The organism is Actinoplanes sichuanensis (assembly GCF_033097365.1).
In the GTDB taxonomy this organism is placed as follows: domain Bacteria; phylum Actinomycetota; class Actinomycetes; order Mycobacteriales; family Micromonosporaceae; genus Actinoplanes; species Actinoplanes sichuanensis.
The window spans coordinates 2,808,608-2,865,726 of the sequence record NZ_AP028461.1 but is presented as its reverse complement, the minus strand read 5'-3'; the positions used below and the strand labels follow the sequence as shown (position 1 = coordinate 2,865,726).

Here is a 57,119-nt window from a genome sequence, read left to right as displayed (position 1 = left end):
GTTTGTACTGACAACCCGCGCGTCATCGTTCCGGCACATCGCCGACGTAGCCATCCGGTAGGGGGAACAGCCGGTGGTCGCGTACGCGCTGCCGTGGTCGATCGATCGGCTTTTGGTTGTCGCGACTGCCGTCATCATTGAGGACCAGCGGAACAACCGGCATCCCCGCTGGTCGGCCCGGTTGGCGTTCGCGCTGGTCGCCGGTCCTCGGAGCGGCGTTCCGGCAAGTGCCGTACCTCACCCACAGATTCTGCCCGTGCACCCAGCCGAAGCAGCTGGTCACGATCGGGCTGCCACAGCCGCACACGGCCGATCGCCGTTCCCCGATGCGTGCCGGAGGGACCGCTCGCGGCAGCATGTTCCCCGACTCTGTGGTCATCGTCGTTCACCGCCTGGCCCACGACAGGAACCGCTCGCCCAGGTCGGGCGGGACGTCGCCGGTACGGGCCGCGTAGTCCTCCCAGCAGGCATGCATCTGGGAAGAGAGGTAGAGCATCAGCAGCGACGGGAAGGCGCTGTAGTCGTCGAGTAGGCCCACCTTCGCCGGCGCGCACGGCCATGGCTGACCACACACCCGACAGTCCCAGGTGGGACGAGAGGCAGTGTGCTCCGGACTCTGCGCCGCATCCGCCGGCCCAGCCGTCGTCACCGCTTCGAAGGACATGCCTTCGCCTCCCGTCGTCACTGAGTTGATGACGACGGCCGACCCGAGGGGCCAACCTTTGACCGACCGTCGTCGCTTGAGGGACGTGACGGCCACCGGGGGAGATGCCACAGCAGCCGCCACGTCTGGATCGATGCTGTGCGGCCGCCACTCATTGGTGCAATATTCCACTGTAGAAAACACGCGGTGATACCTAGAAAACCTCTAGATCACGCGGTAAACCTTCCATGAGGGAGGTCACGTACATTCCACGGCCGCCGTCACGGGGTCACGGCATGGAAGGAGCGCCACCAGTGGACGGTGACAGCGCTGGAAGCACGGTCCCCCGGCGACAGCTCGGCCGGTACCTACGCTCGCTCCGCGAGGGAGCACAGCCCCGGAAGATCACCATTGAGGCTGCCGCCGCGCATCTTGAGTGCTCGACACAGAAGATCTGGCGGATCGAGAAAGGCGAGTCGCCGGTACGGGGCATCGATGTAAAGGCGCTCTGTGAGCTGTACGACGCTACCCCTGAGATGACCGAGGCTCTAGTAAGTCTCGCCCGAGAAACGAAAAGTAAGGGCTGGTGGGCCTCTTACGGAGAGGCCGTTCCGGATTGGTTCGATCTCTATATCGGGCTTGAGGCTGCGGCCAGTCGCATTCGAAAGTATGAACCGGCTTTGATTCCCGGGCTACTTCAAGGCCCGGCTTACATGGAGGCCGTTCTCCGTGCCGACGGACCCGATCTCACCGAGACCGAACTGGAGCGGCGGATCAAAATCCGCCGGGAGCGTCAGGGCTTGCTGTCCCGTCATTTCCCCGACCCTCCACAGCTAGAAGTCATCGTTGCCGAATCGGCGCTACGCGCCGAACTCAAGACGCCCGGTGCGATGCACCAACAGATGTGGCACCTGTTGAAGGCGAACGAGCTACCGCATGTGTCGGTTCGTATTCTGCCAACCTCAGCCGGGCCGCACCGGGCGTCCGTCTCTGGCGCCTTCACCATCCTTGAATTCCCGACGATGAATGGCGACCGGGGCGAACCGCCCACTGTCTACAGCGAATCCCTGACGGGCGCCCTGTACCTGGACCGACCGAAAGAGCTGGACGTGTACGAGCAGGGATGGGCCGCGCTGTCAGCGCTGGCGCTGAGCGAGGGAGAATCCAACGTGAAGGTTCAGAGTCTTACAGGGGAGATGAGTGCGCCGTGAGTGACCATGACTTGACCGGGGCCGTCTACAGGAAGAGCCGCCGGAGCGGCTCGAACGGCGGAGACTGCGTAGAAGTAGCCGACAACCTGCCGGACGTCGTTGCCGTCCGAGACTCGAAGGACCGTGACGGGGGGGACGCTGACGTTCGCTCCTGACGTGTGGTCCGCGTTCCTCGCTGACGTCAAGCGCGGAGACTTCAACGCCTGAGAGCCCCGTACTCTGATCGAGGGTCCCCCGGACTAACCCAGCGACGTTCGGGGGGTTCTTCAGGCCCTTGCACCAAGATCAATGGCCTGAGGTCTTTCCACTGCCGTTCGGCGGCGCCTACCAGAAGGGGTGCGCAACTTCGACTATCGGGCGGCGTGCGTCTCGATGGTGAAGAACGCCACCGCCCACCCCGCTACCGGGTGCAGATCACCGCCAACCACGGCGCAGCCGAAACCCACCTCGCCGAATGGGAGCCGCTCGGCGCGTAGAGCGCGCCCGTGGCCGGTTTCTCGACTGGTACGAGCCTGGGCCCGATAGCATGATCGTCGTGGCTCGGGTGGTCGTTCGGCCGTACGGCCAGATTGTTCTTCTGCTTCTGATCATCGGCTTTTTCGGGGCGATCGGGGTGACCTATCTGGCCGGTGGAGCATTCGCCGAGCGCGACTGGTTCACCGTCATCCTCGGCGTGGTCTTCGTGCCCGCGAGCCTTTTCGGCATGTGGCGGACGGTTCGGCTCGGGGCGACCCTCGACGTCGAGGGCATTCACATCCGGGGCCAGATCGACAGTCGCGACGAGTACCTTCCGTGGTCGGCGGTCGCGTCGATCGAGTGTGCGGTGATCGACTACCGGTTGGTGGCCGCCATTCACGGACCGGTCCTGATCGGCCCGGACGGCACCCCGGCCGCCGTCATCCCCGCCCTCGGCTCCTATTCACGACGCCGCGCCGAGCGCCGCACCGAACAGCTCCGGGCGATCCGGGCCGCCGCAGTCGACGGCTGACGACACGCCGTCGAACCGCCGAGTGATCCGGCGCCGGCGATGCGAATGGTGAAGTGCGCCGGGAACGGGACAACCTGATTTAAATCGATGTGCTTGAATGCGCTCCAAGGCGGGGGAAGCGGGGCGATCCGGATCAACCATGCCTGGCCAGGCTTTGGCGTCGATTCCCCTCCTGGGCAAGACCTGTCCTCACGACCTCAAACCCAGGAGAAACACCGTGCGAAGGTTGAGATTCCTCGCCGGGACGGCCGCGGTGGCCGTCCTCGTGGCGATGTCACCGGCGGCGCCCGTCCGGGCAGCCGACAACGCAGACACACCGGGAGCCGCACCGCGGTTGCTGGGCACCCTGAGCGCCGCGGACATCACGCGGCACGACCGCGCCGGGAAGGCGGACGCGGTCGATCTCCCGTCAGTGAATTTCTGAGCGGGCGGACGATCGGCAGGAACCGAACCCTCGGTAGGACTGAGCGAAAGTGGGCCGAGAGCGCCGGAGGCGTTCAGACGGGAGCGAGGAATCCCGAAAGCAGCGCGACGAAGTGCAGAAGTGAGAGTTTCCCTTATTACCTCTATAGGAGGAGGAATCGTCTCTATAGCAGGAAGTAGGGAAGCAGTCACTTCTGCACTCCGTCACACGGGGAAAGACGGGCGGTCGCTTCGCCGGCGTTCAGCACCGCGCTGGCATCGGCACACCTGGCCGACGGATGGCGGATCGACGCGGCGGGGCGAGGCTCGACCTCATCGCCTCAGTTTCTCCAGAGAGGAGATCAGAGGTCTTTTAGAAGTGCCTCGTAAATTGGAGCGTCGCTGAAAGGCTGCAAGTCACCGATCTTGTACCAACCCCAGGAGTAGTAAGCACTCCGAGCCGCTACATTCGCCGGGTGCACCAGGAGCGTCGCACGCTTCTCGCTCCTGCTACTCAGCAGAGCGTCATGCATCTTCTTCGCATAACCCCGCCGTCGGAACTCGACCCTAACCATCATGTAGGTCAGGGCGAAGGTGCGAGAACCATCCTCTATAAGTAGTGACGGTTCGACCGGAATCGTCAGGCCCTGCCACCATCTCGCGTTTTCGGGAAGTGTATAGCCCAGCCCGTATCCGATCATCTGCCCGTCAACTCTGGCTTCGACGAGTCCGTAGCCACTGGCAGATGCATAGCCTTGCATTCGGTCCCAATGTCGCTCCGGAGCGAGGAATGGATCGTCGAGGCGGTCGGCGTAGGCGTCGAGGTAGACGGCTATGAGGTCATCTCTATCCCGCAAAGTCTCATCTTTTGCGCCTATCTCAAGCTCAACAGAAGTACCCACTGCGACCTACCCCTCAATGTTTCTCATTATGCGGTAACGCGAAAGGAAGTTGCTCACCTCGGCAACACCCGCGTGGACCACAAGGCCCTTCGCTACAGCATCAAGCTCTGCCGAAACAATGTTGCTCATCAGGTCACTGTTCAATTCACCGAGAGCTCTCGTGGCCATGGCGGCAGACTCGGGAACGGAACCCCAGGGCCGTTGCGTTCTCGCGGGCAGGCGCTCTGAGCTGGGATGATGTCGAGTGATCGGCCTATATGGAGGCGGATGGAGCGGGTGAAGCCCTCAAGGTGATCATGGAGTTCTTGACGCTGCACGACCACCGAGGACTCCACCCGCCGATGGCATCATCTCTGATCTGCGTACTGACCGTGACAACCCCTGGCATCGACACGCCACCGCCGCCGGTCACCGACGGTGAACACGGCGGGCTCCTGGCCGCCGCGAGCCTGGTCCCGGACCCGCGGAATCCTCGCGGGGTGCGATATCCGCTGGCAGCGCTGCTCGCCGTCGCGGTCTGCGCCGTCCTGGCCGGCGCCACCTCGTTCACGGCGATCGCCGACTGGCTGTACGACCTGGACGAGCCGGACCAGCGACGGCTCGGGTTCGACCGGGGCTTGCCTGCCGGCACCACGGTATGGCGACTATTGACCCGGCTCGACGATGCCCTGGTCGGCAGCGTCCTGGCGGGCTGGCTCCGCACCCGCACACCACCGCTCGCCGTTCCCCGGCCGCGCCGCTACCGGACCGTGATCGCCGTCGACGGCAAGACATTGCGCGGCGCCCGTCTGCCCGACGGCCGTCAAACGCATCTGCTGTCCGCGCTGGACACCAGCACCGGCATCGTCCTCGCCCAGGTCACGGTCGATACGAAGAGCAACGAGATCCCGTCGTTCACACCACTGCTCGACGCCGTGGAGAACCTGCTGGGCAGCCTTACCGGGGTGCTGATAGTCGCCGACGCCCTGCACACCCAGACCGGCCACGCCGAGCAGATCACCCGCCGCGGCGCACACCTGCTACTGCAGGCCAAAGGCAACCAGCCCACCCTCCACGCCCAGCTCAAAGCCGTTCCCTGGGCGCAGATCCCGGTCGGTGACCGCACCCGCGAGCGTGGTCACGGCCGCAAGGAGACCCGCACGGTCAAGGCCGTCACCCTGCAGACCCCGGGCGGGATCGCGTTCCCGCACGCCCGGCAAGCCGTCCGGATCACCCGGACCCGCACCACCGGCGGCAAGACCAGCCGGGAGACCGCCTATCTGGTCACGTCCCTTCCCGCTGCCGACGCTCAGCCCGCTGACCTGCAGAAGTGGGCCAGATCGGAATGGTTGATCGAGAACCAGGTCCACAACGTCCGAGATGTCACGTTCCGTGAAGATCTTCATCAAGCCCGGACCGGCACCGGACCCGCCGTCATGGCGACACTGCGTAACACCGCGATCGGCTGGCACCGCATCAACGGCGAAACCAACATCGCCCGCGCCAACCGCCGCGCCGACCGCCGTTCAAACGACCTCATCACGGCCGTGACCAGCAGCTACCGGAACATGCAATGACCCTGAACGGAACCCAGCGACAGTTGACTCTGGGCAAGACGAACTCGATATAGCGCTTTATTGCGGATGAATCTCGGCTCATGCGCCGCGATAGCCAATTCGAGCGTGCGAGCCGCTCGACGCGCCACCCGAGAATCTTCCTTTACTCTCGCCACGTTAAGCAGTCGCGTGCCGTCTACGCCGTCGACTTCGGCCCGAGTGACGAAACCGCACCATTCGGGTACCGGCTGATCCCGATCTCGATCCAGATAGCGCCGCGCCTCGGTGATGGCTTTTCCGCTTCCACCCTCGTCTCCCATCATCGACAGAGCAGTGGCCTTCCGAAGGTTTAGTACGACCCGAACTTTGGGGGCCGCATTTTTCGAGACCCGATCGGCAGCTTCGGCGAACCGCAAGGCCTGACGTGGCATCTCAAGGAAGTTGCTTTGAAAAGCCAGGTTGCAGAGAGCATGGATTTCGAGATGCGGATCACCGACCTGCCGCGCTAGCGACAGAGCTTCATTGAAGCTGGACCGGGCGATGTCGTGTCTTCCGCTGTCCAATGCGAGCCAACCTGCGCACATCTGCGCACGACCGATCGCCTGTTGCAGGCCTTCGGCCAGATCGTCGCCATATTGGCCCTGCTCAAGCATCAGGTAGCCCTCTTGGGAAAGGCTCAGTGCGGCACGCCAGAGACTCCCCCCTCCATGCAGGTAACACAAATTGCGCAGGCGCACGGATTCACTGTCGAGATACCGAACATGCGATACCCCAACGAGACCGAACCCCTTGTCATTGCCGGTCGGGACTCCACCTAGGCTTGACACCAGAAGTGCCCCGAGACCGAACACTTGCCGACGTTGCATCGCTCCTTGACCCTCCACGCGGCCGGAGCCAAGGGCCGTTGGCCCGAGTCGCTGATAGTCGTCACCTTCGGCGGATCCGCCGAAATCAATCTTCGAGAAATCCTGCGAATCACGCGGCCGGTTCGCCGACTCCTCGATGCCCTGATTCTGCCCGTAGTCCGGCAGGTCGGCTAGCAACTGAGAAGCGCTGCACTCATACAGTTGCGCCAGTCGGCCCAGGGTTTGCAGCGAAGGCGGATGTCCACCGTCCGGCCACACTTCCCAAGTGGAAATCGCCTTAAAAGTTTTGGGGTCTTCAGGCCATCGTCGACACCACTCGGTTGCAACCGCAGCCTGGCTCCATCCGTGCGCGTAGCGAAAGGCGACTCGTGCGTTCACTCGGTATCGCGCACCGAAAAGTTCAGCGATGTCCACGATCGTCTTACCCCGCTGCTTCAGAACACGCACGATCTCGGCTCGTTCCTGCTTGCGGCTTTGAGGGCGATGTGCGGCCGGGGGTATCGAGGCAGAAGGCGCGGACTCAGCGAGCCAAGCACCCTCGCTTGCGGGATGTTCGATCTTGAAGTCATCCAACACAACCGCCCCTTGGACGCTTTGCTCCTTGAACCACGATTGACCTTGCCCGAATCTACCGCCGATTCCATCGCACGAGAAACCGCACGTAAGAGGCAAGGTTTCGGAAAAACTCCCGGTCCGGCCGGGAGGTTTCACCAAACGTCCCCAACACACTGGGTAGTCCTGCGATCACAACGTCGCAACCATGGTGGACATGCCGGTTCATCGCAGGAAACCCCGTAAATGGTGGCGGCTTTTCAGCAGGCCGCGCTGCGTCTGCGGCCTGCCCTGGCCATGCATCGAGGAGACGATGGCCGCGGGCCGGCACCGCGAGATGCACCGCGCTCGCACGGCGGTCAGCGATCCGGTGCTGGTCGCTACCGACCCCGCGCCACGCATCCCGACCTGGGCGGCTCCGACGATGCCGCTGTTCCAGGTCGCACGGGCCGGCTCCCTGACACCGGGCCAGGAGCGCCGCTCACGAGGGGGTGCGGCGTGTTAGTCCCCCGCACGGAGCACGAGGGCGAGCGGCCTGTCTGGGACTGCCGGGTGTGCGGCCAGCCGTGGCCGTGTGCCACCGCCAAGGTCGAGCTGTCCGAGCAGTATCAGAGCTTCCCGCATGGTCTATCGGTTTACGTCGGATCATGCCTGGTCGAGGCCATCGATGACTTCGCCGCTGTGACTCGGGGTCCGGTCCCCGACCTCTACGAAAGGTTCCTCGGCTGGGCCGACGCCCCGGGGCTCGCGGCATGACAACCGAAGGGCCGTCGAGGAGGTCGCCTGGCTTGCTCGGCCTGCTGATGGACGCATTCGATGCGCCGCCCGTGGTACGGGTCGGGACGACCTTGGTCAAGGTCCACTGGATTCACATGCAGGAGGGCCGCGCCGTCATCGAGCTGGAGGCCGACGACATGGCTGTCGCCATCGAACAGCTCGTGCTCGACAGCGTCACGGCGGCGAAAGCCAGGGCCGTTCAAAGGGAAGCGACACAGTCAACCCGGACTTGACCACTTCTACACCCCGGAGGATGGAATGTCCCTATCAATGCTGTTCGGACCGGCGACAGTCAAGGAGATGATGGCTGACTGGCCGACCCAGCCCGCCCTGCATGCGCCTCCTGACGACGGCCGTCTTCCGGCCGTCGTAAACGTGAAGCTCATCAACGACTACCTCGCCAGCGGCACTGCACCGCACGACCAACTCATCGTGATCAAGGACGGCGCGGCGCTGCACTCCCGCGCGTACACGACGGACGGCTATCTCGACCCCGGCAAGATCGCGAAATGGCGTGGCCGGGGCTACACCATCCAGCTTCGCAACATGCACCGCTGGTGCCCCTCGGTGCACGCGATCTGCGCGGCAATCCAGGACGAGACCGGATACGGCACGTACGCCACCGGCTTCGTCACCCCAGCCGGAGGGCAGGGCCTGCATCACCACTGGGACCAGAACATGGGCCTGATCTACCAGTTGGCCGGTCGGAAGACCTGGCAGCTCTGGGAGCCCGGCGTCGAGGAACCCCACCGCGAGAAGTTCGCATCCAACGCCCCGCCGGGCAGTGCCGTCCTCAACCGCATGAAGACGATGCGACCCGACTACGAGTTCGACCTCGGTCCCGGCCAGATCCTGGCGCTGCCGCGCGGATGGATGCACAACCCGCACGCTCTTGGCCAGACAGAGGAGAGCGTCCACGTGACCCTCGTGGCCCGAGAGCGCACCGGCTACTGGATCGCCGGAAAGCTGGCCCAGGCCGCCCTCGACTCCGCCCCGCTGCGACGGGTGATCCCGCCCGGCAACGTCGTCGATCCCGGCGCCTTCGCCAAGCAGGTCGCCGAGGCGAGAGACCTGTTGACGCAGTGGCTGGCTGACGCCGACGTCACAGCTCTGGCCGGAGAACTGCTCGCGGCAGCTCGCGCTGAGCCGAACGTCGACTACATCTCGCACGCACCGGGACAAAACCTCATCGGCAATCACCAGTCGAATCGATGATTCGGGATTAATCCCGCGCATCAGGCGCTGGGCAATCCATACCCCTAGGAGGAACCGTGACACTCGCACCCACGCTGCCGGATCAGGCCGCCAAGGACCCGCAGAGGCTCGTCGACCCGGAGACCTTCGACAAGCTGGCCGAACACTTCGCCGCCACGCAGGAGGTCACCAAGGCCTACGCCCGGCGGGCCGTCGGGCAGATGCTGCTCATGCTGAAGGCGCACGCCGACTCACAGCACGACCCCGACTTCGGCCGACTGCTCCCGGACGGCCGGTCCTACCGCGTCGTCCCGACCGAGCCGGTCGACGCGGCCTGGCACGCGTCGCTGCAACACACCGAGCCCTACGCCGCCGCGTGCGAGCAGATCGCGGGGCGCTTCGTTCACCACATCCCGATCCTGACCGAAGGCATGGCGGACGGCTCGTCGCTGGAGTACACCCGCCAGGCTCTGAAGGCAACCGGTTACTACATCGACCCCGAGTTCTGGGACGGTGAGGCGAACTCCTGCTGCCCGCCCAACCCGGGAATCTGAAGGACTATCTGACCGATGCGCATTGACTGGACAGCCCTACCCGGCACCGTCGCTCTGGGAGTAGCCGACCGCGTCGGCGGTTCCGACGTCATCCCCGCCACATCCGGCGATCACGCCGAGATAGCCGCAACCGTCGCCGGGGACCGCGGGAAGGTGTTCGTCAAGGCGGCCTACAGCGAGTTCGGTGTCCGGTCACTGCGCTACGAGGTGCGGGTGAGTAAGGCCATCAGCAGGTCTTACTCACCCGCCGTCGAGTGGCAGTTCGAGGCGGGCGGCTGGCTCGTCGTGGGCTTCGAGCACTGCGAAGGCCCACACGCCGACCTGTCCCCAGGTAGTACCGACCTCGAACTACTCGCCACGCTGCTGAGCGAGCTGGGGAAGACGCCGGCCCCGGACGTCGGGCCGTTCGTGCCAATAGAGCGCTTCGGCTTCCCTCACCCCGCGATGGACGGCGACACGCTCGTCCACACGGACCTCACTGAGGCGAACCTGATCGTCACGCCTGATGGCCTGCGCCTCGTCGATTGGGCCATGGCAACGAAGGCAGCCCCGTGGGTTGAGCTGGCCGCGCTTGCCCCCTGGCTGATCGGCGCTGGCCATAGTCCGGAGCAGGCTGAACGCTGGCTGGCGGGGAACTTGATGTGGGCCGAGGCCAAGCCGGAGGACGTGACTTACTTCGCGATGAAGAACGCCGAGAAGTGGGCGAGGAAGGCGAGCCAGAGCACCGCACCCTGGATGCATGATCTCGCTGACTGGACCCAGAAATGGGCGGCACACCGCCGAGCGGCCTCTCCGCCCTGCTGACGCTGCCCCCTTATCGCCCGACTCGGCGAAGGCTACCCGTGATGACCTCCGCCGAGTCGGGTCTACCTCCAGCCCGCAGTCACCTACCCTGCGCCCCCAACGATGCGCGGGCTGGTGCGGCCACGGACGAGCCGCAGGCCCGGCCTGGGCTGCTCCTCACGAGCTGCCAGGGCCGGGCCTTCACTCGTCGTCGGTCAGATCAGTTCGAGGGGGCCTTCGCCCAGTCGAAATCGACACGCGGTGCAACGGCACCCCACGGGTCGTTGCGCGTCGGTCGCCCGCCCTTCGCGGCTGCGCGGGAGACGGTCATACGGTCGATGAACAGTCCGACGAACTCTCGGCGCTCCGCGATCGGCGCGGTGTCCCACCAGGAACCCTCGTCGCCGTATTCGCTGGACGTCCAGCCGGTCAGCGGGATGGTTGCCGTCATCGCCTTATTGAGCGCTTCCAACGACGCGGTGAGGTCATCGACCCGGGCAGCGGTCGCGGTCACCTGAGGTTCCAACACGAGTGCAGCGGCCCCCTTGGCCGTCGCCAGAGTTTCGCCCAGACGGTCCAGCGAGGCGGTCGCATCGGCCAACTCAGCGGCCACCGTGGCGCGCTGAGCGGCGGTAGCCGGGTCGCTGTGCGCCGCCGCGTACCGGCGGGTGGCTTCGGCGAGGATGGCTCCGACCTGGGATTCTCCCGGATCCTCGGGGTCGAAGCTCTCGATCATCCGCCCGATCCGGAACTGGACGAAGGCATCCAGCGTCGACATCGAGACCGTGCAGGAGTGCCGCCCGGCGGGTGCGGTGCACATGTAGGCATTGCGAATCTGCGAGGCGTTGAACCGGCGGGCTTTCATCGGACGCCCGCACCCGCAGATGAGGACTCCGAGACCTGAGAGCAGCGAGGGGTGTCGGTGGGCCGCCGCGGAGAACCGGCACGACCGTTGAGGGCTCTCTGGAGCACCCAGAACTCCTCGGTGGTGATGATCGCCCGGTCTGGCGCGAGGAGGAACCGCTCGCCCGGCACGCCGCTCGCCAGGGAGTAGCCGGTCGAGTTGCCCTTCGCGTCCACGATCGCGACGGCGGCGAGGCCAGCGATGCGTGGGTCACGCAGGCGAAGGCCGAGCGCCCCGATCCGACCATCCCGAGTCACTGCGGCTGCGGCCGACGGTGGCCCCTCGGGTCGGCACGCCCCGGCGCTCGAAGTAGCGCGATACGGCATTGACGGCGTGACCCCAGCGAACAGCACGGGCGGCAAATCGCAGATGCCGCTCCTCGGTTGGCTCGACCACGAGAGCGCGGATCGCGACCGGCGCCCCGTCCGGCGTCAGCTCGATACGGTCGACGGTGGTGAACCCGTACGGCGCTCCCCCGACGTGCCCGCCAGCAGCGCGAGCAAGCGCCTTCGCACCCCGTACGGCCTTCGACTTGTTGGCGCTCTCGTTGTGCGCCGCCGTGGAACGTGCGCTGCGACAACTCGCTCGCCGTCTCCGGCACCACCGGGTGCGTCTACGCGGACGTACGGGCCCAGCTGGTCCTGCCGCTCAGCCAGTACCGTGCGGCGGCGGCGACGTACGCGTTCGCCCCGACCTACCTGATCGACCACTGGGGCGCCGACGACAGCCCGCTGCGCCGCCAAGCCGACTCCGGGATCGCCAACTCGAACCGGCGGGCGACCTGCGAGACGCCACTCGACCCGTTCATCCCGTTCGACGACTCGGTCGTGGTGGACGACTCGTGCGACGAATACCCGTTCACGGCCACGCAACAGGGCGGCACGACAGGTGGCTTCTGCGCCGACATCGTGGCACTGCAGGAGGACGACGGCCTCTGGTACTTCTACGAGGCGCGGGCCGACAAGCCGGTCGACTTCAACGAGCCGTGCGTACGCGGGCACGTGCCGCTCGGTGAGAACGAAGCCGCCGGCGGAAAGGTCGGCAGCCTGCCGCAGTCGGAACGGGTCATCGACAACGAGGCCTACACGGTCGCGATCACCTGATCACGAAACGGTGGGCCGTGACCGCGTCGCGGCCCACCGCGTGCCGGCGCACACCAGACGAGAGAATGGACCTCATGGCGGATCGCGATCCGGGACCCTGGCAGGCGGCCGGCGAGGTCGGCTTCACGGTCGCCTTCGGGCGCGGCCTCGATCCGGGCGCGATGCTGGCCGCCTACGGGGCCGATCCGGCGAACGCGCGAGTGCTGACCCAGGCACAGGCCCCTCCTCCCGAGTGGGGCCGGCCGCTGCTGCGCGCCGGAGTCCTCGACAACGCTCTCGGCGCGCCGGGACCCGTACCCCCGTGGGCTTTCTGTCTTGAGCGAGGGGGCACGGAGGGTGCGCGCGCCGAAGTGCTGGCCGCCCTGTCCGCCGACGGCGGCGCGGCCCTCGCGTTGGTCGCCGGACAGGGGATGGGCAGCTTCCACGACTACCGCGACGGGACGCGGGCCGAGATGTTCGAGCCGGGAATGTCCTACTCGCCGAGGGGGGAACGGCCGCACCGGTTCTACGAACGAGCCGAGGCCATCGCACAGCGTGAGAGGCTGCCCGCCAACCGGGCGTGCCTGCTGGCGATCGAGGAGCACATCGGCGCCGTCCTCCGCGCGGACCTGCTGTCGGGACCGCTGGCCACGCTGGTGCTGGACAGCCCACTGCCGCCGGCGCCACCGCCCGCCCGGACCGGTCGCCCGCCGGGGCGGCTGATCGGCCGCCTGGACCTCCCGGCGCCCCGGCCGACGCCGCCACCGGAAAGCTGAACGGAACGCTTAAGGGACGGCGGGGACGCTGTCACCGTGGTACATGCCGAGCCAGGGAGCGATGAGGGCGGCGATCTGGGTGAGCAGGAACCAGCCCACGGCCACTGCGGGCACCGCGGCCAACGCGATCGCGGGAACGCCGTAGGCGGCGGTGACCACGCCCGCGACGACCGGCGGGCCGGTCCGGAATCCGTTGGTGAAGGCCGCCACGATCGGTAGCAGGACGATCATGGCAAGGAACACCCCGAGCAACGGCCGACCGACGTAGACAGCCGTCCATGCGAAGCTGTCGTGCAGCCAGCCGAGGTCGAACGGCGGATCCATGTCGGGCAGCCGGCTTCCCTGCCACCACGATGGTCCGTATGCGGCCAGTGGGAAGTAGACGACGGCCGCGACGACCGACAGGACGAATGCGTCCTGTCCGGCGGCCCAACGGTACTGGCGATCTGGCGGCGACATCGCGGCTCCTCGGTCGGACACACCTACACCGAGCAACCGCAAGGTTACCGGCCCAGATCCAGCGTCTCGGTGGCCGGTCGGGTCGGAGCTCGGCCGGGGATCCTGAGTCGAGTTCGCGCCGTCGATTCGTCCGTCGTGAGTAGGCAGCCGGTGGCGTCAGCCGGTCGTTTGCGTCTGGCGTCGACGCGGCAGAGGGCGCAGGCGGGTTGGCCGTCGGGTCGGCGGGCGGTGGTGAGGCCGTGGCCGCAGCGGGGGTCCGGTCGGGGTGTCGGGGTGAGGGTCACGGTTACGTCTTGGATCTGGTCGGTCGGGGTTGTGTGGTGGTCCTGGTAGGTGGTGGGGTCCTGTGGACCCCACGTGACGGTCCTTGAGGACCCCGCGCCACCCGGTTTCGCGGTCCTTGAGGACCTTGCGCGGTCCTGCGTTTCGAGGTGCGGTGTGGGGTCCTGCGGACCCGGCGCGGTGGCGGGTGTGGGGTCCTGGGGACCTCGCGTGCAGGTGGTGGTGGGGCGGGTTCGGGGTGTGCCGCGGTGGGTGTCGCGGACGGCCTGGGCCTGCCGGGTGTGGTGGGTGGGGGTCCAGACTTCGAGGTCGTCGCGGTCGAGCAGGTCGGTGGGGAGGGTGAGGCGGTATTCGTCGGCGTGGCGGCGGGCCGGACGAGTTGGAGTAGTCCGAGGCGGCGTAGCAGGGTGAGGGTGTCGCGGACGGTGCGGTATTCGATCTCGAGGTCGACGGCGAGGCGGGCGATGCCGGGGTGGATGCGGGTGCCGTCGTGGTCGGCGTAGGTGGCCAGGCGGTGGGCGACGAGTTTGATGCGGGCGGCGCTGTAGGTCTTGCCGGCGATGGTGACCGTGCCGAATCGGATGCGGGCGAGGATGTCGGTCCATTCGCGGACGGTCACGGGGATCAGGTCGGTGCTCATGTCGTACCCCTTGTTTGGGCATGAAAAGGCCGCCGGCTGCGGGCCGGCGGCCTTCTTCTCGGGTGGTGTGGTCATCGCGCCGCGTTCACGGCCGGTGAGCCGGGCGGGAGCCCTCGCGGTTGAGCAGCCCTCGCACGGTCGACAGTGGGCGGACAGGTCACAGAACCGTCCGGTCAGCCCATATGCACGACGATGTCGCCTGACAGAACCTGACCGGACCTGTCAGTACGCGGATCAGGTGGGATCTGTCAGGTCGTGACAGGTGGCGTGCCGCAACGGCGGCGCTGATCGCCGTCGATTCCCGGAGCCACATCCCGACAACGAATGTTGTCGATGAAGTTCTGCGGCGACAACATTCGTTGTCAGCCGGGATTCGCGACGCGACCGTCGTGACAACAATCGTTGTCGGGCGTCTCGGAGATCGACGACTGCCGACAACACTCGTTGTCGGGGAACCACGGAGATCGACGGTTGCGACAACACTCGTTGTCGGGGGCAGCGGAGATCGGCGGCTGCGACAACACTCGTTGTCGCAGCCGTCTGTTCGGTTCTTCGACCACTTCTCCGGACGGTCGATGACCGTGCCGGTCAAGGTCGCGGGCCGGCGGCGTCGCAGACGGGCTGAGCAGCGCTGTCAGGTCGTGACAGGTTCATGGGAGCTGACAGGGCGGTCCGGGCGGCTGCCTGCTCGGTCGCCCCGGCAAATGGCTCACATGATCCGGCGCACCTGGACGAACACACGCGGCACGCGCAACGGCATGCCCCCTGACGGTCCGGCGTTACCAAGATCCAGAAACGGCGTTCGGGTACGCGTTCGGGTCAGCGCTCGGCCCTGCGTTCGTCCCGACGGCGAAACGCGTACCCGAACGCATCTCGAATCTGCCTTTGACCTGCCCCGACGCGCATGTGTGCGGGTGCTGACAATCCGGACTCCCATGTCGGGAGTCCTCTTTCTCTATGAGAGGGCGCAGCCGTGTCGGCGAAAGCCGGGTCCCGACCGCGTGGATCGGGACCCGGCCTTCCTGCTATCGGAGGGCGTACGCCCGGATCGCCGTCTGGGTCACCGTGTTGCCGGCGTCGTCGGCGGCACTGGCGCGCAGCGACACGAAGCCCGGCCCGGCCGGATGGCCGACCGTGGCCACCCGGTGATCACCGGTGCCGGTCACCTCGGTCTGCTGCCAGGTCGCGCCGTCGTCGAAGGACACCTCGACCCGTACGTCGGTGGCGGTGCCGGCCGTGGAACCCCGCTGATGGTCGACGGTCACCGGAATCGCGAACGGTCCCCCGCCCGGCGCCGTGTTGTGGTCGTCCAACTCGGGGCTGAACCGGATCGTCGACAACGGCAGCCGCTGCGGCTCGTCCCCGGCGACGTGCCCGGACCGGAACGTCCACGCCACGGCGACCTTCGTGGAGGTACGGAACGGCGCACCGCGGGTGTCCGACACCTCCAGCTGGTAGCCGGCGTCCCCGGCCGGCAACTGGAACCTGTTGCCCTCACCCACCTTCGTGTCGCCCTGGTAGAGGGAGATCGCCGGGTTCTCGGTGAGCACGCTGCCGGGATGGCCGGCGCCGTCGCCGTACATCGGGAGAAACGTCAGGGTCAGCTCATCGCCCTGCCGGACGACCCACTCCCCCGCGCTTTCCGGCTGGGTGACACTCGGCCCGAACACCCCCGCATTCCACTGCTCCCGGATCCGCTCGCCGGCCCGGAACGGCACCGCCTCGTTGATCTGGCCGCTGAGCACCTCGGGGTATTCGCCGGGCAGCTGCTGGAGGAAGACGGAACGCCAGGCGATCCCCGGGCTGAGGTATTCGGTGCGGTGCGCGGGCAGGTCGAACGTCAGGTCCGCGGAGGTGCCGTACCCTTCGGCGCGGTAAACGGCGGCGTGGCCCTGCACGCCTTCGGCGCCGGTGGCGTCGACCGCGTAGTCGGCCTCGACCACGGCCAGGTCCTTCAGTTCGGGCTTGTAGGTCAGTCCGTCGAACATCGCGCCGCGCTGGACGTACGCCAGGTCGGTGGTCCAGGGGCTGTTGTGGAACGTGCCGTCCGGCCCCGGGTCGGCGAAGGCCGCCGCCACCCCGGCCTGGAAGAAGTCCCTGCTGACCGGGGAGACCGGCGCGGCCAGCAATTCGCCGACCGAACCGCCGAGGACGCCGGTCGAGAACACGTGGTCGCCGACCACCCATTCGGCGTCCACCCGCGCCATGGCGCTCTTCGCGCCCTCCTGCGGCGCGGCCACGTCCAACGGCTTGGCGGTACGGGCGTCGAAGGTGATCGTCATGCTCTGATCGACGACCAGTTCACTGATGGTGAGCAGCGCGGTGCGATCAGTGTCCGCGTCGGTGATCTGGCTGGACGCGCCATATCGGCCACTGACCAGCGAGACCGTCGCCGTGCCCGCCACCGGGTTGACGGAGACCCAGTCGCCGGTGTCCAGGTTCAGCAGGTACGTGTTCTCGCGGGTGGCCGGCGTACCGTCGCGGTCGAGGACGTTGACCGTGACGTCGAAGCTCTTGGTCTGGCTGACCACGCCGAGGGCGGTGCTGACCCGCAGGTCACCGGCGGTGGCGGTGAGGTGTCCGCCGAGGTTGCCCGGGACCATCGACCTGGTGTCGGCGGTGACGGTGGTGCTCGCGGTGCCACCGGCGGGGACGGTCAGCCGGTCGTCGGCCACCGTGAAGGCGGCCCCGGTGACGGCCAGGCTGAGCTCGGCCGCGGCCGTACCGGTGTTGCGGTAGGTGACCTTTCTGGTCACCGGCTGATCGTCGTCGTGCGGCCAGTCCTGCACACCGAAGCTGACACTGCCCTCGTCCACGGTGACCGTCTGGGTGATCGCCCGGGCCACGTCGAGGCGGCCGGCGCCCTGGTCGTACGCGTTGAGGCGGGCGGTCGGCCGGGCCGCGGCCATCAGGGTGTTCTTGCGCTGCCTGGACGACCAGTCCGGGTGCTGCTGGACGAGTAGCGCGGCGGCGCCCGCCACGTGCGGGGTGGCCATCGAGGTGCCGTTCAGCGCCACATAACCGTCGACCGCCGCCGGGGTGCCGATGTGGCCGTTGGTGGCCTTGGCGGCGACGATGTCGACACCGGGCGCGGTGATGTCCGGCTTCAGCCCGCCGTCGCCGGCCCGCGGGCCACGGCTGGAGAACCAGGCGAGCTGATCGGTACGGTCGACGGCCCCGACCGACAGCGCGGAGTCCGCGGTGGACGGCGAGTTCACGGTGCCCGGGTAGCCTTCGTTGCCGGCCGCGACCACGAACAGCGTGCCGTACCGTGCGGTCAGGTCGTTGACGGCCCGCTCACCGGCGTCCAGCCCGGACCAGTCCCAGTCGCCGAGGCTCATGTTGACCACCGGCGCCCGTTCGGCGGCCCACGCCATGCCCGCCAGCATCGCCGACAGGCTGCACGTCCGGTCCTCACACACCTTGCCGATCAGCAGCTTCGCGCCGGGTGCGACCCCTTTGTAGCGGCCACCGGAGGCGGCGCCGGTACCGGCGATCGTCGACGCCACGTGCGTACCGTGCCCGTTGAGGTCGTCGGACGTGCCGGCCGTGGTGAAGTCGACCGCCTCGATGATCTTGCCGGCCAGGTCCGGGTGGGTCTGGTCGACGCCCGAGTCGAGCACGGCCACCGTCACCCCGGTGCCGTCGTAGCCCGCCTGCCATGCGGTCGGCGCACCCACCTGGGCGACGCTCTCCTCCAGGTCGAGGTGGTAGACGGCGTCCAGCGACACCCGCTGCAGACCCGAAGTGAGGGTGCGCTTCTCCTGCGTCCCGCTGGTCAGCGACGACCACAACGAGTCGCCCTCGGTCTCCGCGGCCATGATGCCCAGCTGCGGAATGTCGCGGACGACCTCGGCGTCACCCGCGGTTATCGCCCGGCGTGCGCTTGCCGTCTTGTTCTTGCCGTACGAGACGAGCACCCGCAATCCGTCCCCGCCCTGGGCGGTGAGGGCGTCGAGGTCGAACAGCCGCTTGTCGAGCCGGTCGGTCCGCAGCAGCCCCAGCGCGTCCGACGGGATCACATACCGGTGCTCGCCGTCGGACTCGGTGATGAACTGGATCCGTTGCCGTCCCGGCCCGGCCGTCACCGACATGCTGTCGCCGCGGACGCTCACCCGGTCGCCGGTGATCAGGGTGACCGTGGTCGAGACATCGGCGACCGGTTGCGCCGCAGCGGCCGTCCCGGTAGCCGGCGCCGCGGTGGCCGGGTCCTCCCCCGCTGAGGCCAACGCCTGCGCAGATCCGACCGCGATCACCGCGGTCACCCCCACGGCAAGCCAATTCCGTCGACGCATCCGACGCCTTCCGCTCTCAGGTATCGATCACGCGGGTACGTGATCGCCTCGGCACGGTATCGACCGACATTTGGGTTTGCTGTGACTCGCGGACAGGGCGGTATCGATCATCCCGAACCTCCCCGGTAGCACCGGGATCTGCACATACCCTTCGACGTGACCGACACCGACCGCGAGCGGCTGCGTTGCACCTTCGGCCAGGATGCCGAACTCTACGACCGAGCACGTCCCGGCTATCCGACGCGACTCTTCCAAGATCTGGCCGAACTCGCCGGCCTGAATCCGCAGTCTCGGGTGCTCGAGATCGGATGTGGCACAGGTAGAGCCACCCGCCCGATCGCGCAACTCGGCTGCGACATCGTCGCTGTCGAACTCAACCCCGAGATGGCAGCGGCGGCCGACCGCAACCTGCATCACTTCCCGAACCTCACCATTGAGGTGGCACCGTTCGAGACCTGGACGCCGCCACCGGCGACCTCCTTCGACCTTGTCGTTTCGGCTACCGCGTTCCACTGGATCGACCCGGCTGTCCGCGTGCACAAGGCAGCAGATCTGCTCCGCCCAGGCGGCACCCTGGCGTTGATCGACACCGACCACGTCGCCGGCGGAACACCGGGCTTCTTCGTGGACGCGCAGAACTGCTACGAACGCTTCGACCCCGCGACCACACCGGGATGGCGTCAACCGACCGCCGTCGACATCCTCGACGATCCGAGCGAGATCGATCGTTCTCAACGGTTCGGCACCGTTCAGTTCCGGCGCAACGAGTGGGAGCGGTCGTACACCACCCGTAGCTACCTCGACTTACTCAGGACGTACTCCTCGACCTGGGCTCTCCCGCAACCGTCTCGCGACGGGCTGCTGGCCTGTCTCGGCCACCTCAGCGACCGGAACCATGCCGGCAAGGTCAGCAAGCGGTACTCAACCGGCTGACTCTCGCTCGGAAGGCGACCTGACGACACTGCCCGTAGCCCGGTTCACGAGCCGAAGCATCCGAACAGCGGCATCAACCACCCGGGACCGGCCGGCCAAAACCTGACGGTGGATCGGAGCAGGCACCCGGTCAGCGGTCCGACGCTCGTGCCGTCACCAGCCAGCAGGCCGCGGTGAAACGCACGTCGGCGCCGTCGACGAACGGGTCGAACGCGGGCCGGACCACGTCGATCACCCTGGCCCGGGTTTCGGCGTCGGTGTCGGTCAGGGCCAAGCCGACCGGGCCGAACCGGGTGAAGTAGCCGACCAGTTCGCTCTCCGGCAGGGTGCACACCAGATCGACGGGGTCGACGCCGATGCCGGTCCAGCCGCTGTCGCGCAGGATCCGGTCGACCACCTCCGGGTCGGACAGCGCGAACTGGCCGGGCGCATGCGGATCCCGGACCGGCATGTCCTGCAGCAGCGGGCGAGCGGCGGTCTCGGCCACTTCCATGTACGGATTGTCCGCGATGTCGCGCCAGACGATCATGCGCAGTCCGGCGCCCGGTGTCCCGGAGCGGCGCAGGTTCGTGAACGCGCGGACGAAGTCGGCGAAGAACATCACGCCGAACCGCGACATCACCGTGTCGAACGTTCCGGCGTCGAACGCGTGGTCCTGCGCGTCGGCCTCGACGAAGCCGGTCTGGCCGGCGACTCCGGCCCGGTCGGCACGGGCCCGGGCGGCGGCGAGCATCGGGGCGGAGATGTCGATGCCCGTCGCGCGGCCTGCCGTACCCAGCCGCTGCACCGCGGCGACGGTGGTGCTGCCGGTTCCGCAGCCGACGTCGAGCACGTGCCCCGGCGGGACGTGCTCGACCAGCAGGCGCTCGATCGGGCGGAACAACTCGTCGATCAACGCTTGCGAGTCGGCCCAGGCGTTTCCGGCGGGCCCGTTCCAGCGGACCGCCTGGGAGTCGGTGTCGTTCATGGGGCTAGGATTTCACTTCAAGTCGACTTGAGGTCAACGTGACGAATCTGGACATCAGTGAGGTGGTCGAACGCACCGGCGTCGCCGCCTCGACACTGCGCTACTACGAGGAGAAAGGCCTGATCGCCGCCGCCGGCCGGAGAGGCCTGCGCCGCCAGTACGACCCGGGGATCCTCGACCGGCTCGCGCTCATCGCGATCGGCCGTCAGGCCGGTTTCTCCCTCGACGACATCGCCGGCATGTTCACTCCCGACGGAACACCCCGTATCGACCGCCGGCAGCTCAGCGACCGGGCCGACGACCTCGACCGCACCATCCGCCGGCTGCGGGTGCTACGCGACGGCCTGCGCCACGCCGCCGCCTGCCCGGCCCTCAGCCACCTCGAGTGCCCGACATTCCGGCGCATCCTGAGCAACGCGCACCGGCGCCCGCCCGCGCCGGACTCCGAGCCCGGCCACTGACGGCGTGCGCCGCGCCCCGCTCCGGGATGGCGAACGACATTCGCCGTACGCCCAGGAGACAGGCGAGGAAGAGCACGGCGCGGCATCGCGACGTTCGGGTCCGGGGCCTTCTCCGGCGATGCGGCACTCGACTACGTTCGGGAACTCGCAGCGGGGTCTCGTGACCGGCGAGCCGCAGCGCTGGAACGACTGTTCCAGTCGGCTGGGGGCGACGTCATCCCGGATCAGGTGGTCGCTGCGGCCGCTATTCTCGCGGCCACGGCTCTCGGCGGAGACCAGTCAGCCGAGGCAGCGGCGAGCGGGTGCGAACAGGTCCACACCGACGTGGTCTGGTTCACCGGTTTCTACCCGCCCACCCGGCAGGCCGATCTCGCTCCGCCGGCCGACGACACCGCATCGGTCCGGTTGTGCATCTACCGGGTGAAGGAAGTCGACCGCGACAACGAAAAACGGCAGGGCGACTTCGTCTCCGGCCGTGTGATGCCGAACGGCAGGTGGGCGGCGGTCAAGCGCGCGATCCGGACCTCTGAGCAGGCGGCCACCTGTATCACGCCGGCGAGCCGGTTCGCCTGGCTGGAGACTCCCCCCGGGCGACATCTACGTCGAACTCGACGGCTGCCGGCGCCTGGTCGCTCCCGGTGTCCTCCCCGGCGACGGAACCGGCTCCGACACGATCCGGCAGGCTTCCACGGATCTGCCGGGACTGCTCACCACACCATGAGCCGGGCCATCCCGGTCAGTCGTCGCGGGCCGCGATGATCTCAGCCGCTCGGGCAACCGCGGTGTCCGTCTCAGCGTGGTCCGGGCCGTACGAACTTGCCGCGTAATTCCTCGTGCAAGCGTACCAACGCACGTTCCTGCGTCTCGGTCAGCGCGCGAAGGGAAACCGCGTCCGGCACTGCATCGCCGTCCTCCGTGACGAAGATGACGGAGAGGCGCGGGAACGCGGCGCTCAACCGTGTGACTAGGTCCTGATCCGGCGCCTGCCACAACAGAACGACGATCGGCCCCTCCTCTTCCTCGTGCCGTCGGATCAGCCGGTCCAACTCGGCGTCGTCGGCCGGCGGTATCCCGTTGGACAGCATCTGGTGGAGAAGTTCGCGGACCTCCCCCACGACCGGCTTCGCGCCGCTGGGCCGCAGAGCCACCCACGGCTCATCGCCTGTGCTGGCACGGCGGAGGTAGAAGTCGGGGATCCGGTCGTCCGACGTCTTGAGGACCGCGAGTCGCCGGGACGGACGAGCGGCAACCGCCCGCATCTGCTCGCCCGCCTCGGCGGGGACGCGAGCGTACGGCACCACCCGATCGATCACCTCGGATCGGCCGTCCATGCTGACTCTTCGGAGCAGCTGTTTGAGGGCGAGGCGCAGGGGGTCGGGTGAGCTCTCGAGGAGCCTCTCCTGCAGCAGGCCGAACGCCACCGTCCGCGGCAGAGCCGGCGGCCATTGGGGCCCGGCGAGGCTGAGAAGGGTGGCGGCCCGCCGCAGGATTTCCGCATCGAGTGGCCGCAGGTGGTAGGCGACGGTGTCGTGGACCACCGGCGCGGGGAAGCCGGGAGGCGTGGTGTGCAGCCCTTCCAGCACCTCGATCAGATCGAGGGGCGCCGGTTTGGGAGCCGTCCATTGCGGCATGTGCTTCATGTCCAGCCGCAGCTTCGCGAGCCGGCTGTCCTTGAGTTGCGTGCGGGTGGCGCCGCCGACGAGGACCGGAAGAACGCGGAAGGTGCTGCCGGTCAGGTTGGACAGGATCTTGGCGAGGAGGAGCTCTTCGAAGACGTGGTCCGAAACCAATGCGTGCGGTGAGAGCAACGCGATGCAGGCCCGACTCTCGGACAACTCCTCGAGCAGGCGCTGATGCCAGTCCTCGCCGATTCGCAACTCATGGACGTCGAGAATCGAACGGCAGTCAGCCTGCTCGACGAGCCGGACCGCGGCATCTCGGGTCGCCGCGCACCCGCAGCCGGGATCTGAGCAGGTGCTGCTGTGGCTGATGAAGACGGTCGGCTCGTCGATCATGCCGTGGCTCCGGCCGGCGCTCTGCGAAACCATCGGACGGCGTACGGTCCGAGGGTGACGTCGCTGCCATCCGCAACGGTCGGCAGATCGGTCGAAGCAAGCAGAGTGTATTGCCTGGATACCAGGTCGGACGGCAACGTCAGCTCGACAGTGGTCGTGTTGGCGATGCAGACGATCTCCACGGCGTCGAGCAGACGAGTGATCGACAACGAGTCCTCGGTCCGGTCAACGAAGCAAGCGCCGGTACGTAAGGCGCTGTGGCCGGCACGCTCGGCCAAGAACCGCCGGAGCCGGTCCGAATGCTCTGGATCCAGGGTGAGCACGTCGTCGGCGGCGACTTCGGTCAGGCCGGGAAGCGCGAGGGCCGTGCACAGGATCATCAACCGGACGTCCGCATCGGCCGGCAGCGCGGGAAACCTGTGGATGACCGGCGGGGGCGGCACCATGCCCGGATAATTCGGCATCGGGGGCGGCGCGTCGTCGACTCGACCGGCCGCCTCGAGGAGAGCATCGACGGCCGGGTTGCCGACGGGAGCCAGCAGTGGCGAGTCGTCGGCCGAACGATCGTAGACCGCCAGACGACGGCCGAGGGATCGGAGCAATCCCGCAACCTCGTCCACACCCGGCCCCTCGGGCTCCATGAGGATGGCGTCCACGTCGAGCCGAAGCCACCGCCGGGCACCTGACACCAGTGCCTGCCAGTTGGCGCCGGTCAGCCGGATGGCGACACCAACTCCCGCGTCATGAAGTGCAGCGCAGAGGAGCATGACATCGCCCGCGTGGACGAAGTGGGCCGGAATCTCCTCGTCCCGCGGATACTGGTGATACCCGTAGTCGGCCGGCGCCTGAGCGATCAGAACCAAGGCTCCGGGCAGGGGGCGGAACCGCTCGGCGGTCAGTGCGGCTTCGGCGGCGGTGTGCGACAGTGCCTCGTTGCCCTCTGGAGTTAGTCGAAGGATCAGGTCGGACGCGGGCGGCATCACGTCTGATTCGGTATCGCGATCGGGTTCGACCAGATAGCGGGTGCCGTCGTCCGATTCCAGAAGTACTGGGCCGCCGCCTCCAGCCGCAATCAGCCGGCCGTCGGTGATCCGCAGCTGACGAACGTAGATCTCGAGGTTGAGCGATGGCTGCTGACCGCCGGTGAGTCCGAACCGCAGTACCTCGGTGCTGTTCCCGGCGACGAAGAGCCGGTCGCCGATCGCGAGCGCGGTGGGCTGCCAGGGAGACGAACCGACCTGGACCAACCTGTCACGGTGCCAGATCATCAGCTTCCCGTCGCGGAGGCCCCAGGCGATCCGGCCGGTCGCCGGGTCATGGGTGATCGCGCACAGCGCATTTCGGGGCCAGGAGGCGACGGAACGCCGACTGCTGAGATCGGGGAGGTATTGCGCGAGCTCGGTATCGGTGGCCAGCAGCACTGAGCCGTCGGCGTCGAACCAGAGGGCACGGACCGGACCGACGATGGTACGTCGTGACGATTCACCGCACATGAGGACGTCACCGGCGACGGTCGCGATCGTGTCGCCCTGCGCGTTCAGCGCGACCGCGGCCACCGCGGCGGGATGGACCGCCTCTGTTGCCACCGTCCCGGATACGTCGAGCAGATAGATGATCCGCCCGTTGCCGATCACCATCCGGCGACCGTCGGCATCGAACGCCGCGACGGTGTTCTTGCCGGATCCGGGGACGAGGCGAACGGCGTCGTGACGTTCCCGATCCAGGACGGTGACGCCGCCTTCGTCGTCGACCCACAACTGTCGACGCCCGGCGGCGTCCGCGAGACGTTGCCCGCCGGCGAGCAGGTGCGCCGGCCCGCTGTCGAGCACCGGCGACAGTTCACACCATGCGGTCAGCGGCACTTGACTCTCGCCCGGCCAGATCGTGGCATGAATGGGATCATCGTCGGTTTCGCCCGGACGGATGGTGAGCCCTGCGGCCATCCGTCCGGTGGCACGGATGACGTGGGTGCCGGGTGCGGGTGGGATGCTGGCTCGGAGCCCGTCGGTCCACACCGTGATGCCGACGTCGAACTCGTTCTGCAGCCGCGATCTGATCCGCCCGGCTTCTTCGGCGAGATCCTCGGGAACAGTCAGCGGGCAGGAGACACCGAGCCGCTCAGCCGCCGCGACCGCGACAAGTACCACGTCAGGCCTGCGCCGGGCTTTCGCTGGGAGGCACTGCATCTGGGCGAGGATCCATCGGCTGAGATCGTCGATCGCGTTTTCGTTGGCCGGGTCGCCGTCCAGCAGGGTGTCTCGGAGCCGGGCCAGGCGAGCCGTCATGTCGGGTGCCTCGGTCGCGGTCATCTCCGACCGCAACAGATGCTCGAGCACCGCCGCGGGCCGATCGCTGGCGCGTACAGAGGCGGTGAAATGGGCAATGGTGTCGAGGCGGTCCGGCCGGTCCGTCAGGCGCGCCCGCAATCTTTCGGCGACCGCCGGGACGAGGGTGATACCGAGTGTGCCATTGGTGCGGCAGAGCGGCGAGAACCACAGCCGCGCCTCCAGCGCGGCCTCGGAGCGCGGGAGGAAACGCAACCGGGCGCGCCGGAGAAACGCCTGGTCGACCCACAGGGCCAGGCACACCGATTCGGCGAGTTCGCCGACCTCGGGGTCAGCCGCCAACTCGTCGTCGATCCAGTCAGTTTCCGGTGCGGCCATGCCGAGGTGCCCTTCGAGTCCGGGCGTCGACGACGTCGCGAAGACGTACCAACGGATCAAGGGGGATGATCGAGACGGCCTCTCGTATCGCCTGCGGATAGGCGGCGGCGGAGCATGGCGTGATGATCGTGATTTCGTGGGCTGGTGCCAACGTGGCAAGGACGTCCGACGACGTCCGCCTGCGGCGCCCGATGCGCAGTGCGCCGAGGTCGGAGAACAGCAAGATCGGCACCCCTGGTGGTGGCGGCCGATAGGACGGGTGCTCCCGCAGCGGCGGGCCGGTGGTCACCCGGCCGGCGAGGGTTTCGCGGAAGTGGACGACCTCGACGCGCTGCAAGCCGACCGCCTGGGTCAGGAGTTCCTTGATCCACTCCCGGTCGGCGAGGAACGGGCGCATCGCGTCGCCGTGGTCCAGCAGCAATTGCAGCCCGCGCCGGCCGCTGAGCCGGTGCCGCGTCGGCAATCGGCCCTGCCGGCGGCCCTGGGCTAGACGGGCCACCACGGCCCCGATGTCGACACGGTGCAGGTCGACCATGGACGCGGCAGCCGCGAAGGCGATGCCCGGCGCCCACGACGCCGGCCACGGTGGCATATAGTCGGCGGTGACCGATGACAGGTCGGTCTGTTGCGAAGACGGACTCGGCGGGTCGGCCGGCAGCCTCAACGATGCCCGGACGAGTGACAGTGAGGCTGGCACCGGACGCTGTGGAAGCGCGCCGACGATCTGCTGCTCGGGAATCTGCTCCGCCTCGAGGAGACTCGGTCGCGGCGGGTCCGGGGCCTCATCCTCAGCGTCGGCGAGCGCTTCGGCCAGCGTCGTAGGCTCGCCGAGCATCTCGTTGTCGGCGCCCCCGGTGGGCTTCGGCCGGGCTGGGACCGTGACATTCACGGGGCTACGCGCTGCCCGGCGTTGCGTCCTTGGCCGTTGCTCCGGCAGTGTCGCAGTCGTGTAGCCCAGCATCCGAGCGACCCGGGCGGCCGTGGCGTCGTCGTCGATCTCGAGTGCCGCGATCGCGCGAAGGACGTCCCCGATTGCCGAGCCCCAGGTCATCGCGTGCGGCCCTCGCTGAGGGTCTTCAACAGGGTCACCGCCGCGAGCTGGTTCCACTTCGGGCTTCCCGGTGTGATGCCGAGCTGGATGCTCGCCTTGACACTGTCCAGAAACTCAGCCGTGCTGGGCAGTCCGTCTGGATCGTCACCCATCAAGGCGATGAGCCCGTCGACCACGTCGGCGTCGTATTCGTCGCGAAGATGACACCGAGCCACCCGGCGAAGGTGATCAGGGTCCGGCGCCTGAAGTTCGACGGTGACGCATCGGCGCAGGAACGGACGAGATAGCTGGCGCTCGTTGTTGGTGGTGATGACGATCAGTGGGGGCTGTTCCTTGTCCGCGGTGACGACGTGACCCCACGGCGTTTCGAACGTCAACGATCCCAGCGGACGCAGCAGGCTGCTGGGAATGTCCGGGTCGGCCTTGTCGATCTCATCGATGACGGCGACGAACCGGCCCTCCGCCGCGAAGGCCCGCCAGAGCAGGCCGGGCCGGTAATAGTGCTGGTCGTCGGGGTTCAGCCGCATCGCCTGGGCGTCGTTGAGGCGTTGAAGCGCGTCGAAGCGCCAGAGGAGGTCCTCCGGCTCGGTGCGGGCGCTGACCACCTCGACGCCCCAGTCCCAGCCGAGTTCGCGAGCAACGTTCGGACCCAGTGACGACTTGCCGGAGCCCGCCGGACCATGGACGAGGAGCGGGCGCCCGGTGACGAGGGCGACGTCGATCGCCATTCGAACCTGTTCGCTGTCGAAGACGTACGCTTCGCTGTCGTCCGGGAATCCGGTGGTCCCGTCGTGCCCGGTGATGGTGCCGGGCTGGAATCTCGGTTGGTAGGGCATCGCGTCCTCGGGCTCGCATATGGAATGTCGATCGGGGGGTCCGACCAGGCCACACTATCGACGTTCGGTCGCCGTTATCGGCATCTGTCAAGCAGAGCGCCAAGGGGCCGTCGCTCGATGGCATGATGCAGCAATGGTCCCCGGCCGGTGCTCCCGCCATGACCGCGTCGCGGAATCGTTGGCTGCCTGCACCGGCGGTGAACTGGCGGCGTTGTTGCGGGCGGCGTCACCCGTGGGCGTAGGTGTGGGCGGCGGCTCTTCGATCGCTTATGCCGATGGCATGCCCGTGTTCGTCACGAGGGTTCCGCTCACCGATCGGGAGCTGGCTCATCCGCGCAGCACGGCGAACCTGTTCGATCTGCCGGTCCGCTGCCAGTACGGCATGTACCGGCTGGCCGGTCCGGGCTTCGGCGCGTGGCGCGAACTGGCCGCGAACCAGACAGTCACCGAGGGCGTCCTCACCGGGGAGACGGAGTCGTTCCCGCTGTTGCACCACTAGCGGGTACTGCCCGGCCGCCCGCCCGTTGCGGCTGAGTACCTCGACATCGACGCCGTTGTCACCCAGTTCGGTGGTGACCAGGCCGTACGTGCTCGCTTCGAAGCACTGGCGGACGCCACCGCGAGCCTCGTGCTGTTTCTCGAGCATCTCCCCGACGGGCTGCCTCCCTGGCTGAGCGACCCGCTCGGTAGAGCCGCAGCGGTCGAGCGGCAACTATTCGACATGGTGGCGTTCCTGCATCGCCGCGAGGTGCTGCATTTGGACGGGCTCTTCGGCAACATCCGGGCCGACGATGAACGGCTCTATCTGGTCGACTTCGGGCTCGCCACCTCATCGCGCTTCGACCTGTCGGACGCCGAGCGCGACTTCGCTGCTCGCAACGCTGGTCACGATGCCGACTACGCTTCCATGCGGCTGGTGAACTGGCTGGTCACCTCAGCGTGCGGAGTATCCGTGCCGGCCGACAGCGGTCCCGTCGCCCGCGACCAGTTTGTGCGAAGATGCGCGACCGGCGATATCCCAGCGGACGTGCCGCCGTCCGTGGCGGAGATCATCGCCAGACATGCACCCGCAGCCGCTCGGATGAACGACTTCTGTTGGCGCCTGTTCGACGGCGACCTTCACGCCGAGTATTCCGGCAGTGAGGATACGGCCCAGATCACTGCGGATCGGACACGTTCTCGATCCCCTCATCTACCGACGCGAACTTGATCAACCGGGAGCGCACAGCTTGTCGCCTGGTCCGGAGGGCCAGTATGGTCGGCTGACTGGCATCGACCACGGCCGAAGGGTATGTGGAATGGCCTCAGCGATCGCCGCAGTCGCGGATCTGCACGGCCGCCGCTCCCACGATGTCATCGCCGCGGCGCTGTCGGCCTTGACCCGCCTCGACCACCGGGGAGCGCGGGGCGCCGACCCCGAGGACGGCGACGGTGCCGGCCTCATCTTCGAAGTTCCGGACGCGTTCTGCCGTGCGGTTGCGGGAGTCGAATTGCCGGATACCGGGCATTATGCGACCGGGCTCGTTTTCCTGCCGGCCGATCCAACGGACGCCGCCCGGGCAATCAGGATCTTCGAGAAGTACGCGCTGGTCGAGGGCCTCGAGGTGCTCAGTTGGCGTGATGTCCCGGTGGTGCCTGCGGTGCTGGGTCCCACCGCCGATCGGCATCGCCCGACGATACGGCAGGTGTTCCTGGCCGGGGCGGCGTTGCCCGGCACACGGACCGGCCGTGCCGGTGAAGCGTTGTCCGGCATCGAACTGGAGCGAGTCGCGTATTGCGTCCGTCGACAGACCGAACGGGAGACCGCACAGCGGGGCCTCGATGCGTACTTTCCATCTCTTTCCACCCGGACGATCACCTACAAGGGCCGATTGACCTCATACCAGTTGTCCGCCTTCTTTCCCGACCTCAAAGACGGACGGCTGACCAGCGCGACCGCACTGGCCTGCGTGAACGTCAGCGAGACGACGACGCCAGGCTGGACGAACGAGCAGCCCGGACGGATCGTGGCTCATGCCGGAACGATCACGTCTTTGGGAGCCAATCGGAACTGGATGGCGGCGCGCGAGTCGGTTCTGAGCTCGGAGGCGCTGCCGGGCAACATCAGGCGGCTGTTCCCGATAGTGACCGCTGACGCGTCGGGCGGCGCAGCGTTCGACGCGGTCCTTGAGCTGCTGTACCTGACCGGCCGGAGCCTGCCGCACGCGGTGGCGATGATGATGCCGTCGGCCTGGGAGAACGACTTGTCGATGGACCCGCAGGTGCGGGCGTTCCATCGCTACCACGCGTGTGTCATGGAACCGTGGTACGGCAGCGGTCCGGTGGCGTTCAGCGACGGCGCCACGATCGGGATGACGACGGACCGTCTTGGCGGCGGATCCGGCCGCTGGTGCCATACCGCGGACGGACTGGTGGTCCTCGGCTCCGAGGCGGGCCTGCTCGACCTCGACCCGGCGACGGTGGTGGCGCAGGGCCGGCTACGGCCGGGTGAGATGTTGCTGGTGGATACGACAGCCGGTCGTATCGTCGCCGATGCCGAGATCAAGGCCGGCCTCGCCGTCGCCGAGCCGTACGGGGACTGGCTGCAGGCTGGCTTGATCGACCTGGTGGACCTTCCGCCGCGCCAGCAGATCATCTACACACACGATGTGGTGACCCGGCGCCAGCTGGTGTTCGGCTATGGCGCCGACGAGTTGGAGCTGGCGATCGCACCCATGGCCCGGGACGGATGGGAACCACGCGCATCGATGGTCACGGACATGCCCCTCTCGGTGCTGTCGAGCCGACCCCGGTTGCTTTTCGATTATTTCAGTCCGCGGTTCGCCCCGTTCTCGGGTCCACCGGTCGACCCGGTCCGAGAAGAACCGGTGACGAGCCTGGCCGCGACTATCGGACCGGAGGCGAACCTGCTGGCGCCCGGTCCCGCGTCGTGCCGGCAGATCACGTTGCCGTATCCGATCCTGGACAACGACGATCTGGCCAAGCTGTTGTCCGTCGATGACGACGGCGACCTGCCCGGCTACCAAGCGGTTCGGGTGTCTGGTCTCTATTCCGTCCGTGACGGTGCAGCGGGCATCAAGGAGCGGCTGACCCAGATCTGCCGGCACGTCTCGGAGGCGATCGAAGACGGTGTTCGGATCCTCGTGCTCTCCGATCGGGATTCGAACCTCGATCTGGCCCCGATCCCGTCGCTGCTGCTGACCGCGGCGGTTCATCAGCACCTGGTACGTGAGCAAACTCGTACGCAGGTATCGCTGCTGGTGGAGGCCGGAGACTGCCGCGCGGCACGACACGCCGCCCTGTTGGTCGCCTATGGCGCGTCGGCGGTCAACCCTTGGCTGGCGTACGAGACCATCGACGAGATGATCATCTCCGGCGCGCTCGGCGACATGGACCGCCGAATCGCGATCCGCAACTTCATCAAGGCGCTGGGCCGCGGAATTCTCCGGACGATGGCGGAGGCCGGGGTCGCGGCCATCTCGTCCTACTGCGCAGGCCAGTCCTACGAGGCCATCGGGCTCGACCACGGTTTCCTTAAGCGCTATTTCACGGGCACGAGCGGCCGGATCGGCGGAGCCGGCCTGCCCGAAGTCCATGCGGAGGTCAGCGGTCGCCATCAAGCCGCCTATCCCTTTGACGCGGTGCCGGTCAGCCATCTTCCGCCGGCCGGAGGGTGGGAGCGGTGGCGAGAAGGCGAACCCAGGCTGTTCGACCCCGAAGTCGTCTTCCTGCTCCAGCACGCCACGCAGTCACGGCAGTACGACATCTTCCAGCGCTACACCCGTGCCGTCGACGAGCGGGCAGCCGGGGCGACCCTGCGCGGACTCATGCGGATGACGAGCCGGCAGGCTGAGGTGCCACTCGACGAGGTCGAGCCGGTGTCCGAGATCGTCAAACGATTCGTGACCGGGGCCATCTCGTACGGGGCGATCGCCAGCGAGGCGCACGAGACGCTGGCGATGGCGATGAACCGGCTGGGCGGCAGATCCAGCACCGGCGACGGCGGCGAAGATGTCGAGCGTTCCTACGACCCGATCCGCAGATCGTCGATCAAGCGAGTGGCACCCGGCCGTTTCGGGGTGACCAGTGAATATCTGGTCAACGCCGACGAATTCGAGATCCCGCTCGGTCCTGCCGGCGAGTCGATGCTGCCCGCCGACAAGGTCTGGCCGTGGATAGCCCGGACCCGCCGGGTGACGCCGAGCCTCGCGGCGGAGTCGCCCCCGTGGCATCCGGACGTGACCTCGCCCTCGGACCTGGCGCAGTTGGTGCACGACCTGAAGATGGTCAACCCGGCGGCCCGGGTACGCGTCAGCATCAGTCGCGACGGGGCCTCAGCCGGGGTGCTCGCGAAGTTGAAGGCCGACGTCATCGTCGTCTCCCCGGACGGCGCGGACCTCGGCGCGGCGACGGCCATCGGTCCCAGCCCATCGCTCCCGCCGTGGGAGCTGACCCTGGCCGAGGCGCAGCAGACACTTCTCACATCCGGGTTGAGGGACCGGGTGGTCCTCGGCGTCGGCGGCCTTGCCACCGGTAGAGACATCGTGATCGCCGCGCTGCTCGGCGCGGAGGAGTTCGGATTCGCCACCGCTCCGTTGATCGTGAGTGGCTGCGTCATGATGCGCGTCTGTCACCTCGGCACGTGCCCGGCCGGTATCGCGTCGCAGCAGCCATACCACCGCGAGTTCTTCGTCGGCCGGCCTGAATTCGTCGAGAACTTCTTTGTGTTCCTCGCCGAGCAGGTGCGTGAACAACTGGCCGAGTTGGGATTCCGGACGATCGATGAGGCGGTCGGACACTGCGAAGTGCTGGACCCGGCGCCGGAGATCCGTCAGCCGAAGGGCCACCTTCTCGATCTCTCTCCACTGCTCCACGTGCCTGATCTGCCCGACAACGCGTACCGCCGTGGCGTGGTCTCGCAGGACCACGGCCTCGATCATGCGATGGACAACACGCTGATCGAGCTCGCGATGCCGGCGCTCATCAACGCCGACCCGGTCCGGTCGGACCTTGCGATCCGTAACGATCATCGCAGTGTCGGCGCGATGCTGGGCGGGGAGGTGACCAGACGCTACGGGGGTTCCGGGCTGCCCGAGGACACCATTTCGTTCACCATGCGGGGTACGGCGGGGCAGTCATTCGGCGCTTTCCTGCCGCCCGGTGTCACATTGCGGCTCCTGGGCACCGCCAACGACTACGTCGCGAAGGGTCTCTGCGGTGGGCGGGTGATCGCGTGCCCCGATGTCTCGGCTCCGTACGTGGCGCAGGAAAACGCCATCGCAGGCAACGCGGTCCTCTACGGCGCGACCGGCGGCGAGTTGTTTCTTGGTGGCCGGGTCGGTGAGCGGTTCGCGCTACGCAACTGCGGTGCTCACGCCGTTGTCGAGGGCCTCGGCGACCACGGCTGCGCCTACATGTCCGGTGGTGTGGTCGTGGTGCTCGGCCCGGTCGGCCACAATTTCGCTTCCGGGATGACCGGCGGCACCGCCTTCGTCCTCGACCTCGACGCGACGAAGGTGAACCCCGAGCACGTCGCCGTGGATCGAGTGAGCCCGGAGCAGAGCCGAGTGCTGTTCCGTCTGATGCGCAAGCACGCGACGGAGACCGGGTCGACGGTGGTCGACCCCATCCTGGCCGGTTGGGCCAGCCAGGTCCTGCGATTCTCCGTCGTGGTGTCGCGGGACCACGAACGCGTGATGGAGCGGATCCGGATCGCCGAGGCCGCCGGACGCGATGTGGACGAGGCGGCCATGGGTTACCGCACCCGATAACGTGTGCGGCGTCTCCGGCAGCCGGCGACGCAGCACGAGGTACGTCTACAATGCTCAGATGGGTTCGCCGCAGGGTTTGGCCTATGGAACCTTCTGCCGATCCGCCAGCGCCGCATCGAGATCCGGCCAATCCCACTATCTACGCGCCACCCGAGTCCGCCTGACCGCCCTGGTCGTCGCCGCTGCCGGCGGTGCCCTGGGCTGGCACCTCGGATCGGTGGACGTGTGGGCCTGGGTCGCGTTTGTTGCCTTCCTGACAGCACTCGCCGCGGAGCTGGTCCTCTTCGCAACGCGTCCGGAGACCCGGTGGTACGAGGCGAGAAGCGCAGCCGAGTCGACCAAGACGCTCTCTTGGCGTTACGCGGTCGGCGGCGATCCGTTCCCGGTCACTGCGGACGCCGCCGACATGAGGGCCACCTTCCTGGCGCAGCTGGCGAGCGTGGCACGGGCACTGGGCAGCGACTTCCCGTTACCGGTCGACGGCGGTGAAACACAGATCACCGCCGACATGGACGCGTTGCGCCGAGCACCGTTCGTCGACCGTAAAAGCCGCTACCTGCAGGGCCGTATCCAGGATCAGCGAGCCTGGTACCGCGCCCGCGCCCGCACCGCCGAAGGCAACGGCCAGATCTTCATGCTGTCCGCGATCGCGCTGGAGCTGTTCGGAGTCGTGGCTGCGGTGCTGCGAGCGGCCGACATCATCGACTTCGACCTGCTGGGCATCATCTCGGCAGTCGTCGCCGGGGCATCGGCCTGGGCACAGACGCGACAGTACGGCGCGACCGCGAGAGCCTATGCGGTGGCCGCCCACGAGCTGTCCTCCGTCGAGACCCTGGCCGAATCGGTGACGGAGCCCGGATGGCCGGCGTTCGTCGCCGAAGCCGAGACCGCCATCTCGCGGGAGCACAGCTTGTGGACGTCGTCGCGCCGCTTGTAGGAGACCCGAACCCGAATCAGCCTGCCGACCCTCATGATGCCCGAGATCGGATTCGCAGACAGCCGCGACGCTCGGGTCGGTCACATCGACAGCCTCATCCTCGCCGGACGAAGCTACCACTTCCGGTTCACTCCCAATCCGCTGTTCCCGGAGATCCCGCTGGCGACGATCGAGGCCATCCGGGGCCCGCTCAGCATCGACGACTGGGAGTTCCAGAGGACACACTGGGCGGCGAAGGTTGCCAACCTGTACCGGATCGTGCAGGAGACGGCGGCAGGGCGGTTGGCACGCATCAGCCAGTCGCGCAAGACCCAATAAGTGAACTGATCTCAGCAGCGAATGGCACCCGGAAGAAGACTCGTGCGCTGACCTGCTTTTACCAGGCACTGCTCGTACTCGTCTGGTTCCGCAAGCGGGAAGACTTGACGCTGCTGGGCGCCGGTTTTGGATCTCCCGGGCGACCGCGTACCGCTACCGCGACGAAGGCGTCGCCGTGCTCGCCGCCCAAGCACAGGACCTGCACACCGCGCTGAAGCGCGTGGCTGCCGACGGCTGGTCGTACGTCATCCTCGACGGCAAGCTGTTCGACTGCGACCGGCTGACCGAGACCACTCTGTCGGTCAAAGGCAAGACCATCGACACCTGGTTCTCGGGAAAACACCGCGACTTCGGCGCGAACATTCAGGCGGTCATGCGTCCGGACGGACTGCTCATCTGGACCTCGGCGGCAATGCCGGGGCATCTGCACGACACCCGTTGCGCCCCTGAACTAGGCGTCACCGCCACACTGAACTGGCCGGCCGCCGAACTCGACCTGCCGACCTTGGCCGACTCCGGCTGCGAAAGCACTGTCAGGACATCAAGACCCCGGTCAAACAACCGACCGACGGAAAGCCCCTCGCCGTCGACAACCGCGCCCACAACCGGATCCTGCGCGGTCTGCGATGGCAGGGCGAACGCGGCTTCGCCATCCTCGTCGGACGCTGGAAAGCCTTGCGCCGCACCCCGATAAGCCCGCGCCGGATCGGGGATGTCGTCGCCGCCGCGGGCCGACTCCTGTCACCACGAGGGTGTCGGCCCGGCGGCGGGCCGGGGAGGCGGTCAGGGGTGCGTGGCCCGCTCGGCGGCAAAGATCCCGGGCTGTTCGGCCCGCTTCGGCCGTGCCGGTGGCACCCGCCAGGTCACGGGGTCACCCCGCAGCCGGGCGGCGAGAGCCTCGATCTGCTCATCGACACCGGCTTCCCGCGCCGCCCGGTCGGAGCGCTCGCCGGCGTCGAGATCGTCCATCTCCCTCCTGCGGTACGCCTCAGCCTTGCGCACGCGCAGAGCCAGCTCGGCGGCCTCCTGCCGCTCCCGCAGGTCGATCTTCTGGTCGTGGATCAGGCGCGCGGTGGTCAGCCGCCGTGACAGCAACTGGTCATACGTGGTGCCCCGGCCCAGGAACGCGGTCAGCACCGGCAGGCAGTCGATGAGGATGAAGAGCATCCGGAGCAGCCATTGCGCGGCCATCACCGCCCCGCTCCGTTCCCCGAGCCGGGTCAGCGCCGCGGCCCGGTCCAGCAGGCCGATCTGCCCGTCTGCGGCCCGCCACTCGGCGACTCGCGACGCGATCGCCACATTGGTCTGCTGCTCCTGCTTCTCGGAGGCATCCCCAAGCGCCGTGTTCAGTCGCAGGATCGTGGAGTCCAGGCCGTTCAGCCGGGTCTGCTCGGTCTTTACCAGGTCGAGGTATCGGTCGGCCTCAGCACGCAGCTGCTTGCAGGCGGGTCCCTCCCCGGCTCGGCCGGTCGAGCCGGTCCCCGCACACTCAGCTTTGGCCGTCTCCTGTAGTTTGCTCCACGCACTACGGTACCGAGTGATCTCCGCACTCACGGTGGCCCGTTGGGCGCTGGTGCGTGTCAGCTCGTCCCGGATCGGATCGGCCGAGGCCACATTGAGCAGGTAGCCGGCACACGCCGGATTCGCCGTCTCGCCGGAGGTGGAATTGCAAAGGCGGAGCCTGCTTTCGTACTCCGACTGTTCCGATACGCGCTGGGTCATGATCTCGGCGTCGATCGCCGGGCGGAAGACCCACAGCACCAGCGGCTCAGCGATCACGGACCCCAGCAGCAGCGACACCAGTAGTCGGGGCAACAGCACCGGAAATCGGCTGTAGGACCCCACGCCGTGGGTGGTGGCGACCAGCCAGCCGTCGAAGGTCACGATGAACAGACCCCAGGCCAGTGCCACCGGTATCAACACCGCGACCGGCACATCGACCACCGACTGCAAGGCCACCAGCAACGAGAACGCGGCCATCAGACCGGTGTTCAGGACGATGGCGCCGAGCCTGGAATAGCGTGGCCGCTCCTGCGGCACCCAGTCGAGCAGCGACTCGTCAACCCCGGTGAACCGCCGTAGCAGACGTCCCGGGCCGCGGTCGGGCGCGGCCGGGCCGGTGTCAGTCGTCATCTTCTTCCCTCAGCTCCGGCCCGGACTCGTCGTTGCGGGCGGTGGAGAGCTCGCGGGTGTGCAGGGTGCTGAGTTGCTCAGGCACACCGATCTCCTGCAACATCCGCTCCATATCGACGCTGACCATGTCCAGATGACCGCGTTTGGACAACTCGCGCAGGATCTGCAGCTGGGTGTCGAGCTGCAGTGCCCGGTCCTCGCGGTCCTGGCTCTGCTGACGCAACCGATCCTCCCGTTCGGTGTTGCGCTCCAGCTCGCGTTCACTGCGCAGCTGCTCGGCGACCGCCGCCGCGTCGACCCGGCCAGCCGCGAACGCCAGGTGCAGCGCACGCAGCGGATCGTCACCGATCAGCGCCATCGCTTCCTTCATCTCCGTCCGTTCGAAGGCCAGCTGTTCGGAGCTGAGCACCCGCTTGTGTGCGTGCCGCTCCCGCTCGAGCTCCTGGTCGAAGCGCTGGTGCCGCCGGGCCTTCTCGAACTCGGTGAGCTCGGCCGGAGTCAGTACCTCGATGCCGGCCAACGTCATCGTCACCCCGTTGACGGCGGGCGGCCGAACCGTGAGGTAGGCGCGAATCTGGGCCACGATCGCCCGGCGGGCGGAGTTGATCTCAGCGATGCCGAAGTCCACCGCCACATCCAGCAGCCGGGAATGCGCTCGCAGATGGCTGTATAGAGCCGGGGCCAGACTGGATCGGCCCTCGCGGACCACCAGGATCGGATCGAGCACCGTGCAGACGAAGGTGACGCGCACGGTGAAGTCGGCGAATTCTGCAGATGGCAGGGACAACTCGATCATCACCGGAACCTCGCGGCGGAGGTCCACTACCGAAACCGAGTCGGCGTCGAGCAGGTCTTGACCCGCCCCGAGGCCGGGGCCGCCGAGCACGTATCGCCCGTCCATCCGGAAGACGAGCACCTCGTGCGCAGCCGGGCGCGGCAGTTCCGCCGGATCACGTCGGCGCGTCAGGAACGGCCGACGAGGCGGATCGAGAGGACGGCTCTGCACGATGGGATAAGGAGACATCTCAGTCCTCGCTTGCGCCGGGCGGCAGGGTGGACGGAAGGGTGGGCTGGGCCGGTACGAGCGCCGCGACCCGGGGTCGGTAAGGATCGCCTGCTCGTCTCGCGGTGATCTCGAGGTCGTGGTTCAGCCGCTCACGGTCCTCGGCGCCGCGGGCGAGCGCGTCAAGCAGCGCGGTGGAGGTCTGCATGCCGCCGAGCCGATCCAGCGCGACCACGGTCCGGTGCAGGGCTTTGCTGGCCCGCGACCGGGTTGTCGAGTTCGCCCGGACACCGTGCCAGACGTCTGCGGCGAGCTCCACCCGGTCCGCGTCGCGAAACAGCATCGTCGCGATGTGGGGATGCAGGCCGTCGTCGTCGGGCAGCGACAGGATGCGGAGCGCGACGTCGAGCGTGCGGGCTCGCATGTTCTCGTCCCCGGTGAACCGGTTGTGTTCGGTCAACTCCTGCCGCAGCTTGCGCAGCACGAGATGCGCGGCCGAACGTGACGCGACCAGCGCGCCGAACAGCCGGCCCAGCGCGTCGGCCGCGACGTCCGCGGGGCCGCGCTCCACCAGCGCCCACAGCAGCCGGATCGCCTCCATCGGGTAAAGCCGCCCCATCAGCCCGCCGAGGCAGAACGCGGCCGTCCGCCGCTGCGCTAGGGACCCGGCCGTGACCCAACTCCGGACCGTCTGCAGGGCCGCGTTGTGCAGGCGGCTGTCGTCGCACATCCGGGCCAGAACGTGGGCCGCCGCGTCCTGGCGAAGCGGGTGGTCGGCGGCCGTCGACCAGGGCTCCAGATAGGAGTGCTCGACTTCGTCCAGGTCTACGGTGGCCAGCGCCGCCAGGCCCGCCGATACCGGGCCGATCGTGTCGATGGCGAGTTCGCCCTCGAGCCAGTCGCGCAGTGCCCGCCACAACGCCGGCTGGGACTGCCCGGCCAGCTCGGCCAGAATCCGGCGCGCGACGTCCGGCGACGCGAAGCAGAGCCGCAGCCGACGCTCGCCGGCGATCGGGTCGGGGTGGGCCTGGATCAGGGAGTCGCCGGAGACCCGGTCACGGCGAGTACGCAGAACGAGAACATTCGACGATTCATCCACGCCGGTCCACAGCGGTTTGATCTGGCCGTGCAGCCGGCTCAGCGCCGCCTCGAAGGTCCGCTGCGAGGCGCCGTCGAGGAACGCCAGCGCGACCACCTCCAGGCGCTCGGCCGGGGTTGCCCTGTTCCACCAGTGCGCGATCGCCTCGCCAGCGCCGGTCCGGACGCCGCTGACCGCGAGCGTGATCGGGACGCCGGCGGCGATCCGGCTCGTGGCCGCGGTGATGTCGGCGACGGCCGCGTCCGCGGGTAGCTCGAGCAGGAGCCGGTCTACGATCTCGGCGTCCGCGTTCCGGTAGTGCGCCAGGATCAGCCGCCGCCGGTCGGGCGGTTCCCAGGCCATGCGAGCGACCAACTCGTGATCGCCGGTCAGGCCGGGAGCCGATGTGCTAATCACCAGGTGAGCCTCGAAACCGGCCACCCGGGTACGCAGGGCCAGCCAGAACGACTCGGTCTCCGGCTCCCCCGGCTCCCAATCCACGACCAGATACCCGTGGTGCTGCTCGAAGCGGCGTTTGAGCAGTTCCGCCAAGCCGACGATGGGCAGCAGGCGATATTGCTCGTGAACGCCGACATCGTTGAGCAGCGCGATCGCCGAGGCACCCTTGCCGAGTCCGACCGGCCCGCGCAGCACCACCAGATGATCCCGTTCCAGCCGCTGGGCCGCTTGCTGGAAGAGCGGCGGCTCGACGTACCGATCGGTGACGGCGGCGATCTCACGTGGGTCCACCCGGCCCTGGATCGCGGCCGGTGCCGGTCGGTCGTGCAGCGCCTGGACCGTTCCGAAGGTCGCTCCCCCAGCCTCGACCGGCCCATAGAACCTGTTGACGACCGCCGGCCGGAGAAGGTCATCGGAGCCGTCGTCGGCGAAGGCCGGCATGCGTTAGTTCTGCACCGGTCCGAAAACGGCGCCCCGGGCGTCGACCGAGCCGTGGAACTGGTTGACCACCGCGGCGTCCACGATGCCGGGGCCGACCCCACGTCGGGCTCCGGCGACCAGGTCCACGAAGCGGCCGACGTCGGCCGAGAACGACGTGTCGTGCAGGACGAAATGCTGCAGGCCCGCCAAACCGGCGAGGTCCGGGGGCAGGTCACTCGCGGCGGGCGGACGAGCACCGCGGACCAGGACCGGCGCGACGTCCCGGCCGAGCCGGAAGGCGGTTGCGATCTCGCGGCGTACCCAGTCATCCGGGTCGTCGAGCCGGCGACCGGCGGATGTCGTCCCCGCCCAGCGCGGGCCGATGAGCGCGATGAGCATCCGGCAAGCACGCAACCGGTCCTCGATCACGGCGGCGAAGTCGTCACCAGGCCGCAGCGAGTGCCGGTCGAGGAAGACGTTATCGGCGCCCACTCGGTCGGCGAGTTTCTCCGCGAGGTGGACAGCGCCGATCATCTCGTCGTCGGTCCGGTAGTTGACGAAGAACACCTATTTTCCCGCCCTCGGAGATGTGCCGGAGGAAAACCTAAAGCGGGCACCGGGGACGGGCAATGAGTGAGCGCCAGGTTCATCCCTTCGCGCGACGGCCGCCGGCAACCGTGTGCCGGACCGTACGCGCTCCCGGCTCAGTGCCTGATGTACGTCGCGCTCGGCGCCGACGAGTACGTGATCTCCAGCGACGAGAAGACCAGCATCCAGGCCCGCTGCCGCTGCCACCCCATCCTGCCGGCCGGCGTCGCCCGGATGATGCGGGTCAACCACGGACACCAGCGCAAAGGCGCCCTGGCCTACCTGGCCGCCTACGACGTCCACCACGTCCGAGTCTTCTCCCACCGCAGCCCGAAGACCGGCATCGGTCCGTTCATGACCCTGGTCGAACAGGTCATGACCCAGCAACCGTATGCCTCCGCGAAACGAGTGTTCTGGGTCGTCGACAACGGCTCCTCACACCGCGGTCAAGCCGCGATCGACCGCCTCACGGCACGGTTCCCGAACGCGGTCATGGTCCACACTCCGATCCACGCGTCGTGGACCAACCAGATCGAGATCTACCTCTCAATCATCCAGCGCAAAGTCCTGACACCCAACGACTTCACCAGCCTTGACTAGGTCAAAGACCGACTCTCCGCCTTCGAGCAACGCTACAACGCGACCGCCCGGCCCTTCAGATGGAAGTTCACCCCAGCCGACCTCGAGGACCATTTGGCCCGGATCGAGCGACACGAACAGAAAGAGCAGAACCCCCAACAACCCGCCGGCTACGACCACCAGCCTGCCGCACTCGCCCTGGCCGCATAACCCCCGAAGGACTACCGCTTGGACCACTTAGGGCCGTCCGCCGAAGGCGGACGACAGGAGGATGACCCACCGGTCGCGTATGTCGTCGGGCACCCGGCCTTCGAGCAACGGCATGAGTTCCCGGACCAGCAGCACCCCGCGGTCCCGTACGAGCGGGTCCACCAGTGGCGCCCAGCATCGGGTCACCGCGTGCACGGCGTCGGCGGCGATGCGGGCGAGATTCTCGTCGTCGTCGCCGATCAGCGCGGCGATCTGGAAACGGCTGATGGCTGCCGCGATCGAGTGCGCCGTGTCCGCGTCGCCGACCACGAAGGTGGTGGTCGCGTCCCCGATCCGGCGCATCAGCGGCTCGACGGCGTGCATGAGCGTCTCGTTGACCCGGTCTCGCACCAGATTGCTCTGCCGGGCGATCCCGTCCCACCGGGTGTGCTGCCAGCTGGTGACGGTGGTCCGGGTCGGGTGTTCCGGATGGGTGCGGTAGAGCCAGTAGGGTTCCACCGGCGGTGTCGACGTCTCGTTGTCCAGCACGACGACCAGATCCCGCCGCTCGCCCTGCCAAGCGGTGCGGGTCTGCAGGGTGAACACCACCGCCCACCAGGCCGTCGTGCTCAGGGTCGCCTGCCAGAGCAGGGCGTGCCGTCGCCAGAGCAGAGCCACGTCGGAGGCTCCCGGGAACAGCTCGCCGGCGCGTACCTCGCCATTCAGGGCGACCGCGAGCAACAGCAGGTTCAGGTCGTAGGCCGCGTACCGGTCCGGGCCGGGCGCCTTCACCGGCTGGTACCCACGGACGTCCTGGTCCGTCGGGCGTTCGTCGAGCCGCTGGAAGAGCGTGATCGGCAGGCGCCGGGCCCCGGTGGGGAAACCCGGCGCCGCCAGTTCGCGGACGAACGCGAGGATCGGCTCCCGGTTGGTCAGTGGTGCGAAGGAGAGCAGCGCGTGCAGGCGGCCGTCGCGGCAACCGGCGGGACCGAACACCGCCGTGGCGGCGGTGGCCTCCTCCTCGGCCAATTCGATCAGCATCCGCATGATCAGCCGGGCGATCAGGTACTCACCGAACGTGGCGTGCAGGAACTCGTAGGTGTGCAGCCGGGCGCCGTCCCGGGTCGCCTGTCCGCGCTGCATGAAGAAGAACCGGCCGACCAACTTCTCGGCCTGGTTGAGCGGCTGCCGGAAGCCACCGGACGGCTCCGCGCGGGCGGACGGCATCAGCGCTTCCAGGTCGATGTCGAGTTCCTGGGCGGTGACCCACTGGCGATGACGGTTGAACATGCCGAACGCCGCGACCGACAGCCGCAGCAGCTCCAGCTCGACGAGGCCGGCCAGCTGCGCCCCGGTGGCCGTGACGTGCGTCTTGGTGACCTCACGGCGGGCGAACGCGGTCAGTAGACGCTCGTAGAGGGAACTCTCGTCGAGGTTCGCCCCGGCGGCGCGTAGCGCGTTGGTGTCGGCGTCGTACAGGGCCAGCATCATCAGTAGCAGCGGCTGGCCCGCCAGGCCCGGCTGGCGCAGCACCACCTCGGCATCGAGTTCGGCGAGGCCGCGGCGCCGCAGGCCGTCGGCGTTGGCGCTGTTCCACGTCGCCAGCCACTGCCGGACGTGCGGCTCTCGGAACGGCTCCAGCCGGATCCCCACCGTGCCCTCGGGCGCACCGGCCCGGTCCGCGACCGCCGTACGGCTGGTGACCAGCACAGCGACCGGGCGGCCGAGTTCGGCCTCGCGGCGTTGGAAGGCGGCGACCCGGTTCAGGTAGTCGGACTGGGCGACGCCGGTGGCCTGCAACAACTCATCGAACCCGTCGAGCAGCACCACGGGTAGGGCTGGCCCGGCACCGCGGACCAGGCCGGGCCAGGTGACCGTTTCGCCGGTGGCGGCGCGTACCGCGGCTTCGATCTGATCCTGGATCTCGGCCTCGGCCGGCACGTCGCGCAGTATCACCCGGACCGGCAGGAAGTGCCGGGCGTCGAGCCGGGCCGCGACGATCCGGGTGAGCACCGACTTGCCCGCGCCGGGCTGGCCCAGCACCAGAAGCGGCGCTTCGGTCGCGGCGGGGGTGGTCAGATGGCTGACCAGGAACTCCGCCAGATCGCGGCGTTCCGGAACGTGGGCCCACCAGGACTCGTCGGCCGGAGAGCCGGCCGTGTCGATGGCTCGGACGCGGTAGTCGGGGTCGACATAGCCTTCGCCCAGGGCGGGGATCACCAGGCCACCCGGTACGTCGCCCTCGGAGAGGATCGGCCGTTCGAGCGCGGAGCGCCAGGCGCGAACCAGGGTCGCGGCCATGTCGCCGGGTCCGTGACCGGACGCGACGGCGTCCAGCACCGTATCCATCCGGGCCAGCGCTGTTCCCATCGCGCGTTGCCGCAGATCGGTGGTCCACAGCGCGAACTCCGGCATCTCCACCGCGAGACGGCGGTGGAGATCCTCGTACCGCCTACAGGCGGCCGCGGGAAGAGCCACGCGGATCGCCTGGCGTGCGGCGGCCTGCCTGGTCTCGTCCAGGTCATCCCAGACCGCCAGACCTTCCGCGAAGTCGACCAGCACGTTCGCGTTCGATGCGTACCAGAGTCGCAGGTCGGCGAGCAGCCGCTCGTGGTCGAGGTGCGGGGCGGGTATCGGCGCCTCCGCCTCGGCGAGCCGGCGGACGGCCGGTTCGACGCCGGTGACGTGGCGCCGTTCGTCGGCGGTGAGCGCCAGTGCCCGGGGCTCGAAGGGCAGTTCGATGTCGTCCAGCGCCGCGAAGAACGCCGCCATGGCGATGATCGTGTGCGCCGCACGCAGGCGTTGCGTCCGGTCGTACCGCCCGTAGCCCTTCGTCCGGTCCCGAAGGCCGGTGATCACCCACTCGCCCAGCCGAACGGCTTCGGCCTTGCCGTCGAACAGGCTGATCGCGAGCTCGCTCCCGCCGCCGGTGGCTGCCAGCAGCAGCCCACCGAGCGCCCGGTCGAGAGACTTGACCAGCGGTGAGCCACCACCGAGCAGTTCCACCGCATCGGCATAACCAACCACCTTGGACACCTGACGCAGCGTACATCCGCCGGTCACTCGAAGGCCTGCCCGTCAAGGGGATGATCGTCGAACCGGGCCGCCTGTGATCACAGCCTCATGGCACCTGGCCTGCGTAGACCCGTGGCGTACAGTGCGGAGCCTGTCATGATCGGATACCCGGTGGCCCGAGGCCTGGAGGAGCATAGTGGCGCATTCGGTCCACCGCGGGGCCCACACGGTGACCGCGATGTTGGCTGTCCTGGCCCTCGCTACCGGGTGCAGCGCCGCGACGATCGCCGATGAGACGCCGCAGCCGCTGACCGACGAACAGGCAGGCGCCGCATGTCAGCGCAGCCTCACCGACCTCAACGGCGAGGCCGCCGGTCGCCTCGAACAGCGGTTCGTGTCCCGCGACGGTGATAAGCAGATCCGCGTCTACGTCTCCGAACCCGACAAGTGGATCAGTACCTGTCGGCTCGGTGCCGCCGGGTTGGAGGAGACGTTCGGCTCGGTGATGGAGGACGGGCCGGATGATCGGATCACCTTTTACGGCGGGGCGGACGCGGTGCTCAAGGCCCATCTGCTGATCGGGCGTCTGCCCGCCGGCGCGACCTCGATCACGGCGACGCTGCCATCCGGCGCCACCCTCACCGGTGCCACCGACGACAACCTGTTCCTGATCTGGGCTCCCGGCACCGAGGTCGAGGGTGTCCGGCTGACCGCCCGCGCCAGAGACGGGAGAGCGGTCACCACCACAACGGCTCCGGGTTTGGGCTCCTGAACGCCGTTGTTCCACTTCCGAGGAAGCGGCTGTTGAGCACCTGGACGAACCCGATGCACCGGCCCGACTCCGAGCCCCGGCCGACGTGCGCGGCACCGCCCTCGCCCAGCAAGAGCGGAAGGACGTCGTCAAGACGTACAGTGCCACGAGCGTGAGCACTCGGGTGAGTTCCAGCGTCCGGACCGGTCACGGTCATCCGGCCGGGCAGGACGGCGCGGAGGCGTCTGCGCGCAGCCGCCGGTCGACCTCCGCGATGGCGTCCGGATCGCCGAGCTGCCGCGTGACGAGGCGGAGGTTGCAGAGGAAGACGACGGTGCGGGCCGCGGTCCTCGGCCGAGTGTCGCCGACCTGTGCGAGCAGATCGAGCGCCCGCCGATAGCCCGCCGCGGCCGCCGGCAGGCCGCCGTACCGGGCGCCGTCGGTCGAACCGGCGGTGACCATGGCGGTGAGCGCCCGGCCGGCCGCGGCCTCGGCGGCCAGCCGCAGAGCGTGGCGCTGATCGCCTGGGGCCGAGGGTCGCAGTCGCTCCACCCGGGTGAACTCCGCCTCCGCCGCCGGCCACCGCGCCGGAAAACCGGCCAGGCTCAGGCACTGCTCGGTGAGCCCCAGTCCGAGGCGGATCTTCATCTCCAGCAGCGGTCCGCCCGGCGGATCAGCGACGGCGGCCAGCGCGGACCGGTAGCCCTCGCGAGCCACATCGAGCCGGGCCGGGTCCGACGTCCCGGCGCGGCAGGGTACGGCGGCCCGAACCGCTTCGGCCAGGCCGAGGCGGGCCCGCAGGTAGCCGGGTGCGATGGCCAGCGCCGCCCGGAACTGCTCTTCCGCCTGACCGAGTCGCGCCGGATCCGCCCGGCCGATCACGTTGCCCAGCAGCAGATGTAGGACTTCCCGGCCGCTCGCCGCTCCGCCGACCGCGCGACCGGCCGCGGCGAAGTGCTCCTGTGCCGTACCCAGCAGGCGTTCCGCAGCGGGCAGATCGTCGAGTCCGTACTCGCCCAGCGCCCTGGTGAGGTCGGTGACGCCGCCGAGATAGCGCAGCATCCCCTCGGTGAGACGGTGGCCGAGCTGCCAGTTGCGCTGCAGGACGTCGATCGGCTCGGTCACGGCGAACTCGTGCGCACCCACGAACTCCGGTGCCTCGCCGAGCGTCCGCTCGGTCACGAACAGACCCAGGGTGACGGTCGCCCGGTCGCCCGCGCCGCGGACCGCGCCGGTCAGCACCAGGTCCGCGCCGTGCCGGCGGGCCAGCTCCGCCGGATCGCCGGGATCGGCGACGCTCCGCAGCCGGACCCCTGGCTGCTCGCCCACCCAGCCCTGGAGACGCTCGACAAGCGCCCGGTGCAGCCGGTCGGCGACCGGCTGCACCGCCTGCGGCCCGGCCGTGGTGAACGGGGCGGCGACGACGTTGAAGAGGCCGGTCATCTCGGGCGGCGGCGCCGCGAGGTCGCCGGCCAGGCCGGTGAGCATCAAGACCGCCGCGGCGGCCGCGAGCGCCCGCACGCCCCGGGAACGCCGACGAGGCGCCGCGGATACGGCGTCCGCGGGTGAAGCCTCGGAGGGTCCCGCTGCCGGACCACCTGGTGCCGGGATGCGGGGTCGGGGCGCCGGCGGGTCCAGGGCCGGGTCTCGGCGCAGGATCGCCTCGAAGCGGCGCTGCAGCTCCGGCCCCGGGTCGACGCCGAGCTCATCGCGCAGGGACGCGGCGACGCGCTGGTAGTGGACGAGGGCGTCGGCCTGGCGGCCGGAGTGGTACAGCGCCAGCAGATAGGCGGCGGCCAGCCGCTCCCGTAGCGGATGCTCGGCCACGAGACCGGACAGTCGGGCGACGAGACCGTCGCCGCCCTCGGCCAGCGCGGCCTCGGCATGCGACTCCACCGTGGACCAGCGCAGCTCCTCGAGGGTCGCGGCGAGCCGGCGGAACCGGTCGCCGGGCAGTCCGCCGAAGGCCGGCCCCCGCCACAGCGCCACCGCCTCGCCTAGAGCACCCGCGGCGGCACGCCGATCGCCGGCCGCGGCGAGCCGCCGGGCCTCGACGCGTAGCGCTTCGTGACGCAGGAGGTCCAGGTCGTCCGGTCCGACGCTCAGCCGGTAGCCGGCCGGGGTGCTGTGCAACCGGTCGGCCGCGCCGTATCGCAGGAGCAGGCCACGCAGCTGGGACACCGTGTTCTGCACCTGGCGGCGGGCTGTCGGGGGCGCGGCGTCCTCCCACACGATCTCGGTGAGTTCGTCGACACCGACCACGCGGTTCGGCTCGGCCAGGAGCGCGGCGAGGACCAGCCGCGTCCGGCCGCCCGGCACCTCGACCGGACGCGCACCCACCCGGACCTCCAGTGGCCCGAGCACCCGGAACTCCACCGCCGGACCCCCGTCCGCCTAGACCTTCCCGCGGCTCGCTGAGCAGCAGCGTAACGGGCGAAGGCAACGCGAGAGGACCGATCGAGGACAGATCGGGGACGGCACCGGCAGGGTCTGCACCGACCGCATCACCCATCGACAGGAGGTCCACATGTCACATCCGAGACTGGCGTGCGCCTTGGCCGCGCTGCTGACCCTCGCCGGGCTGCTGGCGGGCTTCGCACCGAGCCCGGCGGCCGCCGGGCCGGCCGACGTGACGGCCGAGCCGGCCGCCTGCGTGCGGCAGACACCGGGACCGTCGGATCCCTACGGTCATCGGTGGACCGGCCGCACCGTCTGCAACAACGACGCACCGGCCCCGATCTACCAGACCACCAACGCCGGGTCGGCGAGCGCGCAGAAGGGTTGGCTGCTGAGCACCCGGAGCTGGTTCCTCTGCTGGAAGGTCGGCGGCGACGTCGGCGGCTTCAACCACTGGTACTACACCGTCGGTGACACGACGCTGCCCGGCCGCAGCAACGCCTGGGGTTTCGTGCCGGCCATCTACCTGCCCTACCCGGACCCGATCCCGTGGACCCCGGAGTGCTCCTTCGCCTGGGTTCCCGCCTGATCGATCCCTGCATCCGGCCCGGGGCGTCGCGCCCCGGGCCGGGCTCTTCGTTGCACCCGCGTCCAGCCCGCCGGTGCGACAATCGTCGATGGATTCGGAGAGGAGGCCGTCATGGCGGACACACCGTGGGCGCTCCGTCTGACGTCGACCGTCACCGTGCTCGTGGTGCTCGCCGCGTGCGACACGGCGCCGCCGGATCCCGTCACCGGCACGACACCTGCGCCCGCGACGTCCAGCCTGGAGACGGCCGGCGCGGAGACGGTCGTACCGGTGACCGCCCAGACCGGCCCAGCCGACTTGCTCCTCCGGACGGACGATCTGCCCGAAGGCGTGCCCGAGCAGGCTCAGATCTTCGAGGGCGGCGACGCCCGCTGCCCGGAGCCGGCGGGCGGGCCGCCACGCGTGGTGGTGACCTACCCCGAGCAGGAGATCCCGGCCCAGGTGGGCCTGTGCTTCGACGGCTTCGATCCGGACGCGCCGCTGGAGGTGACCGTGACACCACCGGCCGGCGCACCCGTACGGTCGGCGGCCGACCCTCCACTCGGCGAGGGTGACCTGTTCTACCTGCTGTTCCCGCTGCTGCCGGGCGCGCCCGAGGGCGACTACCGGGTGACCGCCGCACAGGGCGGCCGGACCGCCGCCGGCAAGCTGACAGCGCGCCTCGCTGACGAGGCACGGGTGCTCTTCACCGGCCCGGACGGCGCCGGCATCCATCTCCACCTCGGCGGTTTCCCGCCGGGGCGGGAGACGACCCTCCACCTGTACGGACCACCGGACGAGCCGGTCGCACGACGCCACGACCCCTACCGCACATCGTTCCGGGTGGCCGTGGACGCGCGGGGTGAGGCGCACTACGTGATCCCGGTCGGGCCCGAGTCGGCCGACCGGTGCTTCCGCATCCTCGGCGACGATCTTCCCACGCCGAAGGGGGACCGCGGCACCAACGCCTTCTGCCTCTGGCCCCGGTGAACTCGCCGCAGCACGGCAGCGATCACCCTCGGGCAGCATACGGTCCTTCGCGTCCCGGGCCGCAGCGATGCGAGGCGGTTCAGGCTGACCATTCGCAGGTGAACGTGGCTGGTCTCGAACTGGGCGCCGGCCCGAGCCGGTAGCAGCGGCTCACGACGTCGACGCGGGGGCGACACGCGATCCGACGGCCAAGCACCCGGCCGGCTGCTGTCGAGGCGCAGCTGACCGTCCGCGGTCTCTCAGCGGCGCACGCTGACGGGGTTCTCGAAGTGGCCGAGCCACTCCACGCCCGTCCACAGCTCCCACCGTCCCGGGGCATGCGGCGACGGGTACATGCCGGGTGGATCGCCGTCTCCGGCCGGAGCGCGACGCATCGCCCCGGTCGAGGCGTCGAGCAGCCAGAGGCCTCGGAGATCCCACCGCGACCATGCCTCACCCGTGATGCCGGTGTAGCCCTCACCGAACCAGAAGCCGCCCAAGGACACGTCGAGCGTGGCGTACCCGTGCCGGAACTCGGCGATCAGCCGATCACCGACACGGGCGAGCTGCCGATGGATCAGCACCAGCACGAGGGTGCCGCCCAGGCCGATCGCAGCCAAGGCTCCAACGCTGCTCAAGGTCTTGGCGAGCAGGAGCACGGTCAGGAAGGCCATTGCGGTCGTGACGAGGAGCCTTCGGAACGCGGCCCGCGCGGTGGGGGCGACCGCGAGCGGCGGCGGGGTGGACGGCACCCGCGGGAGGAGGCCGGCGGCGTACGCCTCGGCGTAGCCGGCCACCTCCCGCGGTGGCGTCTTCAAGGGGGCTGATCTCTTGGACACCATGACCTCTAGTTCGACCAGATGCCCTTGTCGAGGAGGGCGACCGCGCTGTCGTAGATCCCGTCGCCGGCGTCCGCCACCGCGATCTCCACCGTGGTGGGCACACCGGGCGTCACCGGAACACTGCACACCAACGGCGTGGTGAGACCGTCGTAGCTGGTCGAATAGCCGGAGGCCCCGGCGCTGTTGTCGACGTAGTAGGCCGAGTTCGTGTGGTGGTTGACGGTGTTGATCGACACGGGGCTGTCGGTGCCGGGCACGAGAGCGCAGTTCGTGCCGTTGACGAAGATCGCCATCACGTCATTGAACCTGCTGCCCACGTACTCCGGGTACTCTTCGCTCGCGAAGACGTACTTGACGTTGAGCGTGCTTCCGGTAGGAACGAGCGTCACCCGGTACGACGCGGCGTCGTACGTCTGTTGTCCCGAGTACGAGGAGAGCGTCGCATTGCCGGGGTTACCCAGGCTGGTGCTCGCCTGCGTACCCGGCGAACCGGTCGCGTCGGTGATGCGCCCCGTGCTCAGGACCCACGCTTTTCCGTCCGGCGCGAATCCGTCGAGGTGCCCCCACTGGTCCGGGCTGCCGGCGACGTCGTCATCGACCTTCGTCACACCATCGCCGAGGACGTTGTCGGAGGGGTTGATCGGCTTGTCGCACTTGGTCGGCCAGGCCCATGGTGAGCCCGGGTATTCCGCCGTCTGTTGGAGCGCGGGAACCACGTAGTCGGCTTTGAAGTCGAACCAGCCCAGCCAGGCCCGGACCGAGACCATGACGCCGACAGTGCCGGAAGCGGTGAAGGTCAGACAGGGGGCCGAGCCCGCCGTCGCGGGAACGACCACGTTGGCGTGGGCCTCCAACGGGACGAGCGTGCCGCCGATCCCGGCGATCACACCCGTGCCCGTCGTGCCGGCGCCGGGACCGATGAGAGCGTCCCCGCTGACCTTGACGAAGAGCCCGCCGCTCACCGCGTCGATCTGCGGGGTCAGCGGCTGCGCCGTACTGATCGGATTGCCCTCGAACTGGTTCGCGCCGTCGAAGCCCGCGTGGCCGTTCAACTGGAAGCCGAGTGTGACCGCGGCGCCGAGGTTCGACACCTGGATCGCGCCCTCGACGCCGACCTTGACCGTCGGTTTGAAGTAGAAACCCATCGGAACCGGGCCGGCCGGGAACGGAATCATGAGGGACTTGACCTTGATCTGGCAGGCCAGCATGCCTCTGACCTTGGCTGTCACCGCCCCGGACACGGTGACGGCGGCCTCCACGTCAAGCGAGACACCGGTCGGGATGTCAGCGCCGAGAACATTGCGGGTGTTGACCGTGGTCTCGAAATGGCCGGCCATCTGGAAGCCCGGATCGAAGTCGATGACCTTGGCCTCGGTGGTGGCTTTGCCGCACTCCGTGTCGGGTGACGCTGCGGCCTTGGCCACGCCCGCTGCCGACGCGGTGGCCGGCTCGGGTTCGGTGATCCGCTGCATCGGCAGGGTGCTCAGATCGTCGATCTTCAGGTGATAGTAGTCGAAGGCGTCGCCGATGCCACCGGGTACGAGTGTGATGACCCGGCCGTCCTGGGAGATGTCCGCGACGGTGCCGACGTATCCGCCTCGCAGCACCGCAGAGACAGGAAGAACCACCCCTGCGCCCGGCGCCGGCGGGGAGACCCCGTCGGCAAGTCCGACACGCACGCCGGAGCCGGTGGGCGCGACGGTCTTCAGATCGGTCGCCCTGGCCAGGAAGGCGCCTGGCGTGACGACGTAGGACGGCTGGCTCGATACGGAGGAGTCCGTCGTGCCGACCGTGAGCACGAACGGCCCGTTGAGCTGGTCGATGCCCAGAGGGCTGTCACCGGGTTTGGCCCAGAACGAGTAGTTGTAGCGCGTACCCGGCTTGAGGCCCTCGTCCAGAAGTCCGGAACCGGAGGTCGCGACCGCGACGCCGTCCGACCGCTTCGCCGCGGACTGATCCCCTTCCGTCCTACGGACCTCCACGGCGGTGCCCGTGGGAGTCGTCCAGCCGAGCGAAACGGCCGTGTCCGTCACCTTCGTGACGTGCGCTTCCTGCATGCCCTCGGAAAGACGATAGGTCACCGTGACCGACTTCGTCTGGCCGGCACGAACCAACAGGCTGCGTGCGGACATCACTCCGACATATCGCTTGCCGCCGGCGGCGACCGCTTCCGGTACGACGTCGTACTGGCCGGAGGGAACAGTGAGCCGCACGGTCGACTTGGTGCCGGCGATCGCCTTCGACGCGAACAGGGCGCCGGACTTCCCCGTCACGGAAGTCAGTGCGGGAACGGACTCGGGAGTCTCGAAGTCGACGACGATGACACCGTCACCGGAACCGGGCGGTGCTGCCAGAGCAGCACTCCCCAGCATGCCGACCAGCGCAACGGACGAGACTGCGACGGTTGCTGAACGGCGGGGCGAATGCCTCACGCATGAACTCCTGGAAATGATTCGAGAATCCGACGCGTACGCAAAGAGGGCGCGCGGTACCTGCCGGACCACCAGATGATTGGGACGCGTTCACCTTCGGCCCACTGGCTCAGCACCGGTTCAAGGGCTGCTCAAGATTGGACTCGGATCGGCGCCGCCGGGAGCGACCACGAGTAGCGCGCATGGAGTTTGGGCCTGGGCGGAGAGGCGGAGTCTTCCCGACCCCGGTGAGGCCCTACCCAACCCCGACAAGGAACCACCGCACGTCCTGCACGCCGCCGTCTCGTCGAAGCTCACGTTGCGATCCGACCGGGCTGACAACATTCGCACCGAGTTCGGCGTCCTGGTCCGCAACCGCCACGGCCGGCTACCGCATCTGGTCGTGGTGACCGCTGAGCCCCTACCGAGCCGTCTGGTCTCATTGACCCGGGGCACCGGCGAGATCTACGCCAACTATCACCTGCGCTTCAGGTTCTTTCGACGACCGGCGAGGCCCCGTCCACGACCTCCGCCGTGGCCGATTCGTCGTATCGTCTCTTCGCGGCGACCACGGCCGGTTGCACGTGTGCCGGATCGACCCCGCTCACGTTCAGCGGTGGGTGCAGCCGTCGGACGAGGGTGGCCTCGATGGAGCCCGGCTCCGCGTCCTGTGCCCAGGTCAGCCGCAGGTTCGCGTGCATCCACGCGGTCAGCCGGGCCTCGTCCTCGGGCACCAGGACGACCCGATCAGTCCACGTCGTCCGGTATCCCTCGGACACCAGCAGACCGGCCAGTGTGCGGCGCAGCGTCGAACTCCCGGACCGCCTCAGATGGTTGCGCAGGATCCGGCCGCGCAGAGTGGTCGCCCGGCCCAGGTACAGCATGCGCAGCGACGGCACGTTCTCGTTCGGCGGGCCGGGCAGTTCCGGGAAGACCGACGGGCCCGCCCACCAGGCGTAGACACCGCTGCCCCGGCCGAGTCGCGCCACGGCGACGTCCACGGCGACCGGCACGCCGGTCAGCAGCCGCAACGCCGCCTCGGCCCGGATCAGGGCGGGCGACACATCACCGGTCGGCGTCTCTGGAGCAGTCACCGCGCCATGTTAGGTGCCGGCCGGATCGTAAGGGCAGATCAACACCCTTTGCCGGTACGGCGCAAGCACCCGCTGCCACAGAGCCGACGGTGAACGGGCCCGCCCCCGGTCAGGGCACGGCGGCCGCCCGGGAGCGGGGCTATGAATCCGGGGACGACGGTCTAGAGTGGACGCGTGCTGGGAGTCGTCGCGGCCGCGCTTGGCGGTCCTGAGGTGTTGCAGGTGACCGAGCTGCCCGAGCCCAAGGCGGGGCCCGGGCAGGTGGTGGTCCGGGTCCGCGCGGTCTGTGTGCACCCGGCCGACATCGCCGCCACGACCGGGGAGATTCCTCGCGGGCCGGTTCCGCCGCCGTTCTCACCCGGCTGGGACATCGCCGGTGAGGTGGCCTCGGTCGGCCCCGACACGACGGACTTCGGCGTGGGTGACCGGGTCGTCGGGATGATTCCGTGGTATTTGACGCGCGGTAATCCGGGTGGCTATGCCGAGTTCGTGGCCGCCGACGCGGACTGGCTGGTGCCGCTGCCGGACGAGCTCGACTTCGTGTCCGCGGCCACGGTGCCGCTCAACGTCCAGACCGCACATCAGGGGCTGGCGCTGGTGTCGTTGGCCATGCTGTCGGGCGGGAGCACTCTTCTGGTCACCGGTGCGAGCGGCGGTGTCGGCGGTTTCGCCGCCCAGCTCGCGCTTCAGGGCGGCTACCGTGTCGTCGCGCAGGCGAATGACGGCGATGAGCAGTGGGTCCGTGATCTCGGCGTGCACGAGGTGGTCTCCCGTTCCGCCGATCTGGCGGCGGTGGGGTCGGTGAGTGCGGTGTTCGACGCGGTTCCGGTCGGTGAGGCGGCGGCCGCCGTCGTCGAGGACCGGGGGATCGTGGTCGCGACCCGGCCCACGCCGCCCCTGGTTCCGGACCGTGGTGTGCGTCAGGAGTTGCAGCTCATCCGGCACGACCGTGAGCTGCTGGCCGATCTGGTGGGGCAGGTGGCGGCCGGGCGGCTGCGCACGCGCGTGGCGGTCACGATGCCGTTGACCGAGGCGGCCGACGCACACCGGCGGGTGCTGGCCGGCGGGCTGCGCGGAAAGCTCGTCCTGACGGTCGGCTGACGAAAGCCGTTCAGCTAGTCCGTAAGGCGGGCCCCCGCCCGTTCATTCATGGGCGGGTAGTTGATCGGCTTGCGGTTCAGGTACGGGTCCGGACCGCGAGCCGGATAGTCGACGTCACTTGACCGGCTTGCGGTCCAAGTAGGGGTCGGCTTCGGCGCGGGCCGTGAGGCTGCTGGTGGGGATCGTGTCGACCATCGTGCCGGGGCCGTTGTGGCCCCGGTAGCGGACCAGAGCCGCCCATTCGCAGGCGCCCTCGATCACTCCGGCGCGGCGGGCACCGCTGCGGTGCACCCATACCGGGTCGCCCGGCCGGTACGCGACCGCGGAGGCGGAGGCGGTCGGCCCGGGGGCGGGCTCGGGGTCGGTGGCCGGTTCGTACGTCTCGGTGTGGTCGCCGTCCTCGGTCGCCACGACCCAGGTGATACCGGCCCTGCCGGTGGTCTTCGCGTGCCGTTTGGCGCTGAACATGGCCTGGTCGGCGCGGCGCAGCAGGTCGGGGAGGTTGCTGGAGCGGCCGGCCGGTACGACGCCGATCGAGGCGGTGACGGACAGGCGGTGGCCGAGCACGTTCATCGGGGGTGCGATCGCGGCGCTGAGCGAGTCGGCCACCTCGTGCCACCAGGTCGGTGGGACGTCGGCGCGTGGGGCGCGGGGCAGTGCGGCGAATTCGTCGCCGCCGAAGCGGGCCACCAGTTGGTCGCCGAGGGCGGCGGCCATACGCCGGGCGATCACGCAGAGGACTTCGTCACCGGCGTCGTGGCCGTAGGTGTCGTTGATGGGCTTGAAGCCGTTGAGGTCGAGGACCAGGACGGCTGACGAGCGGTCGGGGCGGCGCAGCATCTCCGGGGCGACGGACTGGAAGTGGCGGCGGTTGGCGAGTCCGGTGAGCTCGTCGTGGCCGGCCATCCAGCGCAGGGAGGCTCGTTCCTGCTCCAACTGCTGGACGTGTACCGCGAGTTGATCGATGCGGGCCTGGAGGCGGGCGGTTTCGGGCTGGGTCCGGGCGTCATCTGACAACGGACCGCCCGGGTGGGCGGCGGCAGGATCGAGGATCCGCATCAGCCGTCCTCTCAAGACTCTGGCGGGCCAGCGCGGGGCTGTCGAGTCGACGGCGACGGATCGCCAGGCGCCACAGTGGAATCATCGCAGCCGCTCCGGACCCGTGCAAGATTTCACGGGGACAACTGTCACGGTGACATGGTGCATCCGAAGCGGGTTTCGGCTACTCTCGGTGCGTGCACTTTCATGACGAAAGCGCCACCGTGGACGGGGAATCCTGATTTTGCAGTTCGGGCAGGCCGCATTCAGTCACTCAATGAGTGGCAGGCCGATTACCCACAGTGAGCAGCTCAAGAAGGAAGAGCACTGATGAAAAGTGAAACCGACTGGATCATTTCCAGCAGGTCGACCGGCAACGGGGGAAGTTGCGTCGAAGCCCGCCGCCAGGACGGCCTCATCGAGGTCCGTAACAGCAAGGCTCGCGAGGCCGGCACGGTGGTGTTCACGACTGAGGAGTGGGACTCGTTCCTCTTCGGCGCCAAGCGCGGCGAGTTCGATCGGCTGCTGACCGACTGATCACGCCGGCCCGCTCAGGACCGGATTCTCAGTTCGCCCATTCGAACTCGCCGACCGGCACCGAGACGTCGCCGATGAGCTCGAAGATCCGCCGGTATTCGTCCACCTCGACCTGCTCTTCCAGGTAAAGGGCACCGACGTGGGATTCGAGGTAGACCACGTCGGGATCATCCGGGTCGTCGAACTCCAGGATCCGGAATGCACCGGCCATCGCCGCATGCGCCCCGACCGAGAACGGCAGCACCCGGATGTCGACCGTCTCCTCTCGGGCCAGCCGCCGCAGATGCTCGATCTGCCCCTTCATCACCTGTTCCCCGCCGACCGGCCGGGCCAACGCGCCCTCGCCGAGCACCGTCACGAGGCGCACCGGTGGGAGACGAGCGAAGAGCGTCTTCTGCCGCTGCATGCGAAGGTTGATGTGGCGCTCGGCGACCTCCACGTCGGCCGGCTGCTCGGCACCGAAGATGGCGCGTGCGTAGTCCGGGGTCTGCAGCTCGCCGGGAACGACCTCACCGTCGTATCCGAACATCCGGGACGCCGACGCCTCCAGCCCGACGTACAGCTTGAACCACTCGGGGATCACCGGGCTGGCGTCCCACCACTCCTGCTGCGACGTGCCCAGCGCGAGGTCGGCGAGCGCATCGGTGATGCTCTGGTCCGCGCCGTAGAGCCAGCAGAGCGCACGAACGTTGGCCCCGGTGACCGGCACCTTGCCCGTCTCGATGCGGTGCAGCGTCGGCTCCGAGATACCCAACCGCGAATCCACCACATCGCGGCGGCTCATCCCGGACGCTGTGCGCAGCCGCGTCAACCGCCGCCCCAACGCTCGCCGCACCACGCGTTGGCCTGTGACCGGCACGCTTTGACCTCCGCCTTGCCAACCCTTGTGGACGGTGACGCAGATTACCGTACCCGCAACGTCGCGTTGCCGACAGTCAACCCTTCGTTGCACCCCCGACGTGTTTACAAGTCAGCGTCTGTGTCGCTTATACGTGTCGCCAACGGTCGAGGGGCTGATTCCAAATAGGCCCCGTTCCGGCATGGAACCTCTTGCCTCCGACTGATCCGGCTTCGAATCCGAAAACCTAGCTGCGGCCGGAAGTACTCCGATGCTTCCGGCCGCCATCTTGTGGAATCAGCTCCGGTCGAA

At 68.5% G+C, this 57,119-nt stretch carries 49 protein-coding genes and 2 pseudogenes (1 of these 51 cut by a window edge); 26 read left to right on the top strand and 25 right to left on the bottom strand.

Annotated elements, in window-relative coordinates; translation table 11 throughout:
* Window positions 1-385: 385 nt before the first annotated feature.
* The gene (locus Q0Z83_RS12750) at window positions 386-574 is read right to left on the bottom strand and encodes a hypothetical protein (protein ID WP_317794091.1); all 189 of its coding nucleotides are present in this window, start codon (window positions 572-574) and stop codon (window positions 386-388) included.
* A 383-nt stretch (window positions 575-957) separates the two neighbouring features.
* On the opposite strand from Q0Z83_RS12750, the gene Q0Z83_RS12745 reads away from it, so the two are divergent.
* The 4 genes and pseudogenes from Q0Z83_RS12745 (at window position 958) to Q0Z83_RS12730 (ending at window position 3,266) form a co-directional block, all read left to right on the top strand.
* Window positions 958-1,854 carry a helix-turn-helix domain-containing protein gene (locus Q0Z83_RS12745; protein ID WP_317794090.1) on the top strand — a complete coding sequence of 299 codons (897 nt, stop codon included), beginning with the start codon at window positions 958-960 and terminating at the stop codon, window positions 1,852-1,854.
* 11 nt (window positions 1,855-1,865) lie between these two features.
* Window positions 1,866-2,061 (top strand): annotated as a pseudogene (locus Q0Z83_RS12740) (DUF397 domain-containing protein).
* Between the two features lie 328 nt (window positions 2,062-2,389).
* Window positions 2,390-2,842 (top strand): hypothetical protein, encoded by a 453-nt coding sequence (locus Q0Z83_RS12735; protein ID WP_317794089.1) that lies wholly within the window; start codon window positions 2,390-2,392, stop codon window positions 2,840-2,842.
* Window positions 2,843-3,059: 217 nt separating this feature from the next.
* The gene (locus Q0Z83_RS12730; RefSeq protein ID WP_317794088.1) at window positions 3,060-3,266 is read left to right on the top strand and encodes a hypothetical protein; all 207 of its coding nucleotides are present in this window, start codon (window positions 3,060-3,062) and stop codon (window positions 3,264-3,266) included.
* A gap of 340 nt (window positions 3,267-3,606) precedes the next feature.
* Here the strand turns inward: Q0Z83_RS12730 and Q0Z83_RS12725 are convergent, their stop codons facing one another.
* The gene (locus Q0Z83_RS12725; protein WP_317794087.1) at window positions 3,607-4,146 is read right to left on the bottom strand and encodes a GNAT family N-acetyltransferase; all 540 of its coding nucleotides are present in this window, start codon (window positions 4,144-4,146) and stop codon (window positions 3,607-3,609) included.
* A gap of 341 nt (window positions 4,147-4,487) precedes the next feature.
* On the opposite strand from Q0Z83_RS12725, the gene Q0Z83_RS12720 reads away from it, so the two are divergent.
* The gene (locus Q0Z83_RS12720) at window positions 4,488-5,702 is read left to right on the top strand and encodes an ISAs1 family transposase (RefSeq protein ID WP_317794086.1); all 1,215 of its coding nucleotides are present in this window, start codon (window positions 4,488-4,490) and stop codon (window positions 5,700-5,702) included.
* On the opposite strand, the gene Q0Z83_RS12715 is transcribed toward Q0Z83_RS12720, so the two are convergent.
* Complete coding sequence (locus tag Q0Z83_RS12715) at window positions 5,684-7,120, bottom strand: hypothetical protein (protein WP_317794085.1); 1,437 nt, start codon at window positions 7,118-7,120, stop codon at window positions 5,684-5,686. The genes Q0Z83_RS12720 and Q0Z83_RS12715 overlap by 19 nt on opposite strands.
* Before the next feature lie 767 nt (window positions 7,121-7,887).
* Between Q0Z83_RS12715 and Q0Z83_RS12710 the strand changes: the two genes are divergently transcribed.
* The 4 genes from Q0Z83_RS12710 to Q0Z83_RS12695 are packed head-to-tail and all read left to right on the top strand — an operon-like array spanning window position 7,888 to window position 10,428.
* A complete protein-coding gene (locus Q0Z83_RS12710) occupies window positions 7,888-8,109 on the top strand; it encodes a hypothetical protein (protein ID WP_317794084.1) in 222 nt (73 codons plus the stop codon).
* A 37-nt stretch (window positions 8,110-8,146) separates the two neighbouring features.
* A complete protein-coding gene (locus tag Q0Z83_RS12705; protein WP_317794083.1) occupies window positions 8,147-9,091 on the top strand; it encodes a JmjC domain-containing protein in 945 nt (314 codons plus the stop codon).
* 56 nt (window positions 9,092-9,147) lie between these two features.
* A complete protein-coding gene (locus tag Q0Z83_RS12700; protein WP_317794082.1) occupies window positions 9,148-9,624 on the top strand; it encodes a glycine-rich domain-containing protein in 477 nt (158 codons plus the stop codon).
* Between the two features lie 15 nt (window positions 9,625-9,639).
* Window positions 9,640-10,428 (top strand): phosphotransferase, encoded by a 789-nt coding sequence (locus Q0Z83_RS12695; RefSeq protein WP_317794081.1) that lies wholly within the window; start codon window positions 9,640-9,642, stop codon window positions 10,426-10,428.
* A 199-nt stretch (window positions 10,429-10,627) separates the two neighbouring features.
* Here the strand turns inward: Q0Z83_RS12695 and Q0Z83_RS12690 are convergent, their stop codons facing one another.
* Both Q0Z83_RS12690 and Q0Z83_RS12685 read right to left on the bottom strand, forming a co-directional pair.
* Entirely contained in the window at window positions 10,628-11,272 is a 645-nt protein-coding gene (locus tag Q0Z83_RS12690; protein WP_317794080.1) for a hypothetical protein, read from the bottom strand.
* Window positions 11,269-11,568: a hypothetical protein gene (locus Q0Z83_RS12685; RefSeq protein WP_317794079.1), complete on the bottom strand. Its 300-nt coding sequence runs from the start codon at window positions 11,566-11,568 to the stop codon at window positions 11,269-11,271. Before Q0Z83_RS12685 ends, Q0Z83_RS12690 begins: the two co-directional genes overlap by 4 nt.
* A gap of 309 nt (window positions 11,569-11,877) precedes the next feature.
* Between Q0Z83_RS12685 and Q0Z83_RS12680 the strand changes: the two genes are divergently transcribed.
* Window positions 11,878-12,414: a hypothetical protein gene (locus Q0Z83_RS12680; RefSeq protein WP_317794078.1), complete on the top strand. Its 537-nt coding sequence runs from the start codon at window positions 11,878-11,880 to the stop codon at window positions 12,412-12,414.
* A 74-nt stretch (window positions 12,415-12,488) separates the two neighbouring features.
* Window positions 12,489-13,169 (top strand): DUF6461 domain-containing protein, encoded by a 681-nt coding sequence (locus Q0Z83_RS12675; protein WP_317794077.1) that lies wholly within the window; start codon window positions 12,489-12,491, stop codon window positions 13,167-13,169.
* Window positions 13,170-13,178: 9 nt separating this feature from the next.
* Here Q0Z83_RS12675 and Q0Z83_RS12670 read toward each other — a convergent pair whose 3' ends face one another.
* The 3 genes from Q0Z83_RS12670 to Q0Z83_RS12660 all read right to left on the bottom strand — a co-directional run bounded on the left by Q0Z83_RS12670 (window position 13,179) and on the right by Q0Z83_RS12660 (window position 18,845).
* Window positions 13,179-13,628, bottom strand: coding sequence for a hypothetical protein (locus Q0Z83_RS12670; RefSeq protein ID WP_317794076.1), 450 nt, complete (start codon window positions 13,626-13,628; stop codon window positions 13,179-13,181).
* 286 nt (window positions 13,629-13,914) lie between these two features.
* Window positions 13,915-14,550 carry a hypothetical protein gene (locus Q0Z83_RS12665; RefSeq protein ID WP_317794075.1) on the bottom strand — a complete coding sequence of 212 codons (636 nt, stop codon included), beginning with the start codon at window positions 14,548-14,550 and terminating at the stop codon, window positions 13,915-13,917.
* Between the two features lie 1,025 nt (window positions 14,551-15,575).
* Window positions 15,576-18,845 carry a S8 family serine peptidase gene (locus Q0Z83_RS12660; protein ID WP_317794074.1) on the bottom strand — a complete coding sequence of 1,090 codons (3,270 nt, stop codon included), beginning with the start codon at window positions 18,843-18,845 and terminating at the stop codon, window positions 15,576-15,578.
* Between the two features lie 156 nt (window positions 18,846-19,001).
* On the opposite strand from Q0Z83_RS12660, the gene Q0Z83_RS12655 reads away from it, so the two are divergent.
* Entirely contained in the window at window positions 19,002-19,778 is a 777-nt protein-coding gene (locus Q0Z83_RS12655; protein ID WP_317794073.1) for a class I SAM-dependent methyltransferase, read from the top strand.
* Window positions 19,779-19,908: 130 nt separating this feature from the next.
* On the opposite strand, the gene Q0Z83_RS12650 is transcribed toward Q0Z83_RS12655, so the two are convergent.
* Window positions 19,909-20,745, bottom strand: a complete 837-nt coding sequence (locus Q0Z83_RS12650; RefSeq protein ID WP_317794072.1) for a class I SAM-dependent methyltransferase — start codon at window positions 20,743-20,745, stop codon at window positions 19,909-19,911.
* A 38-nt stretch (window positions 20,746-20,783) separates the two neighbouring features.
* Here Q0Z83_RS12650 and Q0Z83_RS12645 point away from each other — a divergent pair, with 38 nt between their 5' ends.
* Window positions 20,784-21,206 carry a helix-turn-helix domain-containing protein gene (locus Q0Z83_RS12645; protein WP_317794071.1) on the top strand — a complete coding sequence of 141 codons (423 nt, stop codon included), beginning with the start codon at window positions 20,784-20,786 and terminating at the stop codon, window positions 21,204-21,206.
* 791 nt (window positions 21,207-21,997) lie between these two features.
* Here the strand turns inward: Q0Z83_RS12645 and Q0Z83_RS12640 are convergent.
* The 4 genes from Q0Z83_RS12640 to Q0Z83_RS12625 are packed head-to-tail and all read right to left on the bottom strand — an operon-like array spanning window position 21,998 to window position 27,663.
* Window positions 21,998-23,221: a toll/interleukin-1 receptor domain-containing protein gene (locus Q0Z83_RS12640; protein WP_317794070.1), complete on the bottom strand. Its 1,224-nt coding sequence runs from the start codon at window positions 23,219-23,221 to the stop codon at window positions 21,998-22,000.
* Window positions 23,218-25,944: a hypothetical protein gene (locus Q0Z83_RS12635; protein ID WP_317794069.1), complete on the bottom strand. Its 2,727-nt coding sequence runs from the start codon at window positions 25,942-25,944 to the stop codon at window positions 23,218-23,220. Before Q0Z83_RS12635 ends, Q0Z83_RS12640 begins: the two co-directional genes overlap by 4 nt.
* Window positions 25,865-26,935, bottom strand: coding sequence for a hypothetical protein (locus Q0Z83_RS12630; protein WP_317794068.1), 1,071 nt, complete (start codon window positions 26,933-26,935; stop codon window positions 25,865-25,867). The genes Q0Z83_RS12635 and Q0Z83_RS12630 overlap by 80 nt, the downstream gene beginning before the upstream one ends.
* Window positions 26,932-27,663 (bottom strand): MoxR family ATPase, encoded by a 732-nt coding sequence (locus Q0Z83_RS12625; protein ID WP_317794067.1) that lies wholly within the window; start codon window positions 27,661-27,663, stop codon window positions 26,932-26,934. The genes Q0Z83_RS12630 and Q0Z83_RS12625 overlap by 4 nt, the downstream gene beginning before the upstream one ends.
* A 388-nt stretch (window positions 27,664-28,051) precedes the next feature.
* Here Q0Z83_RS12625 and Q0Z83_RS12620 point away from each other — a divergent pair, with 388 nt between their 5' ends.
* From Q0Z83_RS12620 to Q0Z83_RS12595, 6 genes are all read left to right on the top strand, one after another.
* Complete coding sequence (locus tag Q0Z83_RS12620) at window positions 28,052-28,270, top strand: hypothetical protein (RefSeq protein ID WP_317794066.1); 219 nt, start codon at window positions 28,052-28,054, stop codon at window positions 28,268-28,270.
* Window positions 28,271-28,399: 129 nt separating this feature from the next.
* Window positions 28,400-28,981: a BUD32 family EKC/KEOPS complex subunit gene (locus Q0Z83_RS12615; protein WP_317794065.1), complete on the top strand. Its 582-nt coding sequence runs from the start codon at window positions 28,400-28,402 to the stop codon at window positions 28,979-28,981.
* An 88-nt stretch (window positions 28,982-29,069) separates the two neighbouring features.
* On the top strand, window positions 29,070-33,542 hold the full coding sequence (gene gltB / locus Q0Z83_RS12610) for a glutamate synthase large subunit (protein ID WP_317794064.1): 4,473 nt from the start codon (window positions 29,070-29,072) through the stop codon (window positions 33,540-33,542).
* A gap of 58 nt (window positions 33,543-33,600) precedes the next feature.
* The gene (locus Q0Z83_RS12605; RefSeq protein ID WP_317794063.1) at window positions 33,601-34,479 is read left to right on the top strand and encodes a DUF4231 domain-containing protein; all 879 of its coding nucleotides are present in this window, start codon (window positions 33,601-33,603) and stop codon (window positions 34,477-34,479) included.
* A 33-nt stretch (window positions 34,480-34,512) separates the two neighbouring features.
* Complete coding sequence (locus Q0Z83_RS12600) at window positions 34,513-34,797, top strand: hypothetical protein (RefSeq protein WP_317794062.1); 285 nt, start codon at window positions 34,513-34,515, stop codon at window positions 34,795-34,797.
* Window positions 34,798-34,972: 175 nt separating this feature from the next.
* A complete protein-coding gene (locus Q0Z83_RS12595; protein ID WP_317794061.1) occupies window positions 34,973-35,491 on the top strand; it encodes a transposase family protein in 519 nt (172 codons plus the stop codon).
* Between the two features lie 89 nt (window positions 35,492-35,580).
* On the opposite strand, the gene Q0Z83_RS12590 is transcribed toward Q0Z83_RS12595, so the two are convergent.
* The 4 genes from Q0Z83_RS12590 to Q0Z83_RS12575 are packed head-to-tail and all read right to left on the bottom strand — an operon-like array spanning window position 35,581 to window position 40,457.
* Window positions 35,581-36,930 (bottom strand): DUF4407 domain-containing protein, encoded by a 1,350-nt coding sequence (locus tag Q0Z83_RS12590; protein WP_317794060.1) that lies wholly within the window; start codon window positions 36,928-36,930, stop codon window positions 35,581-35,583.
* Window positions 36,920-37,954, bottom strand: a complete 1,035-nt coding sequence (locus Q0Z83_RS12585) for a hypothetical protein (protein WP_317794059.1) — start codon at window positions 37,952-37,954, stop codon at window positions 36,920-36,922. Before Q0Z83_RS12585 ends, Q0Z83_RS12590 begins: the two co-directional genes overlap by 11 nt.
* A 1-nt stretch (window position 37,955) precedes the next feature.
* Window positions 37,956-39,911 (bottom strand): hypothetical protein, encoded by a 1,956-nt coding sequence (locus Q0Z83_RS12580; protein WP_317794058.1) that lies wholly within the window; start codon window positions 39,909-39,911, stop codon window positions 37,956-37,958.
* A gap of 3 nt (window positions 39,912-39,914) precedes the next feature.
* The gene (locus tag Q0Z83_RS12575; RefSeq protein ID WP_317794057.1) at window positions 39,915-40,457 is read right to left on the bottom strand and encodes a toll/interleukin-1 receptor domain-containing protein; all 543 of its coding nucleotides are present in this window, start codon (window positions 40,455-40,457) and stop codon (window positions 39,915-39,917) included.
* Window positions 40,458-40,604: 147 nt separating this feature from the next.
* Between Q0Z83_RS12575 and Q0Z83_RS12570 the strand changes: the two genes are divergently transcribed.
* A complete protein-coding gene (locus Q0Z83_RS12570) occupies window positions 40,605-41,078 on the top strand; it encodes a transposase (RefSeq protein ID WP_317794056.1) in 474 nt (157 codons plus the stop codon).
* A 216-nt stretch (window positions 41,079-41,294) separates the two neighbouring features.
* Here the strand turns inward: Q0Z83_RS12570 and Q0Z83_RS12565 are convergent, their stop codons facing one another.
* The gene (locus Q0Z83_RS12565; RefSeq protein WP_317794055.1) at window positions 41,295-44,282 is read right to left on the bottom strand and encodes an NACHT domain-containing protein; all 2,988 of its coding nucleotides are present in this window, start codon (window positions 44,280-44,282) and stop codon (window positions 41,295-41,297) included.
* A gap of 217 nt (window positions 44,283-44,499) precedes the next feature.
* Here Q0Z83_RS12565 and Q0Z83_RS12560 point away from each other — a divergent pair, with 217 nt between their 5' ends.
* Window positions 44,500-45,033 carry a hypothetical protein gene (locus Q0Z83_RS12560; protein WP_317794054.1) on the top strand — a complete coding sequence of 178 codons (534 nt, stop codon included), beginning with the start codon at window positions 44,500-44,502 and terminating at the stop codon, window positions 45,031-45,033.
* A 192-nt stretch (window positions 45,034-45,225) separates the two neighbouring features.
* On the opposite strand, the gene Q0Z83_RS12555 is transcribed toward Q0Z83_RS12560, so the two are convergent.
* On the bottom strand, window positions 45,226-47,376 hold the full coding sequence (locus tag Q0Z83_RS12555; RefSeq protein WP_317794053.1) for an AfsR/SARP family transcriptional regulator: 2,151 nt from the start codon (window positions 47,374-47,376) through the stop codon (window positions 45,226-45,228).
* Window positions 47,377-47,539: 163 nt separating this feature from the next.
* Here Q0Z83_RS12555 and Q0Z83_RS12550 point away from each other — a divergent pair, with 163 nt between their 5' ends.
* Window positions 47,540-47,998, top strand: a complete 459-nt coding sequence (locus tag Q0Z83_RS12550) for a hypothetical protein (protein ID WP_317794052.1) — start codon at window positions 47,540-47,542, stop codon at window positions 47,996-47,998.
* A gap of 111 nt (window positions 47,999-48,109) precedes the next feature.
* A complete protein-coding gene (locus tag Q0Z83_RS12545; RefSeq protein WP_317794051.1) occupies window positions 48,110-48,967 on the top strand; it encodes a hypothetical protein in 858 nt (285 codons plus the stop codon).
* A gap of 239 nt (window positions 48,968-49,206) precedes the next feature.
* Here Q0Z83_RS12545 and Q0Z83_RS12540 read toward each other — a convergent pair whose 3' ends face one another.
* Together Q0Z83_RS12540 and Q0Z83_RS12535 are read right to left on the bottom strand one after the other, a co-directional pair.
* Window positions 49,207-49,764 (bottom strand): hypothetical protein, encoded by a 558-nt coding sequence (locus tag Q0Z83_RS12540; RefSeq protein ID WP_317794050.1) that lies wholly within the window; start codon window positions 49,762-49,764, stop codon window positions 49,207-49,209.
* A gap of 29 nt (window positions 49,765-49,793) precedes the next feature.
* Window positions 49,794-52,160, bottom strand: a complete 2,367-nt coding sequence (locus Q0Z83_RS12535; RefSeq protein WP_317794049.1) for a choice-of-anchor L domain-containing protein — start codon at window positions 52,158-52,160, stop codon at window positions 49,794-49,796.
* 139 nt (window positions 52,161-52,299) lie between these two features.
* Here Q0Z83_RS12535 and Q0Z83_RS55765 point away from each other — a divergent pair.
* Window positions 52,300-52,674 (top strand): annotated as a pseudogene (locus Q0Z83_RS55765) (NgoMIV family type II restriction endonuclease); the annotation flags it as partial.
* Window positions 52,675-52,687: 13 nt separating this feature from the next.
* Here the strand turns inward: Q0Z83_RS55765 and Q0Z83_RS12530 are convergent.
* On the bottom strand, window positions 52,688-53,293 hold the full coding sequence (locus Q0Z83_RS12530) for a GIY-YIG nuclease family protein (protein ID WP_317794048.1): 606 nt from the start codon (window positions 53,291-53,293) through the stop codon (window positions 52,688-52,690).
* 174 nt (window positions 53,294-53,467) lie between these two features.
* Here Q0Z83_RS12530 and Q0Z83_RS12525 point away from each other — a divergent pair, with 174 nt between their 5' ends.
* A complete protein-coding gene (locus Q0Z83_RS12525; RefSeq protein WP_317794047.1) occupies window positions 53,468-54,394 on the top strand; it encodes an NADP-dependent oxidoreductase in 927 nt (308 codons plus the stop codon).
* 114 nt (window positions 54,395-54,508) lie between these two features.
* Here the strand turns inward: Q0Z83_RS12525 and Q0Z83_RS12520 are convergent, their stop codons facing one another.
* Entirely contained in the window at window positions 54,509-55,453 is a 945-nt protein-coding gene (locus tag Q0Z83_RS12520) for a GGDEF domain-containing protein (protein ID WP_317794046.1), read from the bottom strand.
* 309 nt (window positions 55,454-55,762) lie between these two features.
* Here Q0Z83_RS12520 and Q0Z83_RS12515 point away from each other — a divergent pair, with 309 nt between their 5' ends.
* The gene (locus Q0Z83_RS12515; protein WP_317794045.1) at window positions 55,763-55,969 is read left to right on the top strand and encodes a DUF397 domain-containing protein; all 207 of its coding nucleotides are present in this window, start codon (window positions 55,763-55,765) and stop codon (window positions 55,967-55,969) included.
* Between the two features lie 28 nt (window positions 55,970-55,997).
* On the opposite strand, the gene Q0Z83_RS12510 is transcribed toward Q0Z83_RS12515, so the two are convergent.
* Window positions 55,998-56,804 (bottom strand): helix-turn-helix domain-containing protein, encoded by an 807-nt coding sequence (locus Q0Z83_RS12510; protein ID WP_317797069.1) that lies wholly within the window; start codon window positions 56,802-56,804, stop codon window positions 55,998-56,000.
* Between the two features lie 300 nt (window positions 56,805-57,104).
* Window positions 57,105-57,119 carry the final stretch of a DUF397 domain-containing protein gene (locus Q0Z83_RS12505; protein ID WP_378078153.1) on the bottom strand. The gene runs 207 nt beyond the window's last position, so only the last 15 of its 222 coding nucleotides appear in the window; its start codon lies off the right edge, out of view; its stop codon occupies window positions 57,105-57,107.

What these genes read in the sequence shown, in the direction of transcription:
- Q0Z83_RS12665 (WP_317794075.1), bottom strand. Translation starts at nt 14,550, where the DNA reads ATGAGCACCGACCTGATCCCCGTGACCGTCCGCGAATGGACCGACATC.
- Q0Z83_RS12695 (WP_317794081.1), top strand. Translation starts at nt 9,640, where the DNA reads ATGCGCATTGACTGGACAGCCCTACCCGGCACCGTCGCTCTGGGAGTA.
- Q0Z83_RS12690 (WP_317794080.1), bottom strand. Translation starts at nt 11,272, where the DNA reads ATGAAAGCCCGCCGGTTCAACGCCTCGCAGATTCGCAATGCCTACATG.
- Q0Z83_RS12705 (WP_317794083.1), top strand. Translation starts at nt 8,147, where the DNA reads ATGCTGTTCGGACCGGCGACAGTCAAGGAGATGATGGCTGACTGGCCG.
- Q0Z83_RS12720 (WP_317794086.1), top strand. Translation starts at nt 4,488, where the DNA reads ATGGCATCATCTCTGATCTGCGTACTGACCGTGACAACCCCTGGCATC.
- Q0Z83_RS12545 (WP_317794051.1), top strand. Translation starts at nt 48,110, where the DNA reads ATGGCGGACACACCGTGGGCGCTCCGTCTGACGTCGACCGTCACCGTG.
- Q0Z83_RS12650 (WP_317794072.1), bottom strand. Translation starts at nt 20,745, where the DNA reads ATGAACGACACCGACTCCCAGGCGGTCCGCTGGAACGGGCCCGCCGGA.
- Q0Z83_RS12515 (WP_317794045.1), top strand. Translation starts at nt 55,763, where the DNA reads ATGAAAAGTGAAACCGACTGGATCATTTCCAGCAGGTCGACCGGCAAC.
- Q0Z83_RS12560 (WP_317794054.1), top strand. Translation starts at nt 44,500, where the DNA reads ATGTTGGCTGTCCTGGCCCTCGCTACCGGGTGCAGCGCCGCGACGATC.
- Q0Z83_RS12580 (WP_317794058.1), bottom strand. Translation starts at nt 39,911, where the DNA reads ATGCCGGCCTTCGCCGACGACGGCTCCGATGACCTTCTCCGGCCGGCG.
- Q0Z83_RS12520 (WP_317794046.1), bottom strand. Translation starts at nt 55,453, where the DNA reads ATGCGGATCCTCGATCCTGCCGCCGCCCACCCGGGCGGTCCGTTGTCA.
- Q0Z83_RS12675 (WP_317794077.1), top strand. Translation starts at nt 12,489, where the DNA reads ATGGCGGATCGCGATCCGGGACCCTGGCAGGCGGCCGGCGAGGTCGGC.
- Q0Z83_RS12625 (WP_317794067.1), bottom strand. Translation starts at nt 27,663, where the DNA reads ATGGCGATCGACGTCGCCCTCGTCACCGGGCGCCCGCTCCTCGTCCAT.
- Q0Z83_RS12590 (WP_317794060.1), bottom strand. Translation starts at nt 36,930, where the DNA reads ATGACGACTGACACCGGCCCGGCCGCGCCCGACCGCGGCCCGGGACGT.
- Q0Z83_RS12620 (WP_317794066.1), top strand. Translation starts at nt 28,052, where the DNA reads ATGCCCGTGTTCGTCACGAGGGTTCCGCTCACCGATCGGGAGCTGGCT.
- gltB (WP_317794064.1), top strand. Translation starts at nt 29,070, where the DNA reads ATGGCCTCAGCGATCGCCGCAGTCGCGGATCTGCACGGCCGCCGCTCC.
- Q0Z83_RS12600 (WP_317794062.1), top strand. Translation starts at nt 34,513, where the DNA reads ATGATGCCCGAGATCGGATTCGCAGACAGCCGCGACGCTCGGGTCGGT.
- Q0Z83_RS12535 (WP_317794049.1), bottom strand. Translation starts at nt 52,160, where the DNA reads ATGCTGGGGAGTGCTGCTCTGGCAGCACCGCCCGGTTCCGGTGACGGT.
- Q0Z83_RS12605 (WP_317794063.1), top strand. Translation starts at nt 33,601, where the DNA reads ATGGGTTCGCCGCAGGGTTTGGCCTATGGAACCTTCTGCCGATCCGCC.
- Q0Z83_RS12570 (WP_317794056.1), top strand. Translation starts at nt 40,605, where the DNA reads ATGTACGTCGCGCTCGGCGCCGACGAGTACGTGATCTCCAGCGACGAG.
- Q0Z83_RS12585 (WP_317794059.1), bottom strand. Translation starts at nt 37,954, where the DNA reads ATGTCTCCTTATCCCATCGTGCAGAGCCGTCCTCTCGATCCGCCTCGT.
- Q0Z83_RS12640 (WP_317794070.1), bottom strand. Translation starts at nt 23,221, where the DNA reads ATGATCGACGAGCCGACCGTCTTCATCAGCCACAGCAGCACCTGCTCA.
- Q0Z83_RS12630 (WP_317794068.1), bottom strand. Translation starts at nt 26,935, where the DNA reads ATGACCTGGGGCTCGGCAATCGGGGACGTCCTTCGCGCGATCGCGGCA.
- Q0Z83_RS12670 (WP_317794076.1), bottom strand. Translation starts at nt 13,628, where the DNA reads ATGTCGCCGCCAGATCGCCAGTACCGTTGGGCCGCCGGACAGGACGCA.
- Q0Z83_RS12550 (WP_317794052.1), top strand. Translation starts at nt 47,540, where the DNA reads ATGTCACATCCGAGACTGGCGTGCGCCTTGGCCGCGCTGCTGACCCTC.
- Q0Z83_RS12660 (WP_317794074.1), bottom strand. Translation starts at nt 18,845, where the DNA reads ATGCGTCGACGGAATTGGCTTGCCGTGGGGGTGACCGCGGTGATCGCG.